At 43.4% G+C, this 57,671-nt stretch carries 55 protein-coding genes and 1 riboswitch (1 of these 56 running past the window's edge); of the genes, 37 read left to right on the top strand and 18 right to left on the bottom strand.

All coding sequences use genetic code 11. The features are described 5' to 3' along the window. The 3 genes from ACFFLE_RS05125 to ACFFLE_RS05115 all read right to left on the bottom strand — a co-directional run. Positions 1-128 carry the 5' end (the start) of a cation:proton antiporter gene (locus ACFFLE_RS05125; RefSeq protein WP_380570075.1) on the bottom strand. The gene continues 1,684 nt to the left of window position 1, outside the view, so the window shows 128 of its 1,812 coding nt (coding positions 1-128); it begins with the start codon at positions 126-128; the stop codon falls past the left edge of the window. A 112-nt stretch (positions 129-240) separates the two neighbouring features. Then, entirely contained in the window at positions 241-654 is a 414-nt protein-coding gene (locus ACFFLE_RS05120; RefSeq protein ID WP_380570074.1) for a universal stress protein, read from the bottom strand. 3 nt (positions 655-657) lie between these two features. Further along, positions 658-2,118, bottom strand: a complete 1,461-nt coding sequence (locus ACFFLE_RS05115; RefSeq protein ID WP_380570073.1) for a SulP family inorganic anion transporter — start codon at positions 2,116-2,118, stop codon at positions 658-660. Between the two features lie 112 nt (positions 2,119-2,230). Here ACFFLE_RS05115 and ACFFLE_RS05110 point away from each other — a divergent pair, with 112 nt between their 5' ends. Beyond that, positions 2,231-2,770 (top strand): recombinase family protein, encoded by a 540-nt coding sequence (locus ACFFLE_RS05110; protein ID WP_380570072.1) that lies wholly within the window; start codon positions 2,231-2,233, stop codon positions 2,768-2,770. A gap of 30 nt (positions 2,771-2,800) precedes the next feature. On the opposite strand, the gene ACFFLE_RS05105 is transcribed toward ACFFLE_RS05110, so the two are convergent. Then, positions 2,801-3,403, bottom strand: coding sequence for a class I SAM-dependent methyltransferase (locus ACFFLE_RS05105; protein ID WP_380570071.1), 603 nt, complete (start codon positions 3,401-3,403; stop codon positions 2,801-2,803). 167 nt (positions 3,404-3,570) lie between these two features. Between ACFFLE_RS05105 and ACFFLE_RS05100 the strand changes: the two genes are divergently transcribed. Together ACFFLE_RS05100 and ACFFLE_RS05095 are read left to right on the top strand one after the other, a co-directional pair. Continuing rightward, positions 3,571-3,789 (top strand): heavy-metal-associated domain-containing protein, encoded by a 219-nt coding sequence (locus ACFFLE_RS05100; RefSeq protein ID WP_380570070.1) that lies wholly within the window; start codon positions 3,571-3,573, stop codon positions 3,787-3,789. Between the two features lie 114 nt (positions 3,790-3,903). Continuing rightward, positions 3,904-4,899 carry an NADP-dependent oxidoreductase gene (locus tag ACFFLE_RS05095; protein ID WP_380570069.1) on the top strand — a complete coding sequence of 332 codons (996 nt, stop codon included), beginning with the start codon at positions 3,904-3,906 and terminating at the stop codon, positions 4,897-4,899. Between the two features lie 91 nt (positions 4,900-4,990). Here ACFFLE_RS05095 and ACFFLE_RS05090 read toward each other — a convergent pair whose 3' ends face one another. Beyond that, on the bottom strand, positions 4,991-5,314 hold the full coding sequence (locus ACFFLE_RS05090) for an antibiotic biosynthesis monooxygenase (RefSeq protein WP_380570068.1): 324 nt from the start codon (positions 5,312-5,314) through the stop codon (positions 4,991-4,993). Between the two features lie 187 nt (positions 5,315-5,501). Between ACFFLE_RS05090 and ACFFLE_RS05085 the strand changes: the two genes are divergently transcribed. From ACFFLE_RS05085 to ACFFLE_RS05035, 11 genes are all read left to right on the top strand, one after another. Next, on the top strand, positions 5,502-5,939 hold the full coding sequence (locus tag ACFFLE_RS05085) for an antibiotic biosynthesis monooxygenase family protein (protein WP_380570067.1): 438 nt from the start codon (positions 5,502-5,504) through the stop codon (positions 5,937-5,939). 127 nt (positions 5,940-6,066) lie between these two features. Further along, positions 6,067-7,017, top strand: a complete 951-nt coding sequence (locus ACFFLE_RS05080; RefSeq protein WP_380570066.1) for a TDT family transporter — start codon at positions 6,067-6,069, stop codon at positions 7,015-7,017. Positions 7,018-7,404: 387 nt separating this feature from the next. Further along, complete coding sequence (locus ACFFLE_RS05075) at positions 7,405-9,336, top strand: fructose-1,6-bisphosphatase (protein WP_380570118.1); 1,932 nt, start codon at positions 7,405-7,407, stop codon at positions 9,334-9,336. Between the two features lie 80 nt (positions 9,337-9,416). Continuing rightward, the gene (locus ACFFLE_RS05070; RefSeq protein ID WP_380570065.1) at positions 9,417-9,779 is read left to right on the top strand and encodes a hypothetical protein; all 363 of its coding nucleotides are present in this window, start codon (positions 9,417-9,419) and stop codon (positions 9,777-9,779) included. Positions 9,780-9,867: 88 nt separating this feature from the next. Continuing rightward, complete coding sequence (locus ACFFLE_RS05065) at positions 9,868-10,362, top strand: CHAP domain-containing protein (RefSeq protein WP_380570064.1); 495 nt, start codon at positions 9,868-9,870, stop codon at positions 10,360-10,362. A gap of 458 nt (positions 10,363-10,820) precedes the next feature. Continuing rightward, the gene (fdhF, locus tag ACFFLE_RS05060) at positions 10,821-13,772 is read left to right on the top strand and encodes a formate dehydrogenase subunit alpha (protein WP_380570117.1); all 2,952 of its coding nucleotides are present in this window, start codon (positions 10,821-10,823) and stop codon (positions 13,770-13,772) included. Next, on the top strand, positions 13,772-14,386 hold the full coding sequence (locus ACFFLE_RS05055) for a helical membrane plugin domain-containing protein (RefSeq protein WP_380570063.1): 615 nt from the start codon (positions 13,772-13,774) through the stop codon (positions 14,384-14,386). The genes fdhF and ACFFLE_RS05055 overlap by 1 nt, the downstream gene beginning before the upstream one ends. 69 nt (positions 14,387-14,455) lie before the next feature. Then, entirely contained in the window at positions 14,456-15,004 is a 549-nt protein-coding gene (locus ACFFLE_RS05050) for a DUF488 domain-containing protein (RefSeq protein WP_380570062.1), read from the top strand. A gap of 51 nt (positions 15,005-15,055) precedes the next feature. Continuing rightward, a complete protein-coding gene (locus ACFFLE_RS05045; RefSeq protein ID WP_380570061.1) occupies positions 15,056-16,009 on the top strand; it encodes an ABC transporter ATP-binding protein in 954 nt (317 codons plus the stop codon). After that, positions 16,009-17,523 carry an ABC transporter permease/substrate-binding protein gene (locus ACFFLE_RS05040; RefSeq protein WP_380570060.1) on the top strand — a complete coding sequence of 505 codons (1,515 nt, stop codon included), beginning with the start codon at positions 16,009-16,011 and terminating at the stop codon, positions 17,521-17,523. Before ACFFLE_RS05045 ends, ACFFLE_RS05040 begins: the two co-directional genes overlap by 1 nt. A gap of 94 nt (positions 17,524-17,617) precedes the next feature. Beyond that, on the top strand, positions 17,618-19,180 hold the full coding sequence (locus ACFFLE_RS05035; protein WP_380570059.1) for a BCCT family transporter: 1,563 nt from the start codon (positions 17,618-17,620) through the stop codon (positions 19,178-19,180). A 113-nt stretch (positions 19,181-19,293) separates the two neighbouring features. On the opposite strand, the gene ACFFLE_RS05030 is transcribed toward ACFFLE_RS05035, so the two are convergent. Together ACFFLE_RS05030 and ACFFLE_RS05025 are read right to left on the bottom strand one after the other, a co-directional pair. Continuing rightward, a complete protein-coding gene (locus ACFFLE_RS05030; protein ID WP_380570058.1) occupies positions 19,294-19,965 on the bottom strand; it encodes an RluA family pseudouridine synthase in 672 nt (223 codons plus the stop codon). Between the two features lie 163 nt (positions 19,966-20,128). Beyond that, positions 20,129-20,440 carry a rhodanese-like domain-containing protein gene (locus ACFFLE_RS05025; protein ID WP_380570057.1) on the bottom strand — a complete coding sequence of 104 codons (312 nt, stop codon included), beginning with the start codon at positions 20,438-20,440 and terminating at the stop codon, positions 20,129-20,131. A gap of 289 nt (positions 20,441-20,729) precedes the next feature. On the opposite strand from ACFFLE_RS05025, the gene ACFFLE_RS05020 reads away from it, so the two are divergent. The 4 genes from ACFFLE_RS05020 to ACFFLE_RS05005 all read left to right on the top strand — a co-directional run bounded on the left by ACFFLE_RS05020 (position 20,730) and on the right by ACFFLE_RS05005 (position 25,220). Beyond that, the gene (locus tag ACFFLE_RS05020) at positions 20,730-21,512 is read left to right on the top strand and encodes a gluconate 2-dehydrogenase subunit 3 family protein (protein ID WP_380570056.1); all 783 of its coding nucleotides are present in this window, start codon (positions 20,730-20,732) and stop codon (positions 21,510-21,512) included. Further along, positions 21,513-23,264, top strand: a complete 1,752-nt coding sequence (locus tag ACFFLE_RS05015) for a GMC family oxidoreductase (protein ID WP_380570055.1) — start codon at positions 21,513-21,515, stop codon at positions 23,262-23,264. Positions 23,265-23,633: 369 nt separating this feature from the next. Continuing rightward, entirely contained in the window at positions 23,634-24,359 is a 726-nt protein-coding gene (locus ACFFLE_RS05010) for an aggregation-promoting factor C-terminal-like domain-containing protein (protein WP_380570054.1), read from the top strand. 201 nt (positions 24,360-24,560) lie between these two features. Beyond that, positions 24,561-25,220, top strand: a complete 660-nt coding sequence (locus tag ACFFLE_RS05005) for a metal-dependent transcriptional regulator (RefSeq protein ID WP_344700720.1) — start codon at positions 24,561-24,563, stop codon at positions 25,218-25,220. Positions 25,221-25,298: 78 nt separating this feature from the next. Here ACFFLE_RS05005 and ACFFLE_RS05000 read toward each other — a convergent pair whose 3' ends face one another. Then, entirely contained in the window at positions 25,299-26,717 is a 1,419-nt protein-coding gene (locus ACFFLE_RS05000; protein WP_380570053.1) for a polysaccharide deacetylase family protein, read from the bottom strand. Between the two features lie 84 nt (positions 26,718-26,801). Then, complete coding sequence (locus tag ACFFLE_RS04995) at positions 26,802-27,392, bottom strand: TetR/AcrR family transcriptional regulator (protein ID WP_380570052.1); 591 nt, start codon at positions 27,390-27,392, stop codon at positions 26,802-26,804. A gap of 149 nt (positions 27,393-27,541) precedes the next feature. On the opposite strand from ACFFLE_RS04995, the gene ACFFLE_RS04990 reads away from it, so the two are divergent. From ACFFLE_RS04990 to thiE, 8 genes are all read left to right on the top strand, one after another. Continuing rightward, positions 27,542-29,194 carry a YhgE/Pip family protein gene (locus ACFFLE_RS04990; protein ID WP_380570051.1) on the top strand — a complete coding sequence of 551 codons (1,653 nt, stop codon included), beginning with the start codon at positions 27,542-27,544 and terminating at the stop codon, positions 29,192-29,194. A 196-nt stretch (positions 29,195-29,390) separates the two neighbouring features. Then, the gene (locus ACFFLE_RS04985; protein WP_380570050.1) at positions 29,391-30,137 is read left to right on the top strand and encodes a metal ABC transporter ATP-binding protein; all 747 of its coding nucleotides are present in this window, start codon (positions 29,391-29,393) and stop codon (positions 30,135-30,137) included. After that, a complete protein-coding gene (locus tag ACFFLE_RS04980) occupies positions 30,134-30,979 on the top strand; it encodes a metal ABC transporter permease (RefSeq protein WP_380570049.1) in 846 nt (281 codons plus the stop codon). The genes ACFFLE_RS04985 and ACFFLE_RS04980 overlap by 4 nt, the downstream gene beginning before the upstream one ends. 37 nt (positions 30,980-31,016) lie before the next feature. Further along, positions 31,017-31,964, top strand: coding sequence for a metal ABC transporter solute-binding protein, Zn/Mn family (locus tag ACFFLE_RS04975; protein ID WP_380570048.1), 948 nt, complete (start codon positions 31,017-31,019; stop codon positions 31,962-31,964). 164 nt (positions 31,965-32,128) lie between these two features. Beyond that, a riboswitch (TPP riboswitch) is annotated at positions 32,129-32,228 on the top strand. A gap of 69 nt (positions 32,229-32,297) precedes the next feature. After that, complete coding sequence (gene tenA, locus ACFFLE_RS04970; RefSeq protein WP_380570047.1) at positions 32,298-32,984, top strand: thiaminase II; 687 nt, start codon at positions 32,298-32,300, stop codon at positions 32,982-32,984. Then, entirely contained in the window at positions 32,977-33,771 is a 795-nt protein-coding gene (gene thiD, locus ACFFLE_RS04965) for a bifunctional hydroxymethylpyrimidine kinase/phosphomethylpyrimidine kinase (RefSeq protein ID WP_380570046.1), read from the top strand. Before tenA ends, thiD begins: the two co-directional genes overlap by 8 nt. A gap of 3 nt (positions 33,772-33,774) precedes the next feature. Further along, positions 33,775-34,560, top strand: a complete 786-nt coding sequence (thiM, locus tag ACFFLE_RS04960; RefSeq protein WP_380570045.1) for a hydroxyethylthiazole kinase — start codon at positions 33,775-33,777, stop codon at positions 34,558-34,560. Further along, positions 34,557-35,177: a thiamine phosphate synthase gene (gene thiE, locus ACFFLE_RS04955; protein WP_380570044.1), complete on the top strand. Its 621-nt coding sequence runs from the start codon at positions 34,557-34,559 to the stop codon at positions 35,175-35,177. Before thiM ends, thiE begins: the two co-directional genes overlap by 4 nt. Before the next feature lie 40 nt (positions 35,178-35,217). Here thiE and ACFFLE_RS04950 read toward each other — a convergent pair whose 3' ends face one another. Beyond that, positions 35,218-35,691, bottom strand: a complete 474-nt coding sequence (locus ACFFLE_RS04950) for a branched-chain amino acid transport system II carrier protein (protein WP_380570043.1) — start codon at positions 35,689-35,691, stop codon at positions 35,218-35,220. A 370-nt stretch (positions 35,692-36,061) separates the two neighbouring features. Between ACFFLE_RS04950 and ACFFLE_RS04945 the strand changes: the two genes are divergently transcribed. From ACFFLE_RS04945 to ACFFLE_RS04930, 4 genes are all read left to right on the top strand, one after another. Then, positions 36,062-37,519, top strand: a complete 1,458-nt coding sequence (locus tag ACFFLE_RS04945; protein WP_380570042.1) for a flotillin family protein — start codon at positions 36,062-36,064, stop codon at positions 37,517-37,519. A 274-nt stretch (positions 37,520-37,793) separates the two neighbouring features. Continuing rightward, a complete protein-coding gene (locus ACFFLE_RS04940) occupies positions 37,794-38,834 on the top strand; it encodes a quaternary amine ABC transporter ATP-binding protein (protein ID WP_380570041.1) in 1,041 nt (346 codons plus the stop codon). Continuing rightward, entirely contained in the window at positions 38,824-39,654 is an 831-nt protein-coding gene (locus ACFFLE_RS04935) for an ABC transporter permease (protein WP_380570040.1), read from the top strand. The genes ACFFLE_RS04940 and ACFFLE_RS04935 overlap by 11 nt, the downstream gene beginning before the upstream one ends. Before the next feature lie 20 nt (positions 39,655-39,674). Next, on the top strand, positions 39,675-40,562 hold the full coding sequence (locus ACFFLE_RS04930; RefSeq protein WP_380570039.1) for a glycine betaine ABC transporter substrate-binding protein: 888 nt from the start codon (positions 39,675-39,677) through the stop codon (positions 40,560-40,562). Positions 40,563-40,673: 111 nt separating this feature from the next. On the opposite strand, the gene ACFFLE_RS04925 is transcribed toward ACFFLE_RS04930, so the two are convergent. Both ACFFLE_RS04925 and ACFFLE_RS04920 read right to left on the bottom strand, forming a co-directional pair. After that, positions 40,674-41,453 (bottom strand): hypothetical protein, encoded by a 780-nt coding sequence (locus ACFFLE_RS04925; RefSeq protein WP_380570038.1) that lies wholly within the window; start codon positions 41,451-41,453, stop codon positions 40,674-40,676. Continuing rightward, positions 41,443-41,781, bottom strand: a complete 339-nt coding sequence (locus ACFFLE_RS04920; protein ID WP_380570037.1) for a PadR family transcriptional regulator — start codon at positions 41,779-41,781, stop codon at positions 41,443-41,445. The genes ACFFLE_RS04925 and ACFFLE_RS04920 overlap by 11 nt, the downstream gene beginning before the upstream one ends. 217 nt (positions 41,782-41,998) lie before the next feature. On the opposite strand from ACFFLE_RS04920, the gene ACFFLE_RS04915 reads away from it, so the two are divergent. Then, entirely contained in the window at positions 41,999-42,460 is a 462-nt protein-coding gene (locus tag ACFFLE_RS04915; protein WP_380570036.1) for a GNAT family N-acetyltransferase, read from the top strand. A gap of 54 nt (positions 42,461-42,514) precedes the next feature. Beyond that, a complete protein-coding gene (locus ACFFLE_RS04910) occupies positions 42,515-43,639 on the top strand; it encodes a tyramine oxidase subunit B (protein WP_380570035.1) in 1,125 nt (374 codons plus the stop codon). A gap of 97 nt (positions 43,640-43,736) precedes the next feature. Here ACFFLE_RS04910 and ACFFLE_RS04905 read toward each other — a convergent pair whose 3' ends face one another. The 3 genes from ACFFLE_RS04905 to ACFFLE_RS04895 all read right to left on the bottom strand — a co-directional run bounded on the left by ACFFLE_RS04905 (position 43,737) and on the right by ACFFLE_RS04895 (position 46,667). Further along, positions 43,737-44,933, bottom strand: coding sequence for a CynX/NimT family MFS transporter (locus tag ACFFLE_RS04905; protein WP_380570034.1), 1,197 nt, complete (start codon positions 44,931-44,933; stop codon positions 43,737-43,739). Between the two features lie 4 nt (positions 44,934-44,937). Then, positions 44,938-45,627 carry a FadR/GntR family transcriptional regulator gene (locus tag ACFFLE_RS04900; protein WP_380570033.1) on the bottom strand — a complete coding sequence of 230 codons (690 nt, stop codon included), beginning with the start codon at positions 45,625-45,627 and terminating at the stop codon, positions 44,938-44,940. 149 nt (positions 45,628-45,776) lie between these two features. Continuing rightward, entirely contained in the window at positions 45,777-46,667 is an 891-nt protein-coding gene (locus tag ACFFLE_RS04895) for an RluA family pseudouridine synthase (RefSeq protein ID WP_380570032.1), read from the bottom strand. Positions 46,668-46,933: 266 nt separating this feature from the next. Here ACFFLE_RS04895 and ACFFLE_RS04890 point away from each other — a divergent pair, with 266 nt between their 5' ends. The 3 genes from ACFFLE_RS04890 to ACFFLE_RS04880 all read left to right on the top strand — a co-directional run bounded on the left by ACFFLE_RS04890 (position 46,934) and on the right by ACFFLE_RS04880 (position 50,338). Further along, positions 46,934-48,424 carry a peptide MFS transporter gene (locus tag ACFFLE_RS04890; RefSeq protein WP_380570031.1) on the top strand — a complete coding sequence of 497 codons (1,491 nt, stop codon included), beginning with the start codon at positions 46,934-46,936 and terminating at the stop codon, positions 48,422-48,424. 346 nt (positions 48,425-48,770) lie between these two features. Further along, a complete protein-coding gene (locus ACFFLE_RS04885; protein ID WP_380570030.1) occupies positions 48,771-49,127 on the top strand; it encodes a SpoIIAA family protein in 357 nt (118 codons plus the stop codon). A gap of 164 nt (positions 49,128-49,291) precedes the next feature. Beyond that, a complete protein-coding gene (locus ACFFLE_RS04880; protein ID WP_380570029.1) occupies positions 49,292-50,338 on the top strand; it encodes a C45 family autoproteolytic acyltransferase/hydrolase in 1,047 nt (348 codons plus the stop codon). A 162-nt stretch (positions 50,339-50,500) separates the two neighbouring features. Here the strand turns inward: ACFFLE_RS04880 and ACFFLE_RS04875 are convergent, their stop codons facing one another. Further along, positions 50,501-52,759: an excinuclease ABC subunit UvrA gene (locus ACFFLE_RS04875; protein WP_380570028.1), complete on the bottom strand. Its 2,259-nt coding sequence runs from the start codon at positions 52,757-52,759 to the stop codon at positions 50,501-50,503. Between the two features lie 175 nt (positions 52,760-52,934). Here ACFFLE_RS04875 and ACFFLE_RS04870 point away from each other — a divergent pair, with 175 nt between their 5' ends. Then, positions 52,935-54,014 (top strand): aldo/keto reductase, encoded by a 1,080-nt coding sequence (locus ACFFLE_RS04870; RefSeq protein ID WP_380570027.1) that lies wholly within the window; start codon positions 52,935-52,937, stop codon positions 54,012-54,014. Positions 54,015-54,148: 134 nt separating this feature from the next. Continuing rightward, positions 54,149-54,922 carry an SDR family NAD(P)-dependent oxidoreductase gene (locus ACFFLE_RS04865; RefSeq protein WP_380570026.1) on the top strand — a complete coding sequence of 258 codons (774 nt, stop codon included), beginning with the start codon at positions 54,149-54,151 and terminating at the stop codon, positions 54,920-54,922. A gap of 94 nt (positions 54,923-55,016) precedes the next feature. On the opposite strand, the gene ACFFLE_RS04860 is transcribed toward ACFFLE_RS04865, so the two are convergent. Both ACFFLE_RS04860 and ACFFLE_RS04855 read right to left on the bottom strand, forming a co-directional pair. Continuing rightward, entirely contained in the window at positions 55,017-56,723 is a 1,707-nt protein-coding gene (locus ACFFLE_RS04860; RefSeq protein WP_380570025.1) for an ABC-ATPase domain-containing protein, read from the bottom strand. A 100-nt stretch (positions 56,724-56,823) separates the two neighbouring features. Continuing rightward, positions 56,824-57,444 (bottom strand): NAD(P)-dependent oxidoreductase, encoded by a 621-nt coding sequence (locus ACFFLE_RS04855; RefSeq protein ID WP_380570024.1) that lies wholly within the window; start codon positions 57,442-57,444, stop codon positions 56,824-56,826. Positions 57,445-57,671: the final 227 nt, after the last annotated feature.

The following is a 57,671-nucleotide window of genomic DNA, read 5'->3' as shown; positions in this document are numbered from 1 at the left end:
ACAAGGAGTCCTACTATGGACATTACTACTATTGCCGGCCATTTGATCATTGCTGCAACCCATTGACTCGCAATGCCAAGTGTGATGAATAGGGCAACAATGAGCATGAGTGGTATCTCTATATTCATTCTGCTCACCCTTCCTGTTTCCTTAAGACTATATCATTAATTTCAAGAGTTCAGTATTGATATATAAATAAAGCGCAGAACCCCGTTTGATCCTGCGCTTTTATCCATTCTCCTACTTAACGATGATCACTGGAATCTGTGCGCGTTTGGCCACTTTATGGCTGACACTGCCGAGCATCATTTCCTGAAGACTATTGAGTCCTCGGGTTCCGAGGACGACTACGTCATAATCCCCTGAATTTGCCACTTTCACCACAGTCTCTTTAGGCTCACCATGCTCGAACAGTACTTCATAGGCGATATTTTCCGACTCGAAGTACTCTGTGATATTTGATATCTTCGCCAGGCGCTCACGTTCCAGACTTCTATTATTGGACCCATGAAGCACATCTGTTTTTGAGTCGCTATAGGCTATGACATTAAGAACGGTAACCACTGTACCTTCGAAATGGAATTTGCTGATTTCCTTGGCGGCCCGATAGCTATTATCTGAACCATCAGCTGCCAGCAGAATCGATTTATACATGTTTTATCCCCCCATATTAAGCTCTTCTTTATTTATCATACTCAATTCATTAATGATTTTCCGGCTGTCTTTGTTCAAGTTTTTGATCCGCACTTGATTATTTCTTCGTTTAAGTCTTGTAATCATCGTATCTACAGCATCTACACCAGAGTCATCCCAGATATGTGCTGCAGTGAAATCAAGCTCTATTGTCTTATCATGGTCATCGAGGTCGAGTTGATTCATCATTGTATCAACTGAAGCAAAGAATATCTGTCCATTGAAACGATAGTTTACTTGGTTCTCTGATTCTGAACGTTCTACGGTGATGTTGGAGATTTTAGTTGCAAAGAACAGTGCACTCAATACCACTCCTGCAATCACACCCATTGCCAAATTACTGGTGAAAAGGACGATCACGACTGTCACAATCATCACAAGAGCGTCAGTCCGCGGTGCTTTTACAACGTACTGGAAAGAGCCCCAATCGAATGTACCGATTGCTACCATCACCATGATTCCTGCCAAAATCGGCATAGGTATCTGAACAACCAGATCTCCAAGGACGATTATAAGGAAGATGAGCACCATTCCCGCCGTAAAAGTCGAAAGGCGTGTAGTCGCCCCCGACCTCACATTAATTATTGATTGTCCTATCATGGCACAACCACCCATGCCTCCAAAGAAACCTGCAATGATATTCGATATGCCCTGTCCGCGGGATTCCCTATTCTTACTGCTGTAGGAATCTGTGGCATCATCGACAATTTTTGCAGTCAGTAAGCTCTCAACTAATCCAACGATAGCCATGGATATGGAAAATGGCAGAATGATCCTCAACGTTTCCATCGTATAAGGTACGTCAGGTATAATGAAACTTGGTAAGGACCGTTCTATCGCCCCCAAGTCTCCGACAGTCCTCAAGTCAGCCCCCATAAAAAGATAGACAGCAGTCAGCACAATAATCGCGATAAGTGGTGCCGGTATCTCCTTGAAGAATCTTGGGACAACATAAATAATCAGCAAGGTGACACCAACATAAACATATGTCGATATTGAGATGCCGAAAATATGTTCAATCTGAGACATGAAGATCATAATGGCAAGCGCATTGACAAACCCGAGCATAACGGATTTCGGAATGAACTTCATCAGTTTGCCGATTTTCAAGATGCCAAGGACCAGTTGAATCGCTCCCATCAGCAATGTTGCAGCTAGTAGATACTCTACACCATATTCACTCACAAGCGGTACAACAAGTAACGCTACTGCACCGGTGGCGGCAGAGATCATCGCGGGACGCCCGCCTAATATTGATATTGATACTGCTATTATGAATGAGGCATATAACCCAACCATCGGGTCGACCCCGGCAATTATGGAAAATGCAATCGCCTCAGGAATAAGAGCAAGCGCCACCAGTATCCCCGCCAGAATATTGGTTTTGGGGTCGGTCAGCCATTCTTTCTTTAATGTCTCTATCATTTTCTACGCTCCTATTCTATAATTCTATAGAGCTTATTATAATCATCAAAGTTTCATAAGTATACCCCTTTTTGGAATTATGACCACTTTATAGAGAGGAGGAGGCCCAGGCATGATCTATGGGTATATCAGAGATGTTGGACTCAACGACTCGAAGATAGAACAGAAAAGGAAGTTGGAAAAGCATGCTGATGAAATATTCGAGGAACAGCACGCCAAGAACAAAAAACGCACACAATTAGATCATTTGTTTGCCATACTTGAAAGTGGAGACTATGTATATACCACTGACCTTTTCATACTGGCCGATTCCACGAAACAGTTGGTGGATCTTGTAGATATTATCGTAGAAAAAAATGCATCCATCATCATCCTCAACAAGTCGTTGGAAATCAACAGGCACTCCACGCATAACTTTCGGGAGACGCTCCACCTCCTATCTGAATTTCAAAGTGATGTCATCAAGTTCAGGACGCGTATCGGGGTGTCAGCGGCAGCGTCCAAAGGCAAGCCTTCAGGAAGACCAAAAAGAAATGATGATAATATGAAAAGGGCTTTGGAAATGTACATGTCAAAAAAGTATACCTTGGACGAAATAAAGAACGAAACAAATATCAGTAGGGCGACATTATATCGCCATCTCGACCTATAGATAAGGGACGAATGTAGTCATCCCTCCATTTCATTTTTTCTTAAGATGACCCTCGATAACCGCACTTCTACCCCGGTGCATAGTCCCTTCGTGACGTTCCACGATTTTTTCGCTTAAGGAAATGATTTCTACGTCACGATGCGAGAACTCTTCCTCCAGCTCTCTCAGATTATAGAGCATGTCACTCTTCTTCGGTCCACCGGTCTGGAATTCCAATTGCCGCTTGGAATAGAATTCGAATATAATCCTTCCTCCTGGTTTCACACAATCTATAAGATTTTTAAGCATATTCTTCTTTCCCTCTGCTGGAACATGTCCAAATATGTTGACCGCGATGTCATAGAAGTTTTTAGGAAGGGCATCGGTTATTGTGATATCCTGCAGATGAGTTTCTATTTCGACACCTTCTGATTCTGCCAACCGGATAGTTTTATCCAGTCCAACTTTAGAGTAGTCATATGTTCCCGCCTCGTGGCCCAATTTCGCCAAATACACTGCATTGCGTCCCTCTCCCTCAGCAAGCAAGGCAATCTTCAGACCTCCTTTTTCATAAATATTTTCTTTTAACCAGTCGTTTGGTTCTGTGCCGTAAATATAATGTGCTTCATCAAATTTTTCATCCCAACTGTTCAAACTGATCCCCCCAATATTTGAATATATATACGAGCATATCACTCCAGATCCATTTCATGAAATCGAACTCCTCGCATTAGTTGATGCTCGTCAATTTTTATTTTGTGCTCTACTTATATACTATAGATAGAAAGTAATGATACAAACTTAACAGGAGGAGATATCAAGTGAAAACCAATCTGAAGACAGAGACATTCACCTGCCCGAGCTGCATCAAAAAAATTGAGGGCAACCTATCCAAAAGAGCTGGTGTCGAAGTCGCAAAAGTGCTGTTCAATTCAAGTAAAGTCAAAGTTGAACATGACGAAAGTAAAATTACTGCCGATGAGATAAGAAATGTTGTAGAGAATTTAGGCTACGAAGTTCACACTGTTAAATCAAGCTAGATGAAATCTCCCTGACGGGGGATTTTCTTATTCAATCAGATTCTTTGCCGTCTCAGTATCCGACAGTTAAAATGAGTATGTAATTCTAATTCATTTTGAATGGAGGCAATTATAGTGAAAAATGAGCAATTTGTACTTGCAAACCGCCCAAAGGGCACACCAGACGATAATACTTTCCGCCTGGAAGAGATATCAAAAAAAGACCCCTCAGCTAATGAGGTCATGATCAAACCACTATATATATCAGTCGACCCTTATATGAGGGGACGCATGTCTGATGCAGAATCGTATATCGCGCCATTTGAAGTCGACCAACCTTTACATGGTCATGTAGTCGGTGAAGTCCTTGCTTCGAAGGCAGACGGTTTTGCTGAAGGCGACTACGTAGTCGGTATAATGCCTTGGCAACGTTATATCACCATTACGACGGATAATATCCAAAAAGTGCAGGATGCTAATGTCCCCCTACACCTTTATCTAAGCACGTTGGGGATGACAGGACAGACTGCTTATCATGGTCTTCTGAAGATTGGGCAGCCGCAATCCGGTGAAACAGTCGTAGTCTCTGCAGCTTCCGGTGCAGTCGGTTCCGTAGTCGGCCAGATCGCTAAAATAAAAGGTGCCAAAGTCGTTGGTATTGCGGGCGGTACAGAAAAAGTGACTTATTTGAAGGACACACTCGGTTTCGATGCTGCGGTCGATTATAAATCGGATGATTTCGAAAAATCCCTCGAAGAAGCTGTACCTAATGGAGTGGATGTATATTTCGAAAACGTCGGTGGCAAAATCTCAGATGCTGTGTTCAAGCACTTGAATACTTTCTCACGCATCCCGGTGTGCGGCACAATTTCAAACTATAATGATGTTGAACAGGATATCGGTCCCCGCATCCAGCCTATACTCATTAAAAACCAAGCTTTGATGCAGGGCTTTGTCGTCGCCAACTATTCCGATGATTTCCAAGAAGCCGGTCAAACGCTTGCTGAGTGGGTAAAGGATGGCAAGATCCACACAGAAGTAAGCGTTGAAGAAGGATTTGAAAATCTGCCGAAAGCGTTCAATAACCTTTTTGAAGGTAAGAACTTAGGTAAGCAGGTAGTTAAGATATAATGCATTGCGATACAAAAAAACGCCCATTTTATGGGCGTTTTTTTGTATCATCATTGTCATCTCGATAATGATTCCATTATAAGCTTTAATGCTACTCCGGCCGATGCTGTACATAGACTTCATAAATTGACAGCTCTGCCCCTAGAATTGGATTATTTTCCTCTTTCGATTTGGAATCACTTGATTCATGCGCTTTTCTTGTGGCGCGGTCCTGCCTCCACACTTCAAAGTTCTCATGGTCTTCCCAAGTTGTGCACACCTCGATTACATCATATTCTTCGGTATTTTCTTTGATCAGTACTTCCATCAGTACAAAACCATCAAAAGTATGGACAGACTTTGCTGTGGAAAAACGTTTGGCTACATCTTCAACTCTTCCTTTTTCAATACGTATTTCGTTGACTACTTTAATCATTTAATCGGATAAGCCTCCTTGAGGATAATATATTGTATACTTAATATATCATGAATGGAATGATGCGTTACAGGGTAAGTCTTCCACAGATATGATACGCTTTCTATAAATGAGGTAGATTACTCTACTATTCTCAATATGGAAGAGTCATATCTGTGTCGAACTAATTAAATGAAGAGGTGACAATATGATTCTCACAGATGTAGAGAATAGCTATCAGGTTTCAATAGGAGAAGAGAAGGCTATAATACGAAATAATTCTGAAGAAAAAGGCTACTCAATAATTGAAAGTAAAGGACCCTTGGAAGCAAAAGGGTTTTGCGTCTTGAATAATGTCTATATCAATACTGGTATGGAAAAAGCTTTTGAAGCACGCTTCTTGAATCGTCAATCGAACCTTGCTACTGTGACAGGCTTTAAAGCACTCCGAGTTATGAAAGCTGAATCTGGCCCTTACTACGTCATTCTGACATTATGGGATAGTGCTCAGGATTTTCATAATTGGCAGGAATCGAGCCAGTATCAGAAAACACATAAAAAAAGAGGCACTTCTTCTGGACTGGATCGTGAAGTAGTGGCACGCAAGCACTCTTTCAATGTACGTTTCCATATACAAAATCAGTGATTAGACTCTAAGCGCTTTATATTTAAGCAAGCTTTCAGATTGATGATCATTGGTCGATTAGTTACAATATACCCTTGTGTTCATTTATACTACTATTCATCATTAATTAGAAAAGAAGTGCCATGACATGAAACATTTCCTTACCCAAATTCCCGTCTCCATGAGTGGATTGATACTTGGCCTAGTATCCCTCGGTCATCTTTTTTTCTCAATACATTATGATAGGATCGGATGGACTTTCACCCTAATTGGAATACTGATGATGTTTTTATTCTTCCTAAAAATTACTGTCACAGGCAGAGATACTCTAAAGACCCTGGACAATCCAGTCGTTGCAGCCATTTCTCCGACCTTCCCCATGTCCATGATGATGCTCTGCCATACACTAAGCCGCTTTACAGTACATGATTCGATCATATTGCTCATATGGTGGGTTGCTATAATACTTCATTTCAGCCTTATGGGATTCTTCACTTTATATTTCCTTGCACCTAGTAATATGAGATCGGAATACATCAATCCGGGGTGGTTCGTTACGTTTGTAGGTATCGGGGTCATCCCGGCCACATCAAGCAACTTTGGCCCAGAGTTTGGGGAGATCATCATTTGGTTTGCCCTTGCTTTCTATCTTGTACTTTTGCCGATTATCATAAGCCAACTGATTAAAAGGAAGGCCACACAATCGACTTTGCCGCTTATCGCCATTATTGCTGCGCCAGGTTCATTATGTTTGACCGGCTATCTATCTGTTATAGACCAACCATCGGAGAGTATCGTCTATATACTGCTCGCTCTATCGCAACTACTATATTTTTTCATTATCTTCATGTTGCCTAAGATCATGCGATATAAATTTCACCCAAGCTATGCTGCCCTCACATTCCCCGTAGTCATCTCAGCTACCTCAATCATCAAAGTGTTTCAACTGGTTGATGATGGGGGGCTCGCTAATGAAGTACTGAAATTCGCTTCGATCTTCGAATTGGCTTTAGCTGTAGTCATCGTAACTTATGTACTGGTGCGCTATTCGATTTTTATCATCCAATGCTATGGCAACGATAGAAACTCTTATAATTAATGAGCGGGTTATTCGTATACCAGGCATAACTAAGAGGGCTTATGGCGGCCCTTTTTTTAATTCTTTTTGAATTATAGATGGGTGAAGAAGCAATTTTGATTCATCCCCCATTTGAACATACACAGATGCATCAACGTTATTATGGCGTTATGGACCCCTATAATGTTTTATTATTTTAAACGCAATGTCTATAACACCATTGCTCATATGAATTGAATCTACCCTTGTATAGACTCTCCACAGAGATGATCTGTATATAATTATTTAAATTCGATTTATGAAAATGATCATTTAAAGTATAATGGGGATAACATATAAATGGGAGTGTATTTAATGGCGAATTCTATTGGTAACGGTTTCAATGGGGAAGCAAGTAAGGGAAGAGACATGACTTCCCGATACCTGGACCTTCTCTCCAGCAAGTTCGATAGCGAAGAAAAAGTAGTGACCGAAATCATCAATCTTGAATCGATACTGGACCTTCCAAAAGGAACTGAGCACTTTGTCAGCGACCTCCATGGTGAATTTCAAGCCTTTCAGCATGTATTAAGGAATGGGTCGGGTAACGTACGCGTTAAGATCCACGATGTCTTCAAAGACCGCATGACTGAAGATGAAATAAGTGATTTTGCAGCGCTCGTCTACTATCCTGAAGAAAAATTAAAGCTGGTCAAAGAGCAGATGGCTTCGAAACACGCATTAAATGAATGGCATAGAACCAAAATACATCATATGATTGAATTGATTTCCTACGCCTCTTCGAAATATACACGTTCTAAACTTAGGAAAGCTCTCCCAAAACAGTTTGTCTATATCATTGAAGAGCTACTTTACAAAAGTGATGAAGATACAAACAAAAAATCTTATTATGAAACCATCGTAGATAAAATCATTGCACTTGGGCAAGCAGAGAAACTCATAACAGGTCTCTCCTATACTACGCAACGCCTCGTCGTAGATCACCTTCACGTTGTAGGCGATATATATGATCGTGGCCCGGAACCCGATAAGATAATGGATACACTCATCGATTACCATTCACTCGATATCCAGTGGGGTAACCATGACGTATTGTGGATTGGCGCCTACGCAGGTTCTAAAGTGTGCCTTGCCAACATCATCCGCATCTGCGCCCGCTATGATAACTTGGATATCATTGAAGATGCCTACGGTATAAACTTAAGGCCTCTTTTGAACTTGGCAGAGAAATATTACGATGATAATCCGCAGTTCCATCCAAAACAGCACACAGACATTGCCCTCCCGGAACAGGAAAAGCTGCAGATCACTAAAATCCATCAAGCCATCGCAATGATACAATTCAAACTGGAAGCCCCCATAATTAAACGTCGTCCGTATTTTGATATGGATGAGCGCCTGGTACTTGAAAAAGTAGATTATGACAATCAGAAAATAACAGTTTATGGGAAAACTTATTCTCTGCAGCATACTTGCTTCTCTACAGTCGACCCCGATGATCCGACCCGACTTCTTGAAGAAGAGGCGGAAGTCATTGATAAACTGCTACTATCCTTACAACAATCTGAAAAGTTGAAACGACATATGAATTTCCTTATGAAGAAGGGGAACCTCTACCTTAAGTACAATGGTAATTTGCTCATACATGGGTGTATTCCGGTTGACGAAAATGGCGATATGGAAGCCATGGAAATAGATGGATCAGTCTATAAGGGACGGGAGCTGCTTGATAAGTTTGAATATTATCTGCGCAAATCATTCTCCAATCTCGAACAGACGGATGATCTTGCCACCGACCTTGTCTGGTATCTATGGACGGGGAAATATTCTTCACTGTTTGGAAAACGTGCAATGACAACATTCGAACGATATTTCATCGCTGACAAAAGCTCCCATAAAGAAGAGAAGAATCCTTATTATCACTTGAGGGAAGATATGGAGATGTGCCAAAAAATGCTTGCAGAATTTGATTTGGACCCTGTTAGCGGACATATAATCAATGGGCACACACCTATTAAAGAAAGAGATGGAGAGAATCCAATTAAGGCCAATGGGAAAATGATCGTCATCGACGGTGGTTTTTCGAAAGCTTACCAGAAAACGACAGGCATAGCTGGCTATACCCTTCTATTCAACTCATATGGCATGCAGCTAGTGGCTCACCAGCACTTCAATTCGAAAGAAAATGTGCTGAAGCATGGAGCAGATGCACTTTCCGTCAGACGAGTCGTTGATGAGGAAGTCGAGAGGAAGAAAATCAAGGATACAAATATCGGCATAAGACTGCAGGAAGAGATTGATATGTTACAAAAGCTGATGTCATATCGATATATCCGTTAACAATTACATTAAGTAAGCATATTTGATGACATTATTGCTTCAGTCTAAGAAACTATAGATTATGAAGGGAGATGTTGTTAATGATACAATATTTGTTAAATGCCTACATAGGCAAGAATGTCATTGAAGGTGGTCTGGCAAAAATAGAAAATGAAGGTCAAATGGGAGAGGACTTCGAAAAAGAATTTAATGTTACTCCAGACCAGATGAAGATTGCAGGCTATCTCGAAGCTATCGGCTCACTATTCCTGTTTGCGTCATTCCTCGGAAAATCATTTAATCGTATCGGTTCACTGATGATCAGTGGCGTCTTAGGTGTTGCGGTATTTAAGCACCTTAAAGCAGGCCATGGATTCGAAGGTAGCAAGAACGCTCTTAAATGGGCATCACTCAGCTTATTGAGTCTAATTGAAACATTCAGTAAAGAGCAAATGAAAAGATAGGAAAGCAGCTGCCATCAGCTGCTTTTTTTAAATAACTACACTGCTAGGCACTTGATCTAGACCACCAAACATCAGTAATTAAAGGGAGATGTTCCACGTGAAAAAATGGTTTACAGCCATCATCATAGCATTGCTCGCAATTGGTCTTTATTATGTAGACAATCAGATGGAAGATGGATTGTGGGCTAAGATAGAATACATGGTCCTCCCTGATCCCATGGTGTATAACGCTTATGAGAAAGGAGAGTGCACCTTTTATGTATTTGAAAAAATTAAAGAGGATGGCAATATGATAGGAGTGGACTGGTATGATGCTGGGATGTGGGCTTCGAATGCAACCGATGATGATTATAAAGTAGACCAAGAACCCGCTCCTGGAGCTGTGTTACAAACGGAACGTGGGGAACTGGGACATGTCGCTTATATAGAATCGGTAAAAAAGAATGGTTCACTCGTCATTTCTGAAATGAACTACAATACCCCTTATGAAATAACAGAAAGACTTATACCTGCTGAAAAAGTCGGAAATTATTCCTATATTCATCCAAAAGAAAATCCTCGTCCTAAAAGTATTGAAACATAGGAATTTGATTTCCCTGGCGACAGGCAGCAAAGTATTTAAGAATATATTTCATTTTCTTTATTTATAACGCTGTGCATTACTTAAATTTATAATGCGCAGCGTTATTTATTCTTTAAAAACGTTTATTTTGTAGTATTCTAAGCGTTTCTTCCCCGTTATCTCTTTCCTATTCAACAGATGGCGTTATAAATTTTACCCCTTTAGTTAAAACCGTTTCAACTTTTCCGAATCGTCCCCCTCGCCGAACTCCGGCACCTTCTTATCATCAAGTAGCCTGACTGGTCTGCTCCCCTTAATTTCGAACTTTCTATTTATTTACATTAATAGTAGAATGATAAGCAGCTCTTATGCTGTTCGCATCCTAAAAAGTCTTTTCCTATATAAAGGCTTATAAAGATGTTTGGATTCGTTTTCATAAGGGAAATACTTTATAAATCTGTCTAATAAGGGGGAATCTTATCATGCAGCCTTTCGATGTTTCTTTAAACGGCAGTACACATTCAATCGAAGAAAATACTACAGCATTGAATTATTTGAAAGACACTAACCTAGAACCACCGAACCTCTGTTATCATCCAAGCCTTGGTGCGATTGAAACTTGCGATACATGTATCATAAAAGTCAATGGGGAATTTGTACGCTCATGTTCCACAGAATTACAGCCTGGAGATGTGGTGGAAACACTTGGCGATGACGTGCATGAAGCACAACTTATCGCAATGGACCGTATACTCGGTAATCACGAGCTCTATTGTACAGTATGTGATTTCAACAACGGGAACTGTGAGATACATAATACAGTGAAAGAGATGAGAATCGAACACCAGGACACTCCCCATGAAACAAAAGGGGCGGAAATCAATCGAAATGCATTCTACCGTTATGATCCTGACCAGTGTATTCTATGTGGACGCTGTGTGGAGGCGTGCCAAGACCTCCAGGTCAACGAAACACTCCTGATTGACTGGACTCTCGAAAAGCCAAGGGTCATATGGGACAATGATACGACGATAGATGAATCATCCTGTGTAAACTGCGGACATTGTGCGACGGTATGTCCTTGTAACGCCATGATGGAGACTGGTATGGAAGGGGAGGCCGGCTTCCTGACTGGGATGGCGCAAGAATCATTCAGACCAATGGTCAACATAACTAAAGATGTAGAAACTGGCTATGGCTCTTTGATGACCCTTTCAGATATGGAAGCCCAGATGCGCGAAGAAAGAATTGAAAAGACAAAAACCGTATGTACCTACTGCGGAGTCGGCTGTTCTTTCGATGTCTGGACAAAAGGCCGCGAAATATTAAAAATAGAACCTCAGGAGCAGGCACCTGCTAACGGTATCTCCACGTGTGTTAAAGGTAAGTTTGGGTGGGATTACGTCAATAGTGAGGAACGTCTGAAAAAACCACTGATACGAGAGGGCGATGCCTTCCGCGAAGCAGAATGGGAAGAGGCGCTTGACCTTATAGAAAGTAAATTCAAAGAAACATTGAGTAAGAAGGGGCCAGATGCGTTAGCATTCATCTCTTCCTCAAAATGTACGAATGAAGAATCCTATTTAATGCAGAAATTGGGACGAGGTGTCATCGGTACAAATAATATCGACAATTGTTCCAGATATTGCCAATCTCCAGCTACTATGGGGCTATGGCGCACGGTCGGATACGGTGGGGACTCCGGTAGCATCACGGACATCGGTCAAGCTGAACTTGTCATTACCATCGGGTCCAACACAGCAGAATCACATCCTGTACTCGCAACACGTGTCAAGCGTGCCCAGAAACTCTATGGACAAAAAGTGATTGTCGCAGACTTGCGCAAACATGAAATGGCAGATCGTGCGGATTTGTTTGTCAGACCTGCACCCGGAAGTGACCTTGTATGGCTATCCGCTGTCACGAAATATATCATCGATCAGGGGTGGCATGACGAAGCCTTCTTGAGTGAGCATGTCAATGATGTCGAAGAGTACATCAAAAGTCTAGATAAATACACACTGGATTATGCTTCCGAAACCACAGGAATGTCGAAAGATGAACTGATTGAGATAGCCACCTCCATCCACCAGGCCGAAACCACTTCCATACTTTGGGCCATGGGTGTCACACAACATGGTGGGGGCAGTGATACAAGTACAGCCATATCCAACCTATTGCTCGTTACAGGAAACTATATGAAACCAGGTGCCGGAGCATACCCTCTGCGGGGACACAATAACGTTCAAGGAGCTAGTGACTTCGGCAGCATGCCGGACCGTTTCCCAGGTTATCAGTTTGTTACTGATGACGAGGTAAGGGCACGCTTTGAGAAGAGTTGGGGCTCTGAAATACCTAAGGAACCAGGCTTGAACAACCATGAAATGGTTGACGCCATGCACGATGGCAAATTAGATGTCCTCTATCTTAAGGGTGAAGATATGGGCATAGTCGATTCTAATATCAACTATGTACATTCCGCTTTTGAGAAGCTCGATTTCTTCGTAGTTCAAGATATATTCTTCTCAAAAACGTGTGAATACGCCGATGTTGTCCTCCCTGCCAGTCCGAGTCTTGAAAAAGATGGGACTTTTGTCAATACAGAAAGGCGTTTCCAGCGTCTCTATAAAGTTTTGGATCCACTCGGAGATTCTAAACCGGATTGGCAGATCATCGTCGAAATCGCTAATCGTATGGGGGCTGATTGGGATTATGGCCACCCTTCAGAAATCATGGATGAGGCCGCTTCATTAACACCTATGTTTGCAGGTGTAAGCTATGACCGACTCGAAGGGTATGATAGTCTGCAATGGCCTGTAGATGCAGATGGTACTGATACTCCGCTTCTATTCGAAGACAAGTTCCCCTTCCCTGACGGCAAAGCCCGCCTGTGGCCGGTGGATTGGACAAAACCAGTAGAATTTGGCGAAGACTATGACCTGCACGTCAACAACGGCCGTATACTCGAGCACTTCCACGAAGGGAATATGACCTATAAATCTGAAGGCATCACCAGAAAAACTCCGAAAGTATTCCTTGAAGTTTCACACGAACTTGCCAGGGAACGTAATCTGGAAGATGGTACAGTAGTCAGATTGACTTCGCCTTATGGCAGCGTCAAAGTAAGCTGTATCGTTACAGACCGGGTATTCGGCAATCAGCTTTATCTACCAATGAACAGTAACGGTGAAGGCGCAATAAACTATCTGACCAGCTCCCACTCCGATAAAGATACGGATACACCTGCCTATAAGGAAGTTTCCGTTAAAATGGAAGTTCTCGAACCGAAAGGGGAGAGCCCGATGCCTAAAATCAACCATCGTAATGGAAACCCTCAGCCTCAGATAGGGGTACGCGTGGAAGAGAAATGGGCAAGGAATGATTATATCTTCCCAGGTGATATCGTAAAGGAAAGAAGGTCGAATAAATAATGGCAAGAGCGACAAAAGTCATCCATAAAATGAAAGTCGACCCGGAAGTTGAGCATGATAAGGCATTGCACGAAATCGAAGAGTTGTTTATAGAACATAAAGATTCATTGAACGATGTTCTTGAAATGATGGAAAAAATGCGTGAACGTGAAATTTTCAATATCGCAAACGCTTCGCTTGGTCAGAGCAGTAAAATCGTCACTCGCCTTGTTACAGCCTTGGACGGTTCCAAGGCGCCTCATTCAATCCATAATCTGCTGTTACTTTTTGAACTGCTCAGTAGCCTCGATATGGATAGTCTGGAGCCCGTCGCCCATAAATTGAATAATGGGATTGCCCAAGCTGCCAAATATGACCAAAGTGACCGATCTTCCGGCTACAAGGAACTCCTTGGCGCGCTGAGAGATCCAGAGGTCCTGACAGGGCTGAATATGACATTGCAGATTTTAAAAGGGATGGGACAGAAAGAAGCTTCTAAAAAAGAGGATTCTATCACCGATTCCAGCAAAAGAAGCACGCGCGCCAGCAGATCAAATTCATCCATGAAATGGTACCCACTCGTATTAGGTGCCGCTGCTGTAAGTGTGCCGCTGCTTTTAAAATTTAAAAATTAACAGAGTCCCCTGCTTATTGCCAGGGGACTTCTAATGAATCAAGAATGTTAGACTGGAGGAGTGGCTGTTATGGACGTTTATACAGTGGGGCATTCCACAAATAGCCAAACCGAATTCCTAAAATTGCTCGCTTATGAAAAGATTGATTACATTGCTGATATACGCGCATTTCCCCATAGCCGTAAACATCCTCATTTTGATATAGGACAAATGAGCGAATGGCTCGAAGAATCACATATAACCTATCGGCATCACCCGCTTCTCGGTGGTAGAAAAGGCCTCTCCTCCGTAGTGGGGAGTAATCTGAACGATGGATGGCGCAACCAATCGTTTCATAATTACGCTGATTACACCCTGACAGATGAGTTTATGGAAGGGATTCAAGAAATCAAAATTAAAGCTGAGAATTATAGAGTAGCCTGCATGTGTTCTGAAAGACACCCTGCACGCTGCCACCGGCTTATAATCAGCAATTGGATGGCGGCAAACGGTTGGGGTGTGCATCATCTGATCTATGACAAGGACGCCCCCCAGGTCGTTGAACATAAACTTGGAAAGTGGGGCGCCATGCCTATTATTGAAGAAGATGGTACAGTCGTCTATCCTGCCGAGACCTGACCTTCCCATCCATTCACATACCTAATAAGTCATTTAACTAGGAGAGACTCTATGATTAAATTTGAAAATGTTACCAAGCGGTATGGCGACAAGTTAGCGGTTGAAGATGTAAGCTTCAACATTGAAGAAGGCGAGACTTTTGTTCTGATCGGCCCTTCAGGTTGTGGCAAGACCACCACTTTGAAGATGATCAACCGGCTTATTTCCTTATCGAATGGATATATTTATTTCAAGGATAACCCCATCAGTGAATATCCGGTCTATGAAATGCGGTGGGATATCGGTTATGTCCTACAGCAGATTGCATTGTTCCCGCACATGACCATCAAAGAAAATATCGCTCAGGTACCACAGATGAAGAAGTGGTCCACCAAGGAGATTGACGCCCGGATAGACGATCTGATGAATATGGTCGGGCTTGAACCGAAACAGTTTAAAAATCGCTATCCGGGGGAACTATCCGGGGGTCAGCAGCAGCGGGTGGGCGTCGTCCGGGCTCTTGCAGCAGATCCGCCTGTCATCCTCATGGATGAACCATTCAGCGCACTTGATCCGATCAGCCGGGAAAAACTCCAGGATGATCTTGTAGACCTTCAGAAAAAGATTAAAAAAACCATTGTATTTGTCACACACGATATCCAGGAAGCTTTGAAACTTGGTGACAGAATCTGTTTGCTCAGGGAAGGCAAAGTTGAACAGATCGGCACGCCTGACGAATTCATGTCACAGCCTGCCAATGATTTCGTTAGAGAGTTCATTGGTGATCTGGACAATTATCGTATGCAACAAGTGGCTTTAGGCGAATTAACTAAAGACATACCCCCGTTAGATGGGGAGGAAAATATCGGTGTTCCTGAACTTTCTGGCAATGCTTCCCTCCGGGACGCATTCGACCACTTGTCGGAAAATGACAGTGTAATCGTCCTTACTGAACAGGGCAGGAAGCGGGTCCGTCCCAAAGATGTTTTCAAGTACATGTCTAGCAACAAGGAAGGGGATCGCTAATGAGTACTTTTTTCGAAACTTTCAGCAATAGGAAAGGCGAACTCCTCACCACTTTGATAGAACACATCCAGATCTCATTCATCGCTTTACTTATTGCGGTCCTTATAGGAGTACCACTTGGCATCGCACTTACGAAAACAAAAAAACTATCGGAAGCAGTCATCAATACTGCAGCCGTCTTGCAGACGATACCTTCTCTCGCACTGCTCGGCCTTATGATACCATTGTTTGGCATTGGTAAAGTGCCGGCAGTAATCGCCCTCGTCATATACGCATTGCTGCCTATACTCAGAAACACATTCACGGGCATCGACGAGGTCGATGATTCTCTGGTGGAAGCAGCGAGCGGGATAGGCATGAAGCCAATGAGACGTCTGACAAAGGTTGAACTCCCCATTGCAATGCCTGTCATAATGGCTGGTATACGTACAGCCATGGTACTTATCATTGGGACAGCGACACTCGCCGCGTTAATCGGGGCTGGCGGTCTCGGGGACTTGATATTACTCGGAATCGACCGCAACAACACTTCCTTGATTATACTCGGTGCTATTCCTGCAGCATTGCTTGCGATATTCTTTGATGTTGCGCTTAGGATAATCCAGAACCTATCCTATAAGAAAATAACCATTACGCTCGGTGCAATACTTCTGGCCATGTTGCTGATCTCAGTAGGGCCGCTCTTCTCCCAAAAGGATGAAACAGTGACCATCGCCGGAAAACTCGGAACAGAGCCTTCCATCATCACAAATATGTATAAAATACTTATTGAAGAAGAAACAGACTATGCCGTTAAAGTCGAAGATGGACTCGGTAAGACCTCTTTCCTATTCAGTGCCTTGAAATCCGATGACATTGACGGTTACCTCGAATTTACGGGGACGGTCCTTGGCGAGTTGACTAAAGAAGAACTCGATTCCAAAGAAGAAGAAGCTGTCTATGAACAGGCTAAGTCCAGTCTGGAAGAAGAGTTTGACATGACGCTTCTTAAACCGATGGAATACAATAATACCTATACACTTGCCGTAAAGGAAGAATTTGCAGAAGAGAATGACCTTAAAACGATAGGGGACTTGAGAAGTATAGAAGATGAGATAAAACCTGGCTTCACTCTTGAGTTCAACGACAGGGCAGATGGCTATCCAGCAATAAAAGAAACGTATGACCTTGATTTCAACAATGTACGCACTATGGAACCGAGCCTTAGGTACCAAGCCGTGGAGAGTGGTGACATCAATCTTGTCGATGCATATTCAACAGATGCTGAACTCAGACAATTCGGGATGGTAATCCTGGAGGATGACCAGAATGTATTCCCTCCTTATCAGGGGGCACCTCTTTTCAAGGAGGCCTACTTGGAGGAGCATCCGGAAATAGTCGAGCCATTGAACAAGTTGGCAGGGAAAATATCGAACGAAGAAATGCAGGAGATGAACTATAGAGTTGCGGTGGAAAATGAAAATCCTTACCGCGTTGCAAAAGATTATCTTGTTAGAGCGGGCCTGATAGAATAAATCCGCCTAATCAGAATGCCTGCTGATAGATCAGTAGACATTCCATCCTCCCCACGCATTTCCCGGGCAACATCATATTCTTTCATATATAGGAGTGGTTGAGTTGAATGATAAAAAATCCATAAGCTCGGTCTTCTGGTGGGCTTTAGCCATCTGTATCCTCTTCGTAGCAGTGGGAGCAGCCTTACCTAAGAGACTGGAGTCATCTACGCAATACGTAACATCACTCATATCCACAAATTTCAGCTGGTACTATCTACTGCTGGTATTAGCCATACTTTTTGTGTGCATCTACCTTCTTTTTTCAAGGTTCAGCAGTATTACTCTTGGTAAAGAGGGGGAAGAACCGGAATTCTCTCTTCATTCCTGGTTCGCGATGCTGTTTAGTGCCGGCATGGGCATAGGATTGGTTTTTTGGACTACAGCCGAACCGATTAGCCACGCTTTCTCCTCATCGCCTATTGCATCCCCCGGATCGCAGCAAGCCATTGATCAGGCTATGCAGTTTTCTTTCTTCCACTGGGGCATACACGCATGGGCGGTATATGGGATAGTGGCGCTTGTGTTTGCCTATTTTAATTTTCATAAAGGCTATAAAGGGCTTGTGAGTGCCACGTTAACTCCTCTATTTGGAGAAAAATTGATGCAGGGTGCCCTAGGTACCTTCCTGGATGTGCTTGCTGTAATCGCTACAGTGACGGGTGTGGCTGCAACCCTCGGTTTTGGCGCTTTACAGATCAATCAGGGGTTCAATTTCCTTTTTGGAATTCCCGCTAATTTCCTTGTCCAGTTTCTCATCATAGCGGTAGCGACCCTACTATTCACATGGTCGACCTGGTCCGGCATCAATAAAGGCATTAAGATGTTAAGCAATTTCAATATGGTTATTGCAGTTATAGTACTGGTCGGCCTTTTCATTGTCGGTCCTACACTTTATGTCCTTAATATGTTCACCAATTCCCTTGGAAATTACATTTCTGGCTTCTTCGATATGAGCCTGCGGCTGCCCATGAACGATAGTGATGCATTTGCATGGCTTGAGAATTGGACTGTTTTCTACTGGGCATGGTGGATTTCCTGGGCTCCGTTTGTCGGCATCTTCATCGCCCGTGTGTCGAAAGGGCGGACCATCAAAGAATTCATACTGGGCGTTTTATTTGCTCCAACACTCGTATGCTTCATATTCTTTGCGGTATTTGGGGGTTCAGCAATCAATCTGCAGGAGAATGGCATAGCGGATATTTCAGGGTTTGCCACAGAAACTGCCACGTTTGCAATGTTTGAACATTATCCATTGGGCTTCTTGCTGAGTCTGCTTACACTCATCGTCATCGCTGTATTCTTCATCACTTCCGCCGATTCGGCAACATACGTGATCGGAATGCTGACGACAAACGGCAATAATTTCCCGAGCGGCTTAGTCAAGATCATCTGGGGCATCACCTTATCTGCTTTCGCCCTCATTATGATCTATACTGGCGGTACACAAGGGATACAGAATTTACTGATTATCGCGGCACTGCCATTCTCACTCGTCATCATCTTTATGATGTGGTCATTGTTCCGCTCCCTAAGGGAAGACCACCCGCGTTATCCATCTAAGGCTAAAGTCTTTGAAGACAAAGATTTGAAATCTAGATTAAAAAGAGAAGATTGAACGGCTGATGCTGGCCAACCTGAACACAGGAAACGATAGATTCCATCTAAACCCCCCCTTAAGTTAGTTTTTAACTTAAGGGGGGGTTTAGATGGGTTAGATACCTTCAGCATTCAAATGTAATACGACCAAGGGTATGTTTTCGGCGGTGGGCATTCAACGACGACCATTTCATCTTTTGTAGGGTGCTTCACACTCAATTTGGAAGCCCAAAGTGCTATTTGCTGACCTGGTTTATTTATATTTTGTCCGTATTTCTGATCACCATAAAGCGGTGTCCCTTGATTGGCTAACTGAACCCTTATCTGGTGGGGACGTCCTGTCTTCAATTCGATTTCAATCAGGCTGCCTTCTTCGTTGCTTTTTAGAACTTTGTAATCCATCACTGCCTGTTTAGCATCTTTTTTATCCGGCTTGACTACACTTACTATATTCTTTTTGCGGTCCTTCCAAAGATAATCGGTCAACCTTCCCCGGTTTTCAGGCAGATGTCCACGCGTTACAGCAACATACTTACGGTAGATCTGATGATTCCTCAGTGCTTCGGATAATCTTGAAGCGGCTTTTGAAGTCCTCGCAAACACAATCGCGCCTCCCACAGGGCGATCAAGCCTGTGTACCAGACCCAGATAGACGTCCCCCGGCTTGTTGTACTTTTCTTTAATGTACCCTTTTAATATATTCAGTAGATCCTCATCTTTCGAATCATCTCCCTGCACCAGTAGATTCACTGGCTTCTCAACAATAAGAAGATGATTATCTTCATACAGAACCTTAATATCCATACCCACACTCCCATTATTCTTATATGGCATTGATGCCGAATCATGCTTTTACACCGAGTAAGCCATGCCCCTCCAATGTACCATGCATTACTCAGATTACAATCCTGACTATTGTGGAATCATTCACTCGAGTATTAATTTAAGTGCCGATGCCAGTTTCTTATTATTGCGCTGTCACTTGCTTGCCCCGCCACTGGTTCATTCCCCCGCGTACATTTATTGCTTCTATACCTTTTTTCCTGAGAACTTTCGCCGCTTTCTTACTCCTCATGCCGGATTGGCAGATGATGTAGACTGGTTTTGAGTCATCTTTGTAATCAGATACTTTATTTAATGGCAGATTGATGGATTTTCTGATATGACCGGAGCGGTATTCCCCTGGAGTTCTTACATCGAGTAGCTTACTATTCCTTTGCAGTGCTTCAGCCAATTCTTCCGTGGAAACAGATTTTATTGGATTAAAGATTGAAAACATCTGTATCCCCCCTTTCTATTAAATATCATTATACCCTACCCGGTATTATTTTTACAACTGGCATCATTTTAAAAAACTGCTCTGGCAACTCAATTTGATGAACCATAGTTGTCTTAACATAAGTCTATCTATATTAACTGTGTCCCTACACTTAATCATTTCCTAATAGCCCGTCAATATATTGTTTTTTATTTTATTATGTTCATTGACATCATCAATTTTAAAGTTAGACTTAGAGTATGGATATGTTCAATTTATGTCTAAATAACCCTATGGAAGGAGAACGACTATGAGCGGCAATGATAATGAAAAGCAATTTTCAAGACGTGACTTTTTAAAGACCACCGGAGTATTTACCGGCGGAATCATTGGAGGTTCTTTACTCGGCGGGGTCGTTATGGATCAAACAGATCTATTCGATGATGAAGAAACCGCAACTTCCAATGAAACAACCGGATCCGATTCTGGTGCCGAAGATGGCAATGTGGCTGCGCGTACTTTCTTCAGCCGGAGTGAAGATTTCGAAACGTTGGCTGCAGCTACTGAGCGTATCTACCCTGAAGATGACAACGGTCCTGGGGCTATTGCCCTCGGCGTGCCTTACTTCATCGATCGCCAGATGAGTGGGTTCTACGGGCAGAACAGCCAAGATTACACAATGGGGCCTTTTAAACCGATGGCTTCAGACACACATGGACTTCAGGCAAAACTGATACGTGGGGACATATTCCTTTTCGGTTTGAGACGTCTGGATGAAGTAAGCAATGAAAAACATGATAAGGCGTTCCCGGATCTTGACGGAGCGGCACAAGATGAAATCCTGAAAAGTTTCGAAGCAGGGGATGTTGACATTAAAGGGGTAACTTCTGAATTCTTCTTTAACCTGCTCAGAAATATGACGATAGAAGGCGTCTATTCTGATCCTGCATATGGTGGCAATAAGGATATGCAAGGATGGAAAATGATCGAATATCCTGGACCCCGTATGGGTTGGACTAATGAAATAGAATCAAAAGAGTTCCAATCATTGGAGCCGGAAGCACTAAGGAAATATCAGGGAGGTGGCGTATAGATGGCCGAAAAGTTAGATAAGGTGGACGTCGTTGTAGTAGGTATGGGATGGGCCGGAGGCATCGTAAGCGCCGAGATGGCTAAAGCCGGGAAAAAGGTCGTAGCACTGGAAAAAGGTGCCGACAAAACCAGAGAAGATTATATTGGCGTCAAAGATGAACTGAGGTTTGATAACCGCTATCAAATAATGCAGGAACTCTCTGGCGACACCATCACTTCAAGAAATGAAATCGATGAAACCGCTCTGCCGGTACGCACGATGGAAGATATGCAGCTTGGAACTGGTGTCGGCGGAGCCAGTGTACACTGGGCTGGTGCCTCATACCGCTATTGGCCATATGAATTCGAAATACGGAGCCAGACGATTGACCGTTACGGTGAAGATAAAATTCCTGAAGATATGAATCTTCAGGATTGGGGCATTACTTATGATGAGATGGAGAAATACTACGAGAAGTGGGAATATACTGCCGGCATTTCAGGAGAGCAGGACCCAATGGCACCAGAGAGGAAAAAACCATGGCCAAATCCACCTCTAAAAGAAACACCTTCGCTGAAGCTTTTTAAGGATGCGGCAAAGAATCTCGGCTTACATCCTTTCCAGATTGCAGCAGGCAACCTCTCACAAAATTATGAGAATCCAGATGGGGAGCAGCTCAACGCCTGCATGTACTGTTCATTCTGTACACGGGCCGGGTGTGATTTCTCCGCTAAATCAGATCCTATCGCAACCGTAGTAAAAACTGCTTCAAGACATGATAACTTCGAACTGAGGACACGTGCGAATGTGCGCCGTGTACTGTACGATGATGATTCCAAGAAAGCAACTGGTGTCATGTATGTCGATGAAGCAACTGGTGACGAATATGAACAACCTGCAGATGTAGTCGTATTGGCAGCATTCGCATTTTCAAATAACCGTCTGCTGATGCTTTCCGATATTGGTGAACAATACGACCCCGAGACGAAAAAAGGGACGATCGGTCGTAATTTCAATGGCCAGTATAACTCTGCTTTCCATGGCGCACGTGGTTATTTCGAAAATGAGAAATTCAACCTTTATATGGGGGCCGGGGCACTCGGGGCTGCTGTAAACGATTATGCTGCAGATAACTTCGACCACTCGGACCTTGATTTCATCGGCGGCGGTGCCATTGAATTGAGGCAATATGGATTCGGAGCTATTTCAAGCAGTGGCCATGTACCGGGAGATACACCAAGCTGGGGAAAAGAGTACAAAGACAAATCACTCCATTATGCCTACCGCTCATTAGTAATATGGTATACAGCGATTACCATGTCCTACTGGCATAACTATCTCGATCTTGATCCAACATATAAAGATGAGTACGGTGACCCTCTCTTACGCGCTACTTACAAATTTGGCGATCAGGAAAGGAACATCGGTAAATTCGGTATCGAAAAATGTCACGAAATCATGGAAGAAATGGGTGCTGACATCATTGAAGATGGGGAAGTGCCAGATGAATTCGACCATGTATATTCCGGTGGACACTATACCGGCGGTGTCGTCATGGGCGATGACCCTGAAACATCTGCAGTAAATAACTATCTTCAGATGTGGGATGTAGATAACTTGTTCGTCGTGGGCGGATCTGCCTTCCCGCAGTTCGGCGGCCACCACCCGACACCTACCATCGGTGCATTGGCATATCGAGCAGCCGAAGGCATCGAAAAATATATGGAAGAAGGAGAACAACTTGCGACTGCAAGAGGCCGCAAGTATATCTGACCCTCCACGCCTTAAACTTTAGAGGGCGCCCTCAAACTGAATACAGATCATGTTATAATCCACATCCCGATGATGTGGATTATTTTTAATTTCAGACCAACTATCATCCAATTTTTCTATTTTCGGCTATAAAGTCCATTAAAAAGGGCAATATCGTATCTTTCGCATGATAATATTCAGAAATAATACAGTAAGATGTCAATATTACACTAACAGCCCTAAATTGTAATCTCCTTATTATTGGACTGTAACCCACTATCTTCTAATCCATGATATATTATTCACTGTCTTAGAAATAAACACCTTAATCTTGATGAACGCAACGGTAAGACTACGTTTAATATATACCTTTTTGGAGGATGAAATTTAATGAAGAAAACAATATTGACTACTACTATGGCACTTGGACTTGGAATCACTTCACTCGCTACTGGCCAATCTGCAGAAGCTTCTGCTCAGGACATCAACAAAGAAGAACTTGCGGCAATGGCTCAGAACGGCGCTGCTGAATTGAACAACGCTCCAATCCATGAAGGCGCATATGAGTATAACTTCACTCTTAACGGTGTGGACTACAACTTCGAGTCCAACGGTACACAGTACACTTGGTCTTATGGCAACTACGATAACAGCGTAAGCGTAGCACCTCAGCCAAAAGCACAGACTCAAGAGCCTGCACCAAAAGTAACTGAATCCTACGATACACAGGAAACAGTTCAAAACAATACTCAAGAGCAAGCACCTCAACAAACAGAAACTGTTGAAACTTCTACACCTGAACCTGTCCAAGAAACAGTTCAGACTCAAAAACAATCTGCTCCAAGCCCACAAGCATCTTCTAACGGTTCAGTAAAAGAGCAATTCCTTGCTGCCGGTGGTACACAAGCAATGTGGAGTAACATCGTTATGCCAGAATCAAGCGGTAACCCGAATGCAGTCAATCACCTCGGCTACAGAGGCCTAGGTCAAACAAAAGAACACTGGGGTACTGGATCTGTTGAAACACAGACAAAAGGCATGATCAACTACGCTCAAGAGCGCTACGGTTCTGTAGAAGCAGCTATGGCTTTCCGTCAGCAAAATAACTGGTGGTAGGATGTAAGCTAGCATATATCAACCCTTATCGTATGGATGATTTCCATGTGGTAAGGGTTTTTTCTTTCTTACGTTCCAATCTTGCGCTGTACATATAAACTTTGTCCTCACGTCATTTATAAACTATAATAATGGTCAGATGTTGTCATAAGACAAATACCAATATGCCTATTCCCAGCCCGGAATATAAGGAGAGTCGAGATGAGTCCTAAAAAAGAAGATTATATTAAAGCACTTTTCGATTTGGGTGGCCAGGTGACAAAAGTGTCTAACAAGGAAATAGCAGAGCGTTTGGGTACATCCCCGCCTACAGTCACGGAAATGATGGTCAGTCTTGAAAAAATAGGGTGGACCGAATATTTTCCTTATAAAGGCAGTCTATTGACTCCCGAAGGGGCTGAGCGTGCAAAACACCTTATCCATAAACATCGTCTATGGGAAGTGTTTCTTGTCGATAATCTGGGGTTTGAAATTGATGAAGTCCATGATGAAGCTGAAGTTTTGGAGCATGCCACCAGCAATATTCTAGCTGATCGTCTGGAGAGGTACCTTGGACACCCTGAATATTGCCCTCATGGAGGTGCCATTCCATTGAATTTGATAGACAATCAGGAACATCATATCTACCGTCTGTCAGAAGCTGGGGATGAAGAAACATTGTTTATTTCCAGAATAGTCAATGAAAGTGATCTCGTATCCTATTTTAAAAATAAAAAGCTGAATGTCGGGGATAAGTTGACAGTCATCAGCCGTGACTTAGCCAATGATTCACTGTTGGTCAAGAATCTAACCCAAGGGATTGATATAGAGCTAAGCAGTTCCGCTTCGCAGTATCTGTTCGTAGAACAATCTGATAGCTGATCATTCTTTTCCATTAATGAATAATAGGTAGATTAAAACCCCGCCGATATCAATTTATGATATCGGCGGGGTAATTTATTAGTCCAATTCTGAAACAGTTACAAATTCATATCCTTCAGAAGACAAATATTCCAAAATATCAGGCAGTGCTTGAGCCGTTGTTCCATGAATATCATGCATCAAAATAATAGCGTCATCATGCATGTTAACCCTTATTCTCTTCTCAATTATATTAGGGTCCTTATTTTTCCAGTCTTCCGTGTCTATCGTCCAAAGCACTGGCTCCATGTCGATGAAATTATTGATTTCCTCATTCGTACTTCCATACGGTGGTCTAAAGACCGTAGGCTTCAACCCTGTCGCCTGCATTATCAATTGATTGGTCCGGGATACTTCAATATCGATCTGTTTAAAGGAAAGTGTGGTGAAATCTGGATGGTTCATCGAATGGTTGCCGATCTCATGACCTCTCTCCGCTACCTCTTTCGCAACATCCATGTAATACTCTATCCTTTTACCTTGCATAAAGAATGTTGCTTTTGCATCATATTCATCAAGTGTATCGAGTATATTCAAAGTATGCTCTGGATGGGGTCCATCATCAAAAGTAAGTGCCACTTTCTTTGTCTGTTGATCAATCGCCCGTTCAGTATATACTTCCGCTTCCGTATCCCGTTGCTCCTGTGCGCCATCGTCTACGTTAGACGTCTCCAGAAATCGGGTGTATTCTTCCTTCACAAGATTTTGTGCTTGATCGAAAGGTATCTTTACCTCGATACTCCCCGCAGCACCCGCTGCTATCTCATACTCATTGAACGACAAACCTAATCCTTCTTTTGTTATATAAAGATTATTGAAGTCATTATCCGGGGCTTCGATCCATTTCTTCAATTCATCTTCAAATAGATAGAGACTCAAGTCTTCGTCTTCTTCTGCGTATTCAAGAATATAATCATAAAATAATTTTCTGTTTTCTGCAGTATCATCGAATATATCCTGGCCTTCTATTATTTCTTGGTCTTTTACATCAGCCATCATTATATTCTTCCTCGTTTCGCCATTGGCCCCATATGTAAACATATATGTAGTAAAGTCGAATGTATAAAGATTGTCATTTATGCGCTCAGTTTCATAGCTGAGGTTGAAAATTGCTTCCTGGCCTGAAGGCGGCACTTCAAAATCTTCAAGTTGTTTATTGAAATGGTTCCTCTCAGCTTCAATATATTGCTTGATTGCATCATCAATCGAATCAACAGCGGTTTCGGGATATTGCGTGCTGGCGTTCAATGTTTCAGTGTCTTCAATTTCAGTAATGATATCTATCCCTGGATAATTCGATTCTTCGATAGACTTAGATTCTTTTTGTTCTGTCTTTTCCGGATTATTCTCTTCTCCCTGGGAGCCTTTTACGGAACTTGTATTCTGCTCCATCTTTTCGGGGGACTGGCATGCTCCCAGTATAATGATAATGGTAATTAGATACATTAATTTCTTCAATTCAGTCACCTTTCGCCCCGGTACGGGCCTATATTTTTATCTGGCTATCGCTCGATTAGATCTTTGCTCATAATAAGAATCAGCTCATATATCAATTGCCTTAAACACGCCATTTATGGTGAATGTTTCAATTAGACCCGCCATCTCTTCGGTCGATTCCTGACAGTCATTTTTAAGCCATTTCAAAAAAATGCCCATATGAGCATTCGTCACATATGTTATCAAGTAATCCGTAAACCCCTCCGAGTTCAAATCGACACCGAACTCCTCACTCTTCACTTTATAGAAGTTATACATATGACGGGAAAAATACTTCGCAAACTCTGTGGTGCCCACACTGTTGGCTACCGTCAACACGCGTATTCGATTTTCCTCAAGGTACTCAAAAACTTTCACGATAGTCTCTTTAACCTGACTTTCCGCAATCTCGCTGAAACTCTCTCCTACAATGTTGCCATACAGTAATTCTTCGATGTCTGAAACAAGTGCAACCTGAAAACTCTCTATCAATTCATATTTGTCGCTGTAATGGCTATAGAAAGTTCCCCTGTTGATCATCGCTTCGTCACTTATATCTTTTATCGTGATATTTTCAAACGGCTTCTCTTTCAGTAGCCTGATGATGGCATCATCTATGCTCTGTAATGTTTTCTGTACCCTCAGATCTTTCTTCAAAAATACCCAACCTTTCCAGTCTTTATGTCGGTTATCCCACACAATGGATTATATTAACCATTGAACAATCAATAAAACAACATATAATACTTTATTGTACACAATGTTCATTAATTATATTTTAGCATAAATAATGGAAAGGTGATTCAATGTTTCAAGATTTTAAATTTATCTTCAAAAAACCAATGCTTCTAACTTCCCTTCTCGTCATCTCTTTATTGCCCGTCATATATGCATCCATCTTTCTCGGTGCCATGTGGAACCCCTATGATCGTACCGGTGATATGGCTTTCCATATCGTAAACGAAGATAAGGGTAACGAAGATATTGATCTAGGCATGGAAATAGAAGAGGAACTTAAGGAGAATAATCAGCTTGATTGGCAGTTCACCGACTTGGATGAGGCCAAAAAAGCACTGCAAAAAGGGGATTCGTACGGTTATCTGCAGATTCCTGAAGATGCCTCCGACAATGCAATGACTTTTTTGAGCGATGATCCGAAACCAGTGGATATGGTGTTGAAAACGAATCCAGGGCATAATTTCATCGGCTCGATAATGTCTGAACAGGCTGGTTCCATGCTGACGGATACTGTAAAAACGAGCATCACTGAAACTTATACATCCACACTCATCGGCCAACTGAATGACCTCTCGGAACAAAGTGATGAAGCCAAGCAGGCATTGGCTGACCTAAAAAATGGCGCCCATGATCTCAATGATGGATTGATCGAAGCTGAAGAAAGTACTGCCCAATTGAATCAGGGCGCTGCTGAGGTTAATGAGGGGGCCGGTCAGCTCAGTCAGTCGTCAAAAGCACTTCATGATGGTGAAACGCAGTTCACAGGACAATTGGAACAATTCTCACCGATCCTCGGCAACAACGCCCAGATGGTTTTAGGTGCACAAAGAGAACTAGAGGAAGGTGCAGGGCAAATCGAAGCGGGCAGCTCGCAGTTAACCCAAGGGGCTAGTGAGTTGAATTCCGGTTTATCACAGCTTGAGTCTGGCACAGGGGATTTGGTGGAAGGTTCGGGAGAACTTGCTGGTGCACTCGATGAAATTGATACAAGGTTCAATGAGGTTTTATCCCAGTTGGATGAAAATAATATTGCCTTTACGGAAGATGGTGCAAAAGCCATTGCCGCACCCGTTAATCTGGATCATGAAAGTATTGTAGATACCCAGAATTATGCCCAGAGCTTTGCGCCGCTCATCATTGCAGTAAGCTTGTTCATTGGCAGCATCACCTTCAATGTCGTCTACCCGATGAATAAGATTTTCGAAGACAGACAATCTGTACTACGCCAGTGGGTGAGCAGAATCTCACTGTTCCTTAGCCATGCGTTATTGATGTCGACGCTGTTATATATTGTTATAGTCTGGATTATGCAGATTGAAATCGCCAGCCACGGGAAATTCTTCCTGGCCATGCTGGTGTGGTCGACTGCCTCCATTGCAATGATTGGACTACTGGTCATGATTTTTGGGAATTTCGGAAAGTTTTTAGGCATCGTACTGCTCATCATCCAATTATCATCAAGTGCCGGTACTTTCCCGATAGAGACCTCAAGCGATTTCTACCAGGGACTCTATCAAGTGGTACCGATGGCCTTTGTAGTGACCGGTTTCAGGGATGCAGTATTCAATCAAGGATTCGATTATAATTTCAGTACGGTAATCTATGTATTGCTCACGACGATACTGGCAGCTTCCATCCTCATATCATTAGTCCTGCTATTGAAGAATAAAATGCCGAAGTATGAAGAAAAAATAAATAAACTAAGCAAATTTGAAAGTTGATTCTAGCAGGGGCCTACTAAATGCAGTAGGTCCCTTTTAATTTACTTGAATGACTGCAGTTTTGCATATCTTCAGTAATTTCATTTGTAAAATCCAAGAACTTTTGTTATAGTGAATTAAGTTTAGGGAGCCCTAACTTAGGGATCCCTAATATTCGCTATCCCATTGGGATATAAAGCAATAGGGGGATCACGTTTTGGAAGAGTCACTCGTCGTTAAAGATTTAACAGTTTCATATTCTAATAAAATCGCCATAAAAAACCTTGATATTTCTGTTGATTCGGGCAAGCTGATCGGCATCATCGGACCGAATGGTTCCGGAAAATCAACATTTGTAAAATCAGTCCTTGGTCTGGTGCCGAAAGATTCGGGGGAAGTACAGATATTTGGAAAATCCATCGATAAAATCCGCAAGAATATCGCCTATATTCCCCAAAGATCAAATATAGATTGGAATTTCCCAATCCTGGTCAAAGATACGGTAATACAAGGCACCTATCCCAAATTGGGCTTATTCAGCCGCCCTAAAGAGAAGGAAAAGACGAGAGCCATGGAGGCATTGAGAAAAGTTGGAATGGAAGAGTTTGCCGATAAACAGATAGGAGAACTTTCAGGTGGGCAACAGCAAAGGGTGTTCTTAGCAAGGAGTCTGGCCCAAAATGCAGATATATTCTTCATGGATGAGCCATTTGTCGGAATCGACATCCATAGCGAGGAAGTCATCATCAAAATTCTTAAGGAATTGAGGGACCAGGGAAAAACACTATTCGTCATCCACCATGATCTGACCAAAGTAAAAGATTATTTTGATGACTTGATCTTGGTGAATGGGGGATTGGTTGCTGCAGGACCGGTTTCTGAAGTATTCACGCCAGATCTGATGGAGAAAACCTTTAACGCACCATTAGCTGTCTTAAAGAACATGGGAGGTAAATTATCATGAGTTTTTTGAATGACCTATTGTTCTATGATTACCTCCAGAAAGCATTGATCACTTCAATAATGGTCGGCATCATATCTGGTGTAATTGGCAGTTTTATCGTACTGCGCGGCATGTCGCTGATGGGAGATGCCATTTCCCATGCAGTACTGCCTGGCATCGCCATTTCCTACATGTTGGGCATTTCTTATTTCTATGGGGCTGTAGTAGCAGGAGTGATTGCTGCAGTGGGGATAGGTGGCATCAGCCAAAACAGCAGGATCAAAACAGATGCTTCGATCGGAATAGTGTTCTCAACTGCTTTGGCCCTAGGGATCATACTGATTACAAAAGCGCAGAGTGCAACAGATCTGACGCAGATACTGTTCGGTAACGTCCTGCACGTCAGGACTTCTGATATGTGGATCACTGCAGGGGTCAGCCTTCTGGTCATTATCATCATCGTGGTCTTTTATAAAGAACTGCTCATTGCAACATTCGATGAGACGATGGCACGGGTTTATGGATTGAATACCCGCTTCATCCATTATGGTCTGATGGTACTATTGACACTTGTTGCAGTGGCGTCCCTGCAGACAGTCGGAGTGATACTTGTAGTCTCACTACTGATTACACCAGCTTCGACCGCCTATCTGCTGACGAACCGCCTATCCATCATGATTGTGCTATCTTCAATTTTTGGAGCCAGCGCTGCAGTGGTCGGCATCTATTACAGCTATATGCATGATCTGCCTTCCGGCCCGGTCATAGCCATCGCTTCAGCCATCCTCTTTGTATTGGTGCTGATCTTTTCTCCAAAACAAGGTGTGTTGTGGCCAAAGCTTCGCAAGATGAAAAAATCATAATTGATGATCCATTATAAATTTTTAGGAGAGATTAAACATGAAGAATAAGATTACTTATCTGATCGGCCTGTTGATGGTCGTACTAGTGTTGAATGCTTGTTCAAATGAAAGCAGTGCCGCGAGTGAAGCGAATGAGGATGAAAAATTGAAAGTGGTCACATCCTTTACGATTCTAGAAGATCTCGCCCGTGAGATTGGAGGCGAGGATGTCGACATCCATAACCTCGTACCGACCGGCACGGATCCCCATGAATATGAACCACTTCCTAAAGACATGAAAAAAGCCACTGACGCAGATATTCTTTTCTATAACGGCTTGAACCTTGAAGGTGGTGGAAATGGTTGGTTCTTTAAAATGATCGATTCCGTCAATCAAGACCCAGACGATGTCTACTCCCTATCAGACCGCATCGAACCAATGTACATCACTGATGAAGAGACCCAAGCAGAAGAAATCAACCCGCATGCTTTCATCAGTCCTAAAGTAGGGATAAAGATGGCAGAGGATATGCGTGACGCTTTCATTGAAAAAGACCCGGAAAGAAAAGAAAACTATGAGAAGCGGGCTGACGAATATCTTAAACGATTGAAAGATGTAGAAAGGGATTACCAGCAGAAGATAGATGACATTCCGAAAGAAGACCGGGTACTTGTTACAAGTGAACGCGCCTTCCAATATCTTGCCAGTGATTACGGTTTGAAGGAAGGGTATATATGGGCGATTGATACTGAAGATACAGGCTCACCCAACCAGATAAATTCACTTGTTTCATTCATTGAAGAAAATGATGTGCCTGTACTGTTCATCGAATCGAACGTCGATCCGCGTCCGATGGAGACCGTCTCCGATCAGACGGGCGTTCCTTTTTCCGAGAAACCGATCTATTCAGATGAAATCGGAAAACCAGGTGAAGAAGTGGACACCTACATCAAGTATCTGAATTACAACATCAATCTGATTCATGATGAATTAAGTGCCGAGTAAAAGACATGGCCGCACGGCCATGTCTTTTTTATGGCTGATGGACCCAGATGATTTCCTTATTGAATTTCCCGGGAAATTGTCGGCACACCTCGGCAGTCTGGTGGCTCAAGCTCCTATTTGACTTTAAGGGACGAGTCGGCTAACATGGGAATCAATTGAATACGCAACACCACTAGGGGTGCTTTTTAGCTGAGACGGTCACAGACCGATCCCTTTGACTTGATCTGGATAATGCCAGCGTAAGGAATGTGGGATGGTCGGACATATCCTGTCTTCATACTAAACCCATTTCCTACGCTGGAAATGGGTTTTTATCATTCTAATAGGAGGATTATGATGTTAAGTACACAACTGAAGCAGGATGCAGAGCAGTTTATTGACGAAATTTACGGGGATGATTTCATCCAAGGGCTCATAAATGAAGATATTTCTCACGCTTCACTCATCCACTATCTCCAGGCAGATGCATTATATCTTGAGGAATTTGCAAATATTTATGCCATGCTGATCTCGAAGACCACTTCCAAGGAAATGATGGAATATCTTCTCGAAGAGATGCGCTTCATACTTGGGGGAGAGGTCGAGGCACATGAAATTCTGGCAAGAGCTGTAGGGAGGCCATATGCAGAAATCATAGAGGATGGAGAATGGTATCCTTCTGCCGATCATTATATTAAACATATGTACTATAACGCCTATGCTAAGGAAAATATCGCATTCACACTAAGTGCCATGGCACCGTGCCCCTACATCTATCAAAAGTTGGCGGAAAAGGCGATGGCGCAAAACGTATTCCAAGAAAACCACCAATACCGGGGATGGTTCGAATTCTACAGTGGTAACATCGATGAGACGGCTGATGTGATGTTCAAAGCCATCGACAAAGAAGCGGGGAAAATGAATGATTATGAAATAGGCCTGCTGCGCAAAAATTTCAGGGAGAGTGCGGAGCATGAGAGGCGTTTCTTCAATATGGCGATGACAAGAGAACACTGGGCGGAGGTGGATATGAATGTCTAGAATGCCCATTGCATTGACGGTTGCAGGGACCGATCCGACTGGCGGCGCTGGTGTTTTGGCTGATATCAAAACCTTCCATTCACGGCAGGTTTTCGGAATGGCCGCAATCACCGCCCTGACCGCACAAAATACCATCGGCGTCCAAGATGTCCATAATATCCCGGGACAGTTTCTACAGGAACAATTGGACAGCATCTTTTCCGACGAAGTGCCAGACGCCATGAAAAGCGGCATGATTGCCAACGAAGAGATGATGACAGTCATAAAAGAGTGTGTTGAACACCACCAAGTCCCCTATATCATCGATCCGGTCATGATTGCCACAAGCGGTGATCCACTCATAGATGAAGATGCTGCTGAATTCCTCAGAACACAGCTTTTACCCCTTGCTTTGACCGTTACACCAAACATACATGAAGCAGAGAAGATCAGTGGCCAACAAATCAGCAGTGAGGGGGATATTAAGAAAGCTGCCGATATCTTCCTGAATGACATCGGGGTGCAGAGCGTTGTAATAACAGGCGGACATCTGGATTCAGGTCCTACAGACTATTTATTTACTGCAGACAATGCAATAGAACTCAGTGAAACGCGTATCGATACAACTAACACACATGGCACAGGATGCACATTTTCAGCAGTGATGACAGCAGAGTTGGCCAAGGGGAAATCGATCGAAGAAAGTTTCCGTACCGCTAAGCGCTATATCACTTCGGCAATCAGATATAACCCAAATATCGGAAAAGGTAATGGACCAGTCAGCCATTTCAGCTATAAAGGAGAGTAATTGATGGATAATATAAATAGACTCAGAGAGATGAACCCGCTTGTTGTCTGCATCACAAATGATGTCGTCAAAAACTTCACAGCTAATGGGCTACTTGCGATAGGCGCTTCGCCACTTGTAGGCGGGGAAGTCGCAGAAGCTTCAGATCTGATGAAATCTGCTTCTGCACTCCTCGTCAACATTGGTACTGCAGACCAATCCAAACTACAGGTCATGGATGAGATGATGAAGGAAGCAAACAGGAATAACGTGCCGATTGTATTTGACCCAGTTGGATTTGGTGCTTCACGCTTCAGGGTGGAGATTACAGAGCAGCTTTTATCACGCCACGAAGTGTCACTCATTAAGGGAAATGCTGGGGAAATGCATGCGCTGTCAGGGGCTGAAAGCAATATGAAGGGGGTCGACTCGAAAGAAGAGACTCCTGTCGAAGAAATTGCAGGCAAGGCCTATGATCGGTACAGGACCCCTGTACTTGTTACAGGCGCGCAAGACGCCCTCATGACTGGGAACGGAGTTTCGATAATGGATAGCGGCCATCCCCTGCAGGGAAGAGTGACGGGATCCGGCTGCCTCCTTGGTGCAATCATCTGTGCATTCCTTGGCACTTCAGACCGGTTCGATGATCAATCCGTCATTGATGCAGTCAGCTATTATAATCTATGCGCTGAAAAGGCGGCTTCGGCCCAGGAACATCCAACCCCAGGCACTTTTGCCACAAAGCTGATCGATGAGCTGTATTTGAATGATGACAACTTGCTCAAAGAACGGAAAGTGGTGGCCAGATGATGAATAAAAACGCACTTGAACTATATTTTATCTGTGGAAGTTCCAATACGGATGAGAACCTCCTCACTGTGGTTGAGAAAGCTTTGGACGCTGGTGTCACAATGTTCCAGCTCAGGGAAAAGGGGAGCAGAGCCTTGGAAGGCGCGGAACTGATGGAGGCAGCTTCTAAAATCAAAGAATTATGCAATAGCTATGAAGTTCCCTTCATCATTGATGATGATTACACATTGGCTGAAGAAATCGGAGCCGATGGGGTACACATTGGCCAGGATGATATCGAGCCCCAAAATCTCCCTCCCTATTTTGACGATAAGATCATCGGCCTATCTGTAGGTAACGCAGAAGAATTGGCATCAAGCAACCTTGAAAAAGTCAGTTATATAGGCACCGGCCCTGTCTATGCAACACTTTCAAAAGCGGATGCCGGCAAGGCCATTAAGCCGAAAGGACTGGCTGACATGAGACGCCTGATCGGCGATATGCCGATGGTGGCGATAGGCGGCATCACCCCGGACAATTACATGGCCTGTCTGGAAAATGGAGCCGATGGTATATGCATAATCTCTGCCATTGCAAACGCACCGGACATAAATGCTGCCGTAAATCGGTTCTTATGATGTTTAAAAATAATAGCTGAAGGTCCGTGCGGACCTTCAGCTATTTGATATCATCGTTGAACTGTATTGCAGGATTCCGTCTATTCCCACTGGCCGCCCTGCGTCTATATCGATCCACGCCATAGCCCGCCGCTCCTGCAACAAAGGCCGGAAGCATCCAGCCAAGACCTTGTTCGAAGAACGGCGTTTGACCAAGGAGGAAACCAACAGTTTCTGATTCAATGCCGACGCTGATCAACACCTCATAGCATGCATAGACGGCAGTCACGAATACTGCAGCCTGATGCATCTTCCTGCTTTCCCCCGTTACGCGCTCAACTAAAGAGAGTACTATCAGGACTATCGCAACCGGATAGATGAATGCCAGTAGGGGAACCGCAAGCTTTAAGATCAGGTCCAATCCCAAGTTCGATACTAGCAGGCCGATTAGAACGAAAATGCCCGCGTAGGTGGAATATGCAATACCAGGGTAGATCTCGATTTGATACTTAGAGGATGTCCGGGTTGCTGTCAAGTATTTGAAGCCGAGTCATTTCCCGTTAAAAAACGCCCCTGGAAAGGGACGAAACGATAGTCACTCTGCCATACTGTCCTGCATAGCCATATTGATGAAACTTGTTCAACTGACATGATTCTTTGGGCTCCATCGTGAAATTCTTTTCGGAGACATGCTACTTTTCGCATCCTTTACCTTCATCCATGACGTCGGTGTCATCCAACTTATATAATCTAGCAGAATCTTGTCAGAAAAGTCAATATTATCGCAACATATATATTTATCCTACTAAATTCAGATAATTCTAACCAATGTGCTTTACAATGATAAATACTTGTAATACTGTGATGTTGATACATAAATAATTTAATGAGATAGGAGCTTACATATGTTTAAATTGACTGGTACCTTGATTGCAGTAATTGCCATCATACTGATCGCCATCATAGCTGCCGTCGGATGGTATATCTTCATGAAAGCCAGATACCGCACTGTACCTTCCAACGAAGCGCTCATCGTTACAGGGCCAAACCTTGGAGATGAAGCAAAAGAAACCAACATCTATAAAGATGACCAGGGCCGCTATATGAAAGTCATCCGGGGAGGCGGGCATAGGCTCAAGATGTTCCAGACGGGCACAAAAGTCTCCCTTAAATCATTCCAGCTACAGATATCCACGCCAAAAGTCTACACTCTGGAAGGAGTCGGGATATATGGTCAGGCGGTTGCGACTGTAAAAGTGGCTGATGACCTGGACGGCATCGTCAAATACGCCGAGCAGTTCCTTGGAAAGGAACAGGAAGAAATCGAGCACGAAATCTCTGAAGTACTGAACTCCAACCTCCGCGCCATCCTGTCGAAGATGACTGTCGAACAGATCAATAAGGACCGTGAAAGCTTCAACGAACAGGTCCGCGAGATTGCGCAGGATCAGTTGAACCGGATGGGCTTCAAAATCACGTCTCTTGGTCTATCCGACCTGAGGGATGATGAGAATTATCTTGAAAACCTCGGGCGTCCTCAAATCGCCCGGATCAGAAAAGAAGCTGAGATTGCAGAATCCGAAAACAGACGTGAAACTGAAATACAACAAGCCAAAGATAATGAAACCATTTCCAATGAACAGTATAAAAGAGAAATGAACATAGCGGACAGCCGCAAAGAGAAAGATCTGAAGGAAGCAAGAAACTTGGCTGAAACAGAGAAGGCGAATGCTTCTGCTAAAGCCTCCGGCCAACTTGAAGAAGAAGAAAGACGTCTCGAAGTGGAACAGCAGCGGCTCGAAATCCGTGAACAGGAAAAACAGAATGAATTGAAACTGTTGAAACTGGAACGGGAAAATGACGTTGAAATCGAGAGACAACAGGTTGAAGTGAGGAGGCAACAGGCTGAGGCAGATTACTATACACGGACCAAAGAAGCTGAGGCTAGGGCCGAGGCCCGCATCGCAGAAGGTAACGCCGAAGCACAAGTCATAAGGGAGAAAAGTCTCGCGGAAGCCGAAGCAATCGAGCGCCGTGCCAAAGCGATGTCTGAACATAAAGATGTCATCATCCTGGAACAGTTCATCAAAATAATGCCTGAATTCGCCAGAGCAGTCAGTGAATCCATGAGCAACGTAGAATCCATACGCATAATGGACAGCGGAGGTGGTGAACAGCTGAAATCATTGCCGAATACCGTCACGGGTACAATGGCTAAACTTCAGGAAAGTATGGGCCAGATGACTGGATTCGATCTGGATCATTTCCTGAATAATCTATCCGATGGCAAATCACAGATATTAGATGACAATGGTGAAAGTGACGAGGAACCGAATTCAGAAGATGTGAACGATACCCAATAGACCTTAATAAAGGTAATTTTCCCCGACATTTGTACACACAATTTCAGATAGAAAGGTCAGAAATCTTAATTATAGAGACTTCTGACCTTTTTTATTAATCTGTTAAAAATCATGATCGATACTCGATATATACTTACTCTATGCAACCTACTATTTTTTATTACAGACATATCTTATGGGAAGTAGATTTGATTTAGCTGAATCTCTATGATACGTTTAAGAATGTACTAGTTTTAAAGTATTGAAATAAAGTCAAGTGTAAGGACTGAGTTTTTTGAGCGTAATAGAAATCAAGAACGTCACTAAAGTATTTGGTACATATGACGAGGAAGTACAAGAATTATTGCATAATAATTCATCAAAAGATGAAATCATTAAAAAAACTGGTGCTACAGTTGCAGTCAAGTCAGCAAATCTAAGCATCGAAGCAGGAGAAGTCTTTGTTGTCATGGGACTATCCGGTAGTGGGAAATCCACCTTGATCAGGCTGATCAACCGATTGATTGATCCTACTGAGGGGGATCTTTTGATTAAAGATAAAAACGTTGCGCAGCTGAGCCCGAGTGAGTTGAGGGATTTCAGAAGGTCGAACCTGAGTATGGTTTTTCAAAATTTTGCGCTTTTCCCTTTTAAAAACATCTTGGAGAATGCGGCATTCGGACTTGAAGTCCGAAAGTTCCCAAAGAAGCAGAGGCGAGAAAAGGCAGAAGAGGCTTTGAATCTGGTAGGACTAGGAAATTATAAAAAACAGTTGCCGAATCAACTTTCCGGCGGTATGCAGCAACGTGTCGGATTGGCTAGAGCACTGGCCAATGACACGGATATCCTGCTTATGGACGAAGCATTTTCGGCCCTCGATCCTCTCATCAGAAAAGAGATGCAGCAAGAGCTATTGCAGCTTCAGCAAAAAATGCAGAAGACGATAGTATTCATCACTCATGATCTCGACGAGGCTTTGAGCATAGGTGATCGCATCGCACTGATGAAAGATGGAGAAATAGCACAAGTCGGGAAACCTGAAGAAATCGTCACAAACCCAGCAAATGATTACGTCAAATCTTTCGTTAAGGACATTGATCGTTCGAAAGTCCTCAAAGTAAAGCATGTCATGGAGCATACTGATGAAGAAAACCGTTCTGCTGATCTTCCTTCCATAAATTCTGAAGCCTTGCTTTATGAAACATATCCATTGTTCAAAGACGGAGTGCATGAGCTGACAGTGGAAGAGAATGGACAGAGCATCGGTATTTTGGAGTTCAATAAAGTATTTGAAGTATTGGCTCAAGGAAATGAGGTGGAAGACAATGCTGGATAATCTCCCTCGTCTCCCAGTAGCCCAGTGGGCATCAGATTTTGTCGATTGGCTCACCAGTTCCTTCAGCTTCGTATTCGATCCAGTCAAAGAATTTCTGGAAGGATTGATGGAGTGGATCATTCAAATATTGGAATTCTTCCCTCCTACATTATTTATAATCATAGTAATGGCACTTGCATTTATATTTATGAAGAATAAGATACTCTCTCCTATTCTAATTGGGGTTGGTCTTCTATTCATATATAACCAAGGATTATGGGCAAACTTGATTGACACTATGACCTTAGTTATCATAAGTGGCTTGATATCGGTAATTTTGGGCATTCCTTTAGGTATACTGATGTCTAAAAGTACTGGTTTCGAAACGGTCATGAAACCAATTTTGGACTTTATGCAGACAATGCCCGCTTTCGTATATTTGATTCCTGCAGTTGCGTTTTTCGGAATTGGCATGGTGCCGGGAGTGTTCGCTTCCGTCATTTTTTCAGCACCCCCTACAATTCGTCTGACGAACTTGGGAATCAGGCAGATATCTGCTGAGCTCATTGAAGCAAGTGATTCATTTGGCACCACCCCGATGCAGAAACTGATCAAAGTGCAATTGCCTTTGGCAAGCTCTTCAATCATGGCCGGGGTGAACCAGACGATCATGCTGGCACTTTCAATGGTGGTCATCGCTTCCATGATTGGTGCGCCGGGGTTAGGAACAGAAGTATTGAGTTCCCTACAAAGGGCTCAAGTAGGTACTGGATTTGTTGCTGGATTGGGAATCGTTATATTAGCGATTATTATAGATAGATTTACTCAATCAAAAAAATAATTTTATAGGAGGACATATTCATGAAGAAATGGAATCTATTAGTATTGACGCTTGTACTATCAATAGTACTTGCTGCTTGTGGCGGTTCAGGCGAAGAGGACTCTGCAAGTGAAGAGAGTTCAAGTGACAATGGCAATCTGGGTGAAGAAGAACTTACTTTATCTTATGTAGAGTGGGATTCTGAAATTGCTTCTACCCATGTAATGCAGAAAGTATTGCAGGATGAAGGCTATAACGTAGAAATCACACCTTTGGATAACGCTGTAATGTGGCAGTCAGTCGCCACCAACGAAGCAGATGCATCCGTAAGTGCATGGTTGCCTCTCACACATGGCGATCTGTATGACGAGTATGAAGATCAGATTGAAGACTTAGGTGCTAACCTTGAAGGCGCGGCTATCGGTCTGGTAGTACCTAAAGACTTTCCAGCGGAGTCCATTGCAGACCTGAGTGATCAGGCCGACCAGACGATTACAGGCATCGAACCAGGTGCAGGTGTTGTACAGGCCTCCGAGAGAGCTCTGGAAGATTATGATAATTTGAGTGACTGGGAAGTTCAAACGTCTTCCTCAGGTGCAATGGCTACAGAACTTGGTCAAGCAGTCGAAAATGACGAAGAAATTGTAGTAACAGGCTGGTCCCCACACTGGAAATTCCAGAAATACGACTTGAAATACCTCGAAGACCCTGAAGGTACATTCGGCGAAGCGGAAGACATTGTTACCATCGCAAGCCAAGAACTTGAAGATAAAAGCCCACACGCTTATAAAGTTCTTGATAACTTCAATTGGACAACAGAAGACATGGAATCAGTAATGCTCGATATAGAAGAAGGTACTTCTCCTGAAGATGCTGCAGCGAATTGGGTAGAAGATAACGCTGATAAAGTTTCCGAGTGGACTGAATAGTTTGACCCATTTAAGGAGGCATCCAATTTTGGATGCCTTCTTTCTTATATCCTTGATATCGAGGAGAAAGTACTACAGCAACTGACAGCCATTTTCAAAACACACAGTCAATTAATCATCAACTTCTTTTTTCGAGTAGAAAAACAGAACTGTCATTACAACTGCGCTGACTACAAATAATGCAATAGCCGATACAATGATATAGTTTTCGTCTGTAGGATTGCCACCCACAAAAATTTTCGCTGATAACTCCGGAAGACTCAAGGCAATGATCAGAAATGTATAGAACCACCGACCCGTCATCACCGTCCCAAAGACGAATATACCAAGCAAAGATAATCCGGCTATCATATTGCTTTTTGATGAAAGTGTCATAAATTCATATATCTGATAACGGTCTGCCAAGTAGAGTCCACCAACTAGAAGTGCCATGTAAATTACACCATACACTCCACATAGGACAACCCCCATCTTACTTATCTTTTCCGTTTCTAAATCGGTAAATCGGATGAAGATGAACTTAACAACCAGATAAAACAGAAATGGACCGAATAGAATCAACGAAATGTAATAGATGAGCATAGATACAGTATAGTCAAAATCTCCTCTGATCAGACTCGGTATAGTGAACATCCCCATCAAAAAAATAAAGATCAGAAGTATTTTTCTTCTCAAGTGATTAGTCTCTGGTAGTTCAATCGAAAGTGTCTTCAAGTAATTTTTTACAGAACCGCCAGTGACACTTTCCAGATCTTCTCCATTTTGTTCCGCCAGCATCAGATGGTCTCTTAACTCCTCTTCCAGGTCATCCCTGTATTCATCGTCTTTACCCCGCGCCATCATTTCAATTCGAAATTTCTTTAGGAACTTCTCCGATTTTTCACTTAACATCTTCATCTCCCCCAAATAAATTAGACATCCCCTGGTTCAACTTTAACCATTTATCCTTAAAATTTCTCAATTCTTCTTTACCGTTGTTGCTGATGCTGTAGTATTTACGTTTAGGACCACCACTATCCGATTTCACCATGCGTGTTTCAACATAACCCTTTTTGCTTAGCCTCAGAAGCACGGGATATATACTTCCCTCACTGATATCAGGAAACGCCTTTTCTTTAAGTTTCTCGGCTATTTGATACCCATAAGTTTCATCTTCAGCAATTAAAGCAAGAATTGCACCATCCAGCAGTCCTTTCATGATCTGATTTGAAACTGACATCTTTTCCTCCCTCCAACTATCTTATAATAAAATATAGTTCATTATAAGATAGTTGTCAAACATTAAAATATAGATCACCTTTCAAATTTATATCGTCATAACAATTCATTTTTTGAAAACCTTTTTATTTAGAGCTATACTTATAGAATTAGCAGTTTAAGATTCTAAAGCTTCAATGGGTATATACTTAAAAATCATATAGATGAGGACGTTTAAGATGAGTGTAATTTCACTGGAAAATATTCAGCCGGATGACAAAATCATAAGCAGAAAAATAAAGTTGAATGACCATCAGCTTTCTTTTATAGAAACAATTGAGGAATGCCTTGAAGAAGCGAGGGATTGCAGTGCATGGCGTCCTGTCGCCATCTATGCAGACGATGTACTGGTTGGGTTTGCCATGTATGGTTTTGTAGGCGAACCAAAAACAGCATGGATAGACAGGATCATGATAGATTCAGCCCAACAAGGCAAGGGGTTTGGACGAAATGCCATGAAGCATTTGATCGACGTTGTTATAAAAACATATGATGTCGGGGAAATTTATCTCAGTTTCGTAGAAGGCAACGATGTCGCCAAAGAACTATATGAAAAACTCGGTTTTAAATTCACTGGAAAATGCGATCCAAATGGAGAGCTGATTTATAGATATGAAGTAGATCTGTCTTCCCATCAGTAAGCGCAACTCATCAGGGTTATAAGGGTAGAGAAGTTTAGAAGGAAGTGAATATACATGGAACAGTCCAGAGTCGATTTTCTGTATTTGAATGAGAAGGATATGATTGAGGCGGGTGTACTCAATATGCACGCGTGCATCAAGGAAATGGAGGCGGTTTTCCGTCTATTGAGTAGTGGAGATTATGTAATGGGTGGGGCCAATGATAACTCACATGGCATGTTGATTGATTTCCCGGCCAACCCGGCACATGAAGGCATGCCAAAAGACGGGCCTGATAGGAGGTTCATGGCGATGCCCGCATATTTGGGTGGAGACTACAAAGTGTCTGGCTGTAAGTGGTATGGTTCAAACATAGCCAATGTAGACAAAGGCCTTCCGCGTTCCATATTGATGATGACTTTGAATGATGCTGATACAGGAGTACCCCTGGCATATCAATCCGCCAATCTGTTAAGTGCCTGGAGGACTGGGGCGATCCCTGGAGTGGGTGCGAAGTATTTGGCAAATCCTGATTCTGAAATTTTCGGGGTGGTAGGCGCAGGATCAATCGGCACCTCTAGTGCAGAGGCTATATTGGATGTATGTGAAAACATAAAAACAATCAAGATATTCGATGCTCATGAATCTACCGCACAAGCATTGAAAGATAGGCTAAGCAAAAAATTTTCCAGTCTTAATATCGAGATTACGAATACTCTTGAAGATACCATCAAAGAAAGTGATGTCATAAACCTGGCGACAGCTGGGGACGCAAATCCAAAAATCGAAAAGGAATGGGTCAAGCCTGGTGCGTTATTCACCGTTTCATCAAGCGGCGACTTCGACCCTAAATTTGCGATTGATGATATGAAACTGATCGTTGATAATTGGGCGATGTATGAAGCGACGATAGATGAAGACCATTATCCTTATTATAATCCGACAATGGGCGTGATCGGCAGACAGCTTCTGGATTGGATCGAGGAAGAAAAAATGGACTCCAGCATCATCACCGACATCGGGGATATCATCACCGGAAAGGTCGGAGGGCGGACATCTAAAGACGACATCATCTTATATGGCCTAGGTGGGCAGCCAGTCTATGATGTGGCATGGGGGTATAGGATCTATCAGAATGCCCTAAAAAAAGGCATAGGAACAAAGTTGAACCTTTGGGATGAAGCTTATCAGGCAAGGTAGCCGTATGATATTTCCAATACTCAAATATAAAAGTCGTATCCATAACGGATACGACTTTTATTTGTTGCTTAGATATTTATGCTTTTCCAGCCCACTTTTAGGCAGTTACCTGACCTTTCTTTCCTGAAGCGGTCCCTACAATCAATATGATGACCGCCAAAGCGATAAGAAGTGTAAGCGGCAACGTCCAACCGCCTGTTATATCATGCAAGGCGCCGACCAGTACTGGACCGACCGCGGCAAGCAGATAACCGAATGATTGGGCCATCCCTGATAGTGCTGCGGCCTCCTTGCCGTCTTTCGTCCTCAGAGTGAAGAACATCATGGATAAGCTGAAAGCACTACCTGCTGCGATACCGATCAGTATCGCCCATAGTGGCACCAGCAGCGCACCCCCTTGGAGCAATCCGGCTAACCCAATAATGAACAGAGCGCCTGTCATGAAACTCAACATAACCTGATTTTTCATCTTTTCTGCTACCACAGGTACAATAAAAGTAACTGGTATGATAGCAAACTGCATCAGGAAGACCATCCAACCGGCAGTATTGGAATCATAGCCATTTTGTTGGAGGATATCCGGCATCCATGTGATCAGCGTATAGAAAATCAAAGATTGTCCCCCCATGAATACCGTAATCTTCCATGCCAGAGGAGAGCGCAGTAAACTGTCTCCCTTCTCTTTCTTGACGGCGGCTTGCCTGCCTCCGCTTTCTTTAAGTTGAGGTAGCCAGATCAATAGGGAAGTTGCAGCTAGTATAATCCAAAGTGCAAGCGCACCCTGCCATCCAAGGCTCCCGGATGAAGCGAGGGGTACGCTGATTCCCGAACCGAGTGCACCGAATACATTCATGAAAATAGCATAGATACCCGTCATTAGGCCGATTTTAAATGGGAATTTCATTTTGATGATACCAGGTATCAGTACATTCCCTACTGATATTGCCAGTCCTATAAAAAAAGTTCCCAGGAAAAGAGAATTGACCCCTGAAAGCGAACGGACTGCAACTCCTACAATAAGTATGACGAGCGATAAGGCAACGGTCCGCTCCATACCGATCCGATTGGCGATTTTAGGGGCAATCGGAGAGAGTAGGGCGAACGCCAGTAGAGGCAATGTAGTGATGGCTCCGGCAACTGCGTTGCTGATTGCCAGGTCTTCTCTGATGAATGGAATGAGAACCCCAACCGAAGTCAGAGGTCCCCTTAAGTTTGCCCCCACCAGAATAATCCCTATGACTAGCAGCCAATTACGCCTTGAACCAAATTTGGACCCAATTTCGTTTTTATCCATGCAATTATTCCTCCATCATTTCAGAGACATCTTTTTTCAGTGCGCCTATGTACTCTTCGACATACACTGAAGCTGCCTTTTTATCTTTATTCTGTATTGCTGCAAATAAATCAAGGTGCAGCTCTTCTTCATATTTTAATGGTGTGTTCAAGTTTATCAGTGCTTCTATCGATTCCGAGATATTTTCTAAGAGCGGTTCATATAGATCAATCAACAATTGATTATCAGATGCCTGGACTATAGTCTGATGAAAGCGTGTATCCATTTCGATGAACTTTTTACGATCTTTCTTACGGACCGCCTGTCGGCAAGCCTCAATACATTGTTCAAGCGTTGCCAAATCTGTTTCATTTCTATATGTCGCTGCTAATTGCGCTGCCTGCTGTTCTAGAGCCAGACGAACATCAAGTGTATCCAGTAAAGCTGATTTTTTGATATAGCGCTTTAATGTCGCACTGAGCGCATTTGCAGAACGGACTATAGTGCCGCTGCCCTGCTTGGATTCGAGTAATCCTGCATGAACCAAAGCACGTATCGCTTCACGCAATGTATTTCGGCTGACATCAAATTCCCTCATCAACTCTATCTCTGGGGGAATCTTTTCATCTACTCGCCAAATGCCAGACACTATCAAGTCTTCCATCTGTATGGCTACTTGCTCCACCAGATGCACACGGTTGGTTTTATGTATCATATCGTTCTCCTTAAAATTTGTAGGATGATTGGTATAGTGGTCATATTATCACGACTTATAAGTAGTCGCAATGCGATTTATATAGCCGTAATATTCAGTCATAAAAAATACCGGCATGCCTACTGCGGCACGCCGGGGAAGTATCTTCATCAATTTATTTTTTTCGTGAATGACTTAGGTATGGCCGACTCAAATCGCATGGTTGCTTTAGTTGTTGGGTGGATGAAAGACATCGCATGGGCATGCAAGCCAATCCTGCCGATCGGGTTGATGCGGGAACCATATTTCTTATCGCCCACAATGGGGTGCCCAATCTCCTGCATATGCACACGGATCTGGTTTTTACGCCCAGTCTCCAGATTCACCTGCAACAGCGTAAAATTTCGATCGGACTTCAATATCTCATAATGCGTGACTGCCTTCTTTCCTTTGTTTGGATTCTTGCTCGAACGCATAATCAATGCCTTGTTCTCAGTCAGCCATGATGTGATCGTGCCGCTTTCCTTCACTTTTCCTTCGACCAACGCGATGTACATCCGTTCCGGCACAGCCTCTTTCCATGCATTTTGCAGTTTCTGCTGAATGTATTTGCTTTTCGCAAATATCATGATGCCGGAGGTCTCACGATCCAAACGATGAACAACAAATATCCGGTTCTTGGGATTGACCTCCTTCAGATAAGTTGCCAATTGACGATACGCGGTCAGCTGTTTTTCTTTATCTGATGCGATAGATAAGATCCCTGCATCCTTTTCGATTACAACAATATCATCATCTTCATGCAGAATCTTGATACCTTTAATCTTTACGTTCTTTGATGCTATTTTAGGAAGAATTTTAACATGATCGCCGTGTTCAAGCGGATCATTAAACTGCGTTGTGCCCTCCCCGTTGACGAAGACCTGACCATGACTCAAGTGATCCTTCACCGATTTCCTGCTGCGGGAGGGCATAGCTGCAAATAAAAACTTCAGCAACTCCGATGGTTCTTCAACAATCCATTCCAGCTCTTCTTGATTCGCATTACTTCTCTGTTTCATCATAAACCTCCTTGATACTTCTGGCCATAGACCTGAATAATTTACATCTCATACTATTATACTATCAATTTTACATGGTGTATTGTGCTCCTACCATGCGATAATCATTTTTAACTTAAATTCACTTTATACTTGTATATGGTCATTTTATCTCTATTTAACAAAATAATTGTTGTAATAATCCATAATTCATACTTTTTAGACCAATTTTAGTTTGAAAATTATAATATCCAATGTTTAAATTTATAATATTGAGGAGGATAATGATGGCAAATCAAAATACTAACGTTCCAGATAAAGGTTTCTTTGGTCATCCAAAAGGTCTGTCTACGCTATTTTTCACTGAATTTTGGGAAAGGTTCAGCTACTATGGCATGAAGGCCATACTGGCCTACTATATTTATTATTCTGTCACTAAAGGTGGCTTTGGGCTCGATCAGAGCACAGCACTGCAGATCGTTTCCATATATGGTGCTTTAATATATATGACCGGCACCATCGGCGGCTGGGTGGCTGACAGGATCACCGGTACGCGAAACGCCTTATTCTATGGTGGCGTCCTGATTATGATCGGACATATTCTAATGGCAATACCAGGCAATTTCACGCTTCTGATGGTTGCTTTACTGTTCATCATAATCGGATCCGGACTATTGAAGCCAAACATAAGTACAACAGTAGGCATGTTGTATGAGAAGAATGACTCCCGAATCGATTCAGGTTTCACCCTCTTCTATATGTCCATCAACATGGGCGCACTTATATCTCCATTGATTATAGGGTGGTTGCAGGTAAACGTCGGATTCCACGCAGGATTTGCTGCAGCGGCAATCGGTATGTTCATAGGGCTTGTCATCTATGTGCTCACCGGCAATAAATTTCTTGGGGACTTGGGTAAAGGCGTGCCTGATCCATTGAGTAAAAGCGATAAATTAAATGTAATGAAATATTTGACTATAGCTGCGATAGTCATTGCAGCACTCGTCATCGTTGCATACTTGACGGATGAACTTAAAATAAGTAATTTTTCCAATGTAATCACTTTAATCGGTGTATTATTACCGACCATTTATATTATTGTAATCTTAAAAAGTAAAAAAGTTGAAAAAAGCGAAAAGCGTAATGTATTCGCGTACATACCTCTCTTCATCGCTTCAGTCGCATTTTGGATGATCCAGGAACAAGGTTCGACGATTCTGGCTCAATTCTCCGATAAGAAGACAGAGTTGGATATGGCAAACTTGACTAATGGATTGATAGATTTTCAAATTCCAGCTGCTTGGTTCCAATCCTTGAATCCAATGTTCATCCTTATATTCGCACCAATATTTTCGCTTCTTTGGGTTAAATTGGGTAGATTCAATCCATCTACTGTAATCAAATTCGCCTTAGGCGTCATATTGGCGGCAGTAGCCTATCTTCTGATGATCATACCTTTAACAGGTGGACAGGAATTGATCAACCCTATATGGCTCGTCCTAAGCTTTATGCTCATTACACTCGGGGAATTGTGCATTTCCCCTATCGGACTTTCTACAACAACAAGGCTCGCTCCTAAGGCATTCACTTCACAGATGATGAGCGTCTGGTTCCTATCGAACGCCATGGCTCAAGGGCTCAACGCGCAGATGGTAAAGATCTACAGCGTCATCAGTACAGAGGATTACTTCCTGTATTCTGGACTTACTGCTCTAGGCATCGGGGTTCTCCTAATACTTGTAAGTCCAAAACTTAAAAACTTGATGAGTGAAACTTAAATAATTCTCATCAAAATAACCTATGAATATCGGACTTCTATACAGAGTTCTACTCAAAATACCCGCATTTTTTACATGTGGGTATTTCTTTTTACATAACGACGGTCGCACTAGCATTACTTACGTTATTACAGGATTATTAAAATCTTATTAAGGTTGATAATAAAGGATTTCAAAGGTTTTACTCTAATTTTAAGCGTTATAAAAAATAAATGATCAAGATATAAATAACGCCTTTATAATGTGCGTTTTCGACTACTCTAACTACCCGTATCCCTGTTTCAGATAATCTGGGAACGGGTAAAATAATAGAAAATAGAAACGTCATCAAGGAGTTGGTCCAACCATGATGAAGATTGAAGAAAGCAGATATCCGAATACTGTATATATCGAGATGGATGGAGAGCTGAGTGAGAGTGATGTGAGGAATGCAGAAGCATTCATCAATGACAAGTACGGGGGTAATCAAAAGCTCAGCGGTCTCATCTATATAAAGGATCTGGAAGGTACTGATGCAGATGCCTTCCTAAGCGGAAGTGCTGTCGACCTTAAACATTGGAAGCAATATAAAAAGTTTGCTTTTGTATCTAATCAACCATGGGTCGATTTAGGATCAAGCGTGATCAATTGGCTTCCCGGTATAGAAGTCCAGCACTTCGATAAGGCTGAAATCAATAAAGCTTGGGAATGGATACAGAGATAAAACATTAAAATTACTACTAGCATAACAAAAAAGCAGACGGGGAGTGTGTTCGATACTTCCCGTCTGCTTTTTTGTTATGCTAGTTACTTTATACAAGCAAGATTAATGTATTTTCCTATAAAATATGTATACTGATATGAAGAATATTTAGAGGCGGAGATATAATGAAGCAATTCTACAGCGATGTCATTCAATATAGAGGCTCGCATTATGATTTTGGCTATTATCAGGGCATACAGCTCAGAGACTCCTTGATACTCCCAAACCGTGAAAAGCAGTGGGGTCCTAAGAAAGACCGTCATTTCCTGATTAATTCTGAAAAATTCATATCTATCATCTCTCAATTCTCGCCAGCCATCCTTGACGAAATCTATGGTCTCGCAGATGCACTCGGCATGGAGATGGAAGAAGCATTTCGTCTATTTGGCGGCTATTATCTGGAATATGTCAGGAGCGGATGCTCGATCTTCACTGACAGTGACTTCATGGTACGCAACTATGATAGCCATCCCCGTGGATATGAAGGCCGTTATGTATTCTATGCCCCTACAGATCATGGGTATGCTACAATTGGACCTTCCATGCAGATTACAGGGCGAATCGATGGTATGAACGAGAAGGGCCTTGTGATGGGATACAACTTCACTCACAGTAAAAATTCGGATGATGGCTTCCTATGTAATATGATTGGCCGTCTGGTATTGGAAACATGTGCAAATGTTGATGAAGCTGTCGCACTATTGAAAGAGATACCCCACCGGCAATCGTTTAGTTATGTAGCCCTGGACCCCGATGGCATTTCCTATGTCATTGAAGCCTCTCCAAGGAAGGTCGTGGCCAGAAGATCTAATGTATGTACAAACCACTTCCATCTGCTTGAAGAAGAAAATCGCTACCGTCAAGAAGAAACACGCCAGCGTGAGCAGACGGTACAAGAACAGCAACAATACTCCACGAACCCCTATGAGGCTTTCAAAGTCATGAACAATCCGGAACACGGCGTCTTTTCCGATAAGTATGACGCCTCCGCGGGCACCATCCACACCTCAGTCTATTTTCCTAAAGCATCAAAAGCATGGTTCGTCATCGGACCGGACAAAAAACCTGTTATCTTTGATTTTAAGAAATGGCTCGAAGGTACAGATGTCAACGTGAAACAGATTAAAGGTACTCTTGACTATCATCGTCCATTCGTCAATATGGGTCTATAACACTTTCTGTATCAACCATCGATTTAAAAAATCCTGGGATGAATATATCATTCCAGGATTTTTGTACAAAATGAACACTTAAGAGTTTTGATATCTTCTTATTTTGCGAAAGAATCTTTCTAATAGCACGTTTAAATTTCTTGCCGCATTCGAGCCGCTTCTTCATCGCTTCAGCCACTTTGCAGTCAATGTATCAGCAGTAGCCATCTTCTGTGGGGTCCCTTCAAAAATTACTTCGCCACCATTCTTGCCTCCACCAGGGCCAAGCTCGATTATCCAATCACTTGCCGCTATGAAATCGACATTATGTTCAATGATGATGACTGAATTCCCCTGATCTACAAGACGCTGGAATACATTGAGCAGTTTATCGTTGTCCTGGGCATGCAGACCTAAGGAAGGTTCATCCAAAATATAGATTTGCCCTTCTTTTTTCAGATGACTCGCCAGCTTCAATCGCTGCACTTCTCCTCCGCTCAAGGAACTTGTCGTCTGCCCAAGGGTCAGGTATTCCAAGCCGACATCCATCAAAGTACTGATGCGGCTTATCACCTTCGGCCGTTCAAAAAAGTCTTTCGCCTCCTCGATTGTAAGGGCGAGAACTTCCACGATATTCTTCCCCTTGTACGAATGCGACAATGCCTCGTCGGAATACCTTGTGCCCCCACAAGCCTCACAAGTCACCGTTACAGGGTCCGCAAAAGCGACATCCGGCTTAGTGATTCCCTTACCATCGCAGACTGGACAAGCCCCCAAGGAGTTAAAGCTGAACAACCCGGCTGGCTCGCCGGTTTCCCGCGCATATATCGCCCGTATATCGTCCATGATCCCCATATATGTCGCCAGTGTCGAACGACTCGATACGCCAATAGGTGACTGGCCGACCATAATCGCTTCGGGATATTTCCCAGGAAATGCTTCCAACATAAATGAACTCTTGCCGGAACCGGAAACCCCACAGACGGAAACGAGGACATTTTTCGGGATATCGACTGTTATATCCTTCAAGTTATTCATTGACGCATGTTTGATGGAAAACGATTCTTCAGCCTGGCGCGGGTGGTCATTGACTTCAACTGTACGCTGGAGTGTCGTTGCAGCAGACGACTGCTCCAAGCCCTGTTGATTTCCCTGGTAGATGACCTCGCCACCGCGCGCCCCGGCATCTGGGCCCATCTCAATGATTTCATCAGCGACTTTAATAATGGATGTGTCATGCTCAATGACGACGACAGTATTATGCTGCATTTTAATCTGCTTCAGCATCTGTATGAGCAAAGCTACTTCTTCGGGGTGCAACCCCGCAGTAGGTTCATCAAAGATATATGTGATGTTGTTCAGGCTGCTGCCCAGGTGACGCGCTATTTTTACCCGTTGGGCCTCTCCGCCGGAGAGCGTCGCCATCTTCCGGGAGAGGCTCAGATAGCCAAGCCCCAAGTCTATAAGCTGTTTGATGGAGGGGATCGTCTGGAGAGCGATCGCAGAGCCGATGGGATCGTTGATTTTTTCAAGCTCTGTCAATAGTTCCGTCAGCTCGAATCCATTATAATCTGCGATGTTGAATCCATTAATCTTACATGCCAGCACTTCAGGATTCAACCCGGATCCTTGGCATGTCGGACAAGGCTTCCGGCTGGTCATTTCCAATACATCATCCAGTGAAGTCTGGGCAAGCTTTGATACATCCCGGTTGATGTACAGGCGGGTGAAACGCGGCAGCAAGCCATCCCACTCGTGGGGATGGGGGCCATCTTTAGTGTGGAAGGGAGCAAAAACACGCTCTCCTTCAGGCGGTCCATAAATGAAGAGCTGATAGTCCTCCTCTGAAAATTCCTTGATGGGAATGTCCGGATTGAATAATTCTCCTGTTATCATCCATCTACCTTGCCAACCAGATGGCGACAGTGGCTTGAATCGTACAGCGTACTCCCTCAGCGATTTATCGACGTCGACCAATTTATGGAGGTCGGGAGCGACAATTTCACCAAACCCGTTGCACGATGGACATTTTCCGAAAGAACTCTGGCTGGAGAAATCCGTTGCAGATTCAATCGGAGGCTCGCCGACGCGTGAGAACAAAAGTCTGATGAGTGGGTCGACATCCATATACGTACCGACTGTCGAGCGGGAATTGCCGCCGATCGGCCGCTGTTCGACGACGACCACGGAGCTGAGCTGCTTCATCAGGTTCGCTTTCGGACGCTCGTATCGAGGCATCTGATTTCTTACATACATCGGATAATTCATCGTCATTTGCCTTCTGCTTTCCGTTGCGAGTGTATCGAAGACGACAGAACTCTTGCCTGACCCTGAAATTCCTGTAAACACCGTAATCTTTTCCTTTTGGATGTTGAGATCGATATTCTTCAGGTTATTCGCTCTAAGACCACGCAAAATGATTTCGTCTTTTTCATTCGACATATTACCGCCCCCTCTGCTGTTTTGCCAATAGTTGTTGCTTGCATGTATTCTAGCATATATCACTTCGACAGCATATCGAATGAAATGGTTGAATCCTCTGGGTGAGGGGCCATCTCGTCTTCAAGTTTTACTAAATTGAGAGCAGGGTAGAGAAAAAAGCAATGGAGGGATGAAGATGGATTATAGACTACTAGGTGATTCTGGTCTGAACGTGTCCAAATATGCACTTGGAACCATTCCGTTCAGCGGAACAAAAGGTTTTGAAGCCGCAGGAGACATGGATCAGAGTACCGCAGATGCGTTGGTCGACTATGCCTTGGAACATGGCATCAACCATTTCGATACTGCGAACCTTTATGCTAAGGGTGATGCTGAAATTGTACTCGGCAAAGCAATCCGGGATAAACGCAAAGATATGGTGATTGCCAGCAAGACGGGTTTCCAATTGACAGATAACCCGAATGATGTCGGTGCGACCCGCATCAATATCGAAGCATCCATTGATGAGACACTCAATAGGCTCGGCACCGACTACCTGGACCTTTATTATGTTCATGTATGGGATGGCCAGGTTTCGGTTGAAGAAACAGTTCTGGCGATGAATGACCTCATCAGAAGAGGCAAGATCAGATATTGGGGCGTGTCCAACTATAGTGGATGGGCATTGGCCAAAACCCACACATTCGCTGTTGAAAATAATTTGATGCCACCAATTGCCCATCAGGTCTATTACACACCTGAATCCCGGGAAGCGGAGTATGAACTGCTGCCTGCAGCAAAGGAACTGGGCATCGGCAATACGATATGGTCACCGCTCGGTGAAGGTCTGTTGACCGGCAAGATTTCAAGAGACAGAAAAGCAGAACCAGGTACCCGCCAAGGTGAGGGTTGGGGAGAACCTTATGTCAAAGATGAAAAACTATTCTTTGATCTTGTCGAAATGCTTCAGGATGTAGCTTCCGATCATAACGCCACTGTTCCTCAAGTCGTCTTGGCCTGGTTGAGGGATAGACCGAATGTCGATTCTGTAATTCTTGGCACGAGGAACAAAGCACAGCTTGAGGAAAACATCGCGTCATACGATTTGCAGCTGACGGATAACCAAATCGTCCAGATAAACGACCTGACGCAACCCGAGCCAATCTATCCGCTATGGCACAGAGCCATGAATGCGATGGACAGGGCTTCTGATGCAGAAAAAACGTATCTCGAAGCATATAATAAGCTTATGAATCAGAAAGATAAAGATTTATAGGATTAAAATGAATGGCGACCTACCCCGACAAGGGGTTGAATCGTCATTTTTTCTATTATGTCCATTATATTTCCCCTAAATCCTACGCTAAGGTAATATAAGAGTGTAAAACCACTTAAGGAAGGGAAGTTCCCATGACAGGACTTATGAAGGATAAAGCGGGGCTGGTCACTGCAGCTGGTTCAGGCATCGGGCGCGCAAGCGCTGTTGCTTTGGCAGAAGCAGGCGCAAAAGTGATGGTATCCGATATCAGTGAAGAAGGCGGACGGGAAACCATCAAAATCATAAAAGACAACGGAGGCGAGGCACAATTCTTCAAATGTGATGTCAGTGATGAAACACAAGTTGAAGCACTGGTGAACGAAACCGTCTCTGCTTTCGGCAAATTGGATTTTGCCCATAACAATGCCGGCATCAACGCAGGCCAGGTTAAAATAGGCGATATGGACTCAAAAGACTGGGATAAGACCATAAAAATAAACTTATACGGCGTATTCTACTGTGTTAAGCACCAAATCAATGCGATGCTGAAGACAGGTGGCGGTGCCATCGTCAATTCCGCTTCAGGAGCTGGATTGGAGGGCGCGCCGAATATGGTTCCATACACTGCTTCTAAACACGGTGTGGTCGGACTGACGAAATCAGTTGCTCTTGAATACGGCAAACAGAATATAAGGATAAACGCAATTGCCCCGGGGGCTACTATCACTCCGGCCATCGAAGGGTGGGCGGAGAGTCATCCTGAACAGTACAACGGCGTGCTCGAATCCCTGCCTAGAGGTGAGATGGCGACCCCCCAGGACCAGGGCAACGCTGTTATGTTCCTATGCTCGGATTTGGCCAGACAGATCAGTGGCGTTACGATACCTGTCGATGGTGGATACACAGCCGGAAAACTGCAGCAATAGAATGTGTGAAACCAAAAAAGAAGGATAGATTCGTTGATCGAATCTATCCTTCTTTAATATTGGTTTGTGTACTTTTCATAAAAGTCCTTATAGGTCACCCTTTGATTTTGAAACCGCGATAACGGTTGAGTGCACCGATGAATTCCTGCTTCCTCGGCCGCGCCAAGTTACCAGGATGACCGGAGTAGGGCAAGAGCGCATCCAGTCCATTACGTTCCATATGCTTGTAGACCTGGTCGACGGCCTCGGATAATGTCAGAGTGTCATCCAGTACGTTGTGTCTGAGATAATCGATCATGACTGCGATACAGTTTGTCTGGCTGTCATCTACAAGCTGTTCCAGCCCTGCCAACTCAATCGGCTCCTTGCCATACATTATCGTAGTGCGCCCCTTTGCTTTCAGCCGATCATCTTTTCCGGATTTCGAGAACCCTGACTTCAGTGGAATCCTCTGGCTGATCTCGCTGAATTTCTCGTCTGACATATTTCCTTTTTTATCTGCATCTGACGCAGCAATTTCCTTTGCGGCATCCGTCACGTCTTTCAACCTGTATTCATCCATCATCAGCACCTGGTCCGCCACATCGAAATAATCACCAGAACCGCCTACTATCAGTATGGTCGATACATTTTCCTCATCGTACAATGGCTTTACTTTTTGCGAAAAAGGTGTGATGGGCTCTTTATCACGGGCAATGAGCTTCTGCATCCGGGCATCGCGGATCATGAAGTTGGTTGCTGAAGTATCCTCATCGATCAATAGAAGGCTAGAATCTGATTCAAGCGCTTCAATCACGTTTGCGGCCTGCGAAGTGCTACCACTCGCATTCTCCGTTGAAAAGGCGTGTGTATCTTTTTTCGCGGGCAAATTATTGATGAATGTACTGATGTTCACCTTTTCGATATTACGGCCATCTTCCGCTCGGATCTTCGCTGCATCACTCCGTGTAATGACCATCTCGCGGCCGTCCCCCGGAACATGATTGTAGACACCGCGTTCCAACGCTTGAAGCAGGGTAGACTTGCCGTGATAACCGCCCCCGACAATCAGGGTGATGCCTTCAGCAATACCCATACCTGTGACTGTCTTTCCACTTGGGAGATCGATCTGAACTTTGAGGTTTTCTGGACTTGAAAACGGCACTGCTCCTTGCAATGGCTTATCTGACACACCGCTAGTGCGGGGCAGGATGGCACCGTTCGCCACAAATGCCACTAGATTCTTTTGATTAAGCACTTGTCGAATATGCATCTGATCGAGCACCAGACTCACTTGCTTCTCAAGTCCTTTCTGGTCAAGGTTCTGATACAGCAGGGAGTCATCTGCAATTTTAGGCAGTATACCAGTAATTATATCCGCTGCTGCCTTGCCCAGAATCCTCCGGCCTGCAGCCGGCAGACCGACTTCGAAGCGTACTTCGAGCTCATGTTCACCGATGACGACAGAAGTCCGCTCCAAAATTTCTTCACCGGGGCGGTCAATCAGGATCTTGATGTTTTTACTGTTCATTTTAGCGCCGTTTTTATGTTTTTTAATACTCTCACCAAATGCACGTGTCAGAAAATCCGCTACTGCTATGATTTTGTCCTTTGAATCGAGCAATTCGGCTGGAATTCCTGCTGTATCACGATTCATTATAATCCGCATTTTGGATGGCGGGGCGTAAGGGTCGACCTGTACGTGATCGATTGCCAGCTTGAAGCGGTCGAACTGATAAGTCCCTTTCAACTGTTTATAGGTGCCGTACTTCTGGCCATCCAATTTGTTCAGTATGGATTTAAGCTGTTCAGCGTTCTTCATACATATGCGCCTCCTGGAAAATATATGTCTATTGTCTATTTAATATTTTAAATAGACCTGTCGTCTGATTAGGGTTGTGCCGTTATAGACGCAAGGGGTATTAATACGCCAGTCCTACGCGGCTCCTTATAAATCTATCATCCTGTATCTGGCTGTACGCAAACTCCGCCGTGTCAGGAACAGAAATCATTTTACCACCTTCAGGAAGATAGTCACGTTCTGCCCGATATTGACCCGTATATTCACCATCGGGCAAGTAGGTAGGGCAGACGATCGTCCAATCAAGTTGGGAGTCTTCAAGGAGGTTGAAGACCTTATGATGTTCCTCTGCTGCCCGTGTCGTTTTTCTTTTCGATTCGTTCGATTGATAACGTAACAGTCCGGGCTCTGTCCTGCTGTTCAATATCCCACCAGTCCCGATGGTGATGAGGCGTTTTAGGCCTCTTTCTTCCATACCTTCTATAACTGAAGGGAGGCCTTCTGAGAGGGTAGTAGTGCCGTCCGTACCAAGTGCACTGATCACCATATCTATACCGTTCATCGCATTCAGTATGTCTGACCTGTTCAGCACATTACCCTCGACAACTGTTAAATTGATGCTTTCCACTTGTATTTTCTCTGCATCACGCACCAGTGCCGTGACTTGGTGCCCGTCGTCAAGTGCATGTTTCAACATATGGCTGCCGACCCGTCCAGTCCCACCTAAAATTAAAATGTTCATTCCAACTCTCCACCTTTTCAATATTTTGCATCAGTTTACTTTAGAACTGATCATATATCCCTTTTTCATCTCTGCTCCTGAATATACCCAATTACATTCTCTTTGATGCTTCTGCCTGTTTCAAATAATCGTGTGCTAGAAGTTAAATATAATTTATCGCGAATTTCAAGTTTAACTTAGCCACCCGGGGATCATCCCAATCCAGAGTTTGTGAAACCACGCTGGTG

The organism is Salinicoccus siamensis, assembly GCF_042429615.1.
Lineage (GTDB): Bacteria > Bacillota > Bacilli > Staphylococcales > Salinicoccaceae > Salinicoccus > Salinicoccus siamensis.
Note: the sequence above shows the minus strand (reverse complement) of the source record. Positions and strands in the feature narration are given on the sequence as shown.

What these genes read in the sequence shown, in the direction of transcription:
- ACFFLE_RS05030 (WP_380570058.1), bottom strand. Translation starts at nt 19,965, where the DNA reads ATGGATATTAAGGTTCTGTATGAAGATAATCATCTTCTTATTGTTGAG.
- ACFFLE_RS04925 (WP_380570038.1), bottom strand. Translation starts at nt 41,453, where the DNA reads ATGTTAAGTGAAAAATCGGAGAAGTTCCTAAAGAAATTTCGAATTGAA.
- ACFFLE_RS05115 (WP_380570073.1), bottom strand. Translation starts at nt 2,118, where the DNA reads ATGATAGAGACATTAAAGAAAGAATGGCTGACCGACCCCAAAACCAAT.
- ACFFLE_RS04975 (WP_380570048.1), top strand. Translation starts at nt 31,017, where the DNA reads ATGAAGAATAAGATTACTTATCTGATCGGCCTGTTGATGGTCGTACTA.
- ACFFLE_RS04920 (WP_380570037.1), bottom strand. Translation starts at nt 41,781, where the DNA reads ATGTCAGTTTCAAATCAGATCATGAAAGGACTGCTGGATGGTGCAATT.
- thiM (WP_380570045.1), top strand. Translation starts at nt 33,775, where the DNA reads ATGGATAATATAAATAGACTCAGAGAGATGAACCCGCTTGTTGTCTGC.
- ACFFLE_RS04885 (WP_380570030.1), top strand. Translation starts at nt 48,771, where the DNA reads ATGATGAAGATTGAAGAAAGCAGATATCCGAATACTGTATATATCGAG.
- tenA (WP_380570047.1), top strand. Translation starts at nt 32,298, where the DNA reads ATGATGTTAAGTACACAACTGAAGCAGGATGCAGAGCAGTTTATTGAC.
- ACFFLE_RS05025 (WP_380570057.1), bottom strand. Translation starts at nt 20,440, where the DNA reads ATGTTTTCAATCTTTAATCCAATAAAATCTGTTTCCACGGAAGAATTG.
- ACFFLE_RS04855 (WP_380570024.1), bottom strand. Translation starts at nt 57,444, where the DNA reads ATGAACATTTTAATTTTAGGTGGGACTGGACGGGTCGGCAGCCATATG.
- ACFFLE_RS05075 (WP_380570118.1), top strand. Translation starts at nt 7,405, where the DNA reads ATGACTTCCCGATACCTGGACCTTCTCTCCAGCAAGTTCGATAGCGAA.
- ACFFLE_RS04930 (WP_380570039.1), top strand. Translation starts at nt 39,675, where the DNA reads ATGAAGAAATGGAATCTATTAGTATTGACGCTTGTACTATCAATAGTA.
- ACFFLE_RS04900 (WP_380570033.1), bottom strand. Translation starts at nt 45,627, where the DNA reads ATGATACATAAAACCAACCGTGTGCATCTGGTGGAGCAAGTAGCCATA.
- ACFFLE_RS04990 (WP_380570051.1), top strand. Translation starts at nt 27,542, where the DNA reads ATGTTTCAAGATTTTAAATTTATCTTCAAAAAACCAATGCTTCTAACT.
- ACFFLE_RS05055 (WP_380570063.1), top strand. Translation starts at nt 13,772, where the DNA reads ATGGCAAGAGCGACAAAAGTCATCCATAAAATGAAAGTCGACCCGGAA.
- ACFFLE_RS04905 (WP_380570034.1), bottom strand. Translation starts at nt 44,933, where the DNA reads ATGGATAAAAACGAAATTGGGTCCAAATTTGGTTCAAGGCGTAATTGG.
- ACFFLE_RS04935 (WP_380570040.1), top strand. Translation starts at nt 38,824, where the DNA reads ATGCTGGATAATCTCCCTCGTCTCCCAGTAGCCCAGTGGGCATCAGAT.
- ACFFLE_RS05045 (WP_380570061.1), top strand. Translation starts at nt 15,056, where the DNA reads ATGATTAAATTTGAAAATGTTACCAAGCGGTATGGCGACAAGTTAGCG.
- ACFFLE_RS05085 (WP_380570067.1), top strand. Translation starts at nt 5,502, where the DNA reads ATGATTCTCACAGATGTAGAGAATAGCTATCAGGTTTCAATAGGAGAA.
- ACFFLE_RS04910 (WP_380570035.1), top strand. Translation starts at nt 42,515, where the DNA reads ATGGAACAGTCCAGAGTCGATTTTCTGTATTTGAATGAGAAGGATATG.
- ACFFLE_RS05065 (WP_380570064.1), top strand. Translation starts at nt 9,868, where the DNA reads ATGTTCCACGTGAAAAAATGGTTTACAGCCATCATCATAGCATTGCTC.
- ACFFLE_RS04915 (WP_380570036.1), top strand. Translation starts at nt 41,999, where the DNA reads ATGAGTGTAATTTCACTGGAAAATATTCAGCCGGATGACAAAATCATA.
- ACFFLE_RS05110 (WP_380570072.1), top strand. Translation starts at nt 2,231, where the DNA reads ATGATCTATGGGTATATCAGAGATGTTGGACTCAACGACTCGAAGATA.
- ACFFLE_RS04875 (WP_380570028.1), bottom strand. Translation starts at nt 52,759, where the DNA reads ATGTCGAATGAAAAAGACGAAATCATTTTGCGTGGTCTTAGAGCGAAT.
- ACFFLE_RS05120 (WP_380570074.1), bottom strand. Translation starts at nt 654, where the DNA reads ATGTATAAATCGATTCTGCTGGCAGCTGATGGTTCAGATAATAGCTAT.
- ACFFLE_RS05005 (WP_344700720.1), top strand. Translation starts at nt 24,561, where the DNA reads ATGAGTCCTAAAAAAGAAGATTATATTAAAGCACTTTTCGATTTGGGT.
- ACFFLE_RS05050 (WP_380570062.1), top strand. Translation starts at nt 14,456, where the DNA reads ATGGACGTTTATACAGTGGGGCATTCCACAAATAGCCAAACCGAATTC.
- ACFFLE_RS04890 (WP_380570031.1), top strand. Translation starts at nt 46,934, where the DNA reads ATGGCAAATCAAAATACTAACGTTCCAGATAAAGGTTTCTTTGGTCAT.
- ACFFLE_RS05040 (WP_380570060.1), top strand. Translation starts at nt 16,009, where the DNA reads ATGAGTACTTTTTTCGAAACTTTCAGCAATAGGAAAGGCGAACTCCTC.
- ACFFLE_RS05015 (WP_380570055.1), top strand. Translation starts at nt 21,513, where the DNA reads ATGGCCGAAAAGTTAGATAAGGTGGACGTCGTTGTAGTAGGTATGGGA.
- ACFFLE_RS04945 (WP_380570042.1), top strand. Translation starts at nt 36,062, where the DNA reads ATGTTTAAATTGACTGGTACCTTGATTGCAGTAATTGCCATCATACTG.
- ACFFLE_RS04865 (WP_380570026.1), top strand. Translation starts at nt 54,149, where the DNA reads ATGACAGGACTTATGAAGGATAAAGCGGGGCTGGTCACTGCAGCTGGT.
- ACFFLE_RS05070 (WP_380570065.1), top strand. Translation starts at nt 9,417, where the DNA reads ATGATACAATATTTGTTAAATGCCTACATAGGCAAGAATGTCATTGAA.
- thiD (WP_380570046.1), top strand. Translation starts at nt 32,977, where the DNA reads ATGTCTAGAATGCCCATTGCATTGACGGTTGCAGGGACCGATCCGACT.
- ACFFLE_RS05080 (WP_380570066.1), top strand. Translation starts at nt 6,067, where the DNA reads ATGAAACATTTCCTTACCCAAATTCCCGTCTCCATGAGTGGATTGATA.
- ACFFLE_RS04980 (WP_380570049.1), top strand. Translation starts at nt 30,134, where the DNA reads ATGAGTTTTTTGAATGACCTATTGTTCTATGATTACCTCCAGAAAGCA.
- ACFFLE_RS04870 (WP_380570027.1), top strand. Translation starts at nt 52,935, where the DNA reads ATGGATTATAGACTACTAGGTGATTCTGGTCTGAACGTGTCCAAATAT.
- thiE (WP_380570044.1), top strand. Translation starts at nt 34,557, where the DNA reads ATGATGAATAAAAACGCACTTGAACTATATTTTATCTGTGGAAGTTCC.
- ACFFLE_RS04860 (WP_380570025.1), bottom strand. Translation starts at nt 56,723, where the DNA reads ATGAAGAACGCTGAACAGCTTAAATCCATACTGAACAAATTGGATGGC.
- ACFFLE_RS05010 (WP_380570054.1), top strand. Translation starts at nt 23,634, where the DNA reads ATGAAGAAAACAATATTGACTACTACTATGGCACTTGGACTTGGAATC.
- ACFFLE_RS05090 (WP_380570068.1), bottom strand. Translation starts at nt 5,314, where the DNA reads ATGATTAAAGTAGTCAACGAAATACGTATTGAAAAAGGAAGAGTTGAA.
- ACFFLE_RS05020 (WP_380570056.1), top strand. Translation starts at nt 20,730, where the DNA reads ATGAGCGGCAATGATAATGAAAAGCAATTTTCAAGACGTGACTTTTTA.
- ACFFLE_RS04880 (WP_380570029.1), top strand. Translation starts at nt 49,292, where the DNA reads ATGAAGCAATTCTACAGCGATGTCATTCAATATAGAGGCTCGCATTAT.
- ACFFLE_RS04895 (WP_380570032.1), bottom strand. Translation starts at nt 46,667, where the DNA reads ATGAAACAGAGAAGTAATGCGAATCAAGAAGAGCTGGAATGGATTGTT.